The organism is Pantoea sp. ICBG 1758 (genome assembly GCF_002928325.1).
Classification (GTDB): domain Bacteria; phylum Pseudomonadota; class Gammaproteobacteria; order Enterobacterales; family Enterobacteriaceae; genus Pantoea; species Pantoea eucrina.
Map to the genome: position 1 here is coordinate 57672 of NZ_POWL01000006.1, position 57671 is coordinate 115342.

The 57671-nt window shown below is 55.7% G+C and carries 45 protein-coding genes and 1 pseudogene (2 of these 46 cut by a window edge); 33 read left to right on the forward strand and 13 right to left on the reverse strand.

The genetic code is table 11. The features are described from left to right. The 3 genes from C1Y41_RS17010 to C1Y41_RS19935 form a co-directional block, all read left to right on the forward strand. Positions 1-1126: the 3' portion of a DUF2235 domain-containing protein gene (locus tag C1Y41_RS17010; protein WP_104085936.1), read on the forward strand. The gene continues 563 nt to the left of window position 1, outside the view; only the last 1126 of its 1689 coding nucleotides appear in the window; the start codon falls outside the window, past its left edge; it ends in the stop codon at positions 1124-1126. Positions 1127-1136: 10 nt separating this feature from the next. Continuing rightward, the gene (locus tag C1Y41_RS17015; RefSeq protein WP_104085937.1) at positions 1137-1814 is read left to right on the forward strand and encodes a DUF2931 family protein; all 678 of its coding nucleotides are present in this window, start codon (positions 1137-1139) and stop codon (positions 1812-1814) included. A gap of 149 nt (positions 1815-1963) precedes the next feature. Further along, positions 1964-2248 carry a hypothetical protein gene (locus C1Y41_RS19935; protein ID WP_146065239.1) on the forward strand — a complete coding sequence of 95 codons (285 nt, stop codon included), beginning with the start codon at positions 1964-1966 and terminating at the stop codon, positions 2246-2248. Between the two features lie 129 nt (positions 2249-2377). Here C1Y41_RS19935 and C1Y41_RS17020 read toward each other — a convergent pair whose 3' ends face one another. The 4 genes from C1Y41_RS17020 to C1Y41_RS17035 form a co-directional block, all read right to left on the reverse strand. Further along, the gene (locus tag C1Y41_RS17020; protein ID WP_233207454.1) at positions 2378-4162 is read right to left on the reverse strand and encodes an EAL domain-containing protein; all 1785 of its coding nucleotides are present in this window, start codon (positions 4160-4162) and stop codon (positions 2378-2380) included. Beyond that, entirely contained in the window at positions 4156-6252 is a 2097-nt protein-coding gene (locus tag C1Y41_RS17025) for a bifunctional diguanylate cyclase/phosphodiesterase (protein WP_104085982.1), read from the reverse strand. Before C1Y41_RS17025 ends, C1Y41_RS17020 begins: the two co-directional genes overlap by 7 nt. Before the next feature lie 323 nt (positions 6253-6575). Further along, positions 6576-6959: a lysozyme inhibitor LprI family protein gene (locus tag C1Y41_RS17030; protein WP_104085939.1), complete on the reverse strand. Its 384-nt coding sequence runs from the start codon at positions 6957-6959 to the stop codon at positions 6576-6578. 70 nt (positions 6960-7029) lie between these two features. After that, complete coding sequence (locus C1Y41_RS17035; protein ID WP_104085940.1) at positions 7030-8058, reverse strand: tyrosine-type recombinase/integrase; 1029 nt, start codon at positions 8056-8058, stop codon at positions 7030-7032. Between the two features lie 586 nt (positions 8059-8644). Here C1Y41_RS17035 and relB point away from each other — a divergent pair. The 5 genes from relB (at position 8645) to C1Y41_RS17060 (ending at position 12890) form a co-directional block, all read left to right on the forward strand. Next, the gene (gene relB, locus C1Y41_RS17040) at positions 8645-8884 is read left to right on the forward strand and encodes a type II toxin-antitoxin system antitoxin RelB (protein WP_065648009.1); all 240 of its coding nucleotides are present in this window, start codon (positions 8645-8647) and stop codon (positions 8882-8884) included. Further along, positions 8884-9171 (forward strand): type II toxin-antitoxin system mRNA interferase RelE, encoded by a 288-nt coding sequence (gene relE, locus C1Y41_RS17045; protein ID WP_040113359.1) that lies wholly within the window; start codon positions 8884-8886, stop codon positions 9169-9171. Before relB ends, relE begins: the two co-directional genes overlap by 1 nt. Before the next feature lie 127 nt (positions 9172-9298). Next, the gene (locus C1Y41_RS17050) at positions 9299-9604 is read left to right on the forward strand and encodes a hypothetical protein (RefSeq protein ID WP_065648010.1); all 306 of its coding nucleotides are present in this window, start codon (positions 9299-9301) and stop codon (positions 9602-9604) included. A gap of 813 nt (positions 9605-10417) precedes the next feature. Next, positions 10418-10780: a hypothetical protein gene (locus tag C1Y41_RS17055; protein ID WP_065648011.1), complete on the forward strand. Its 363-nt coding sequence runs from the start codon at positions 10418-10420 to the stop codon at positions 10778-10780. A gap of 49 nt (positions 10781-10829) precedes the next feature. Continuing rightward, positions 10830-12890: a pyrroloquinoline quinone-dependent dehydrogenase gene (locus tag C1Y41_RS17060; RefSeq protein WP_211049734.1), complete on the forward strand. Its 2061-nt coding sequence runs from the start codon at positions 10830-10832 to the stop codon at positions 12888-12890. 57 nt (positions 12891-12947) lie between these two features. On the opposite strand, the gene C1Y41_RS17065 is transcribed toward C1Y41_RS17060, so the two are convergent. The 8 genes from C1Y41_RS17065 to C1Y41_RS17100 form a co-directional block, all read right to left on the reverse strand. Next, the gene (locus C1Y41_RS17065; protein WP_104085941.1) at positions 12948-13391 is read right to left on the reverse strand and encodes a DUF4174 domain-containing protein; all 444 of its coding nucleotides are present in this window, start codon (positions 13389-13391) and stop codon (positions 12948-12950) included. 93 nt (positions 13392-13484) lie between these two features. Next, positions 13485-15038: a sensor domain-containing diguanylate cyclase gene (locus C1Y41_RS17070; protein WP_233207455.1), complete on the reverse strand. Its 1554-nt coding sequence runs from the start codon at positions 15036-15038 to the stop codon at positions 13485-13487. 178 nt (positions 15039-15216) lie between these two features. Continuing rightward, complete coding sequence (locus tag C1Y41_RS17075; RefSeq protein ID WP_065648014.1) at positions 15217-15672, reverse strand: hypothetical protein; 456 nt, start codon at positions 15670-15672, stop codon at positions 15217-15219. A gap of 30 nt (positions 15673-15702) precedes the next feature. After that, positions 15703-16635, reverse strand: coding sequence for an HpcH/HpaI aldolase/citrate lyase family protein (locus tag C1Y41_RS17080; protein ID WP_065648015.1), 933 nt, complete (start codon positions 16633-16635; stop codon positions 15703-15705). Between the two features lies 1 nt (position 16636). After that, complete coding sequence (locus C1Y41_RS17085) at positions 16637-17722, reverse strand: cysteine protease StiP family protein (protein ID WP_104085942.1); 1086 nt, start codon at positions 17720-17722, stop codon at positions 16637-16639. After that, positions 17709-18500, reverse strand: coding sequence for a hypothetical protein (locus C1Y41_RS17090; protein WP_104085943.1), 792 nt, complete (start codon positions 18498-18500; stop codon positions 17709-17711). The genes C1Y41_RS17085 and C1Y41_RS17090 overlap by 14 nt, the downstream gene beginning before the upstream one ends. Next, positions 18493-19626 carry a phosphoribosyltransferase domain-containing protein gene (locus C1Y41_RS17095; RefSeq protein WP_369826835.1) on the reverse strand — a complete coding sequence of 378 codons (1134 nt, stop codon included), beginning with the start codon at positions 19624-19626 and terminating at the stop codon, positions 18493-18495. The genes C1Y41_RS17090 and C1Y41_RS17095 overlap by 8 nt, the downstream gene beginning before the upstream one ends. Next, the gene (locus C1Y41_RS17100) at positions 19623-20720 is read right to left on the reverse strand and encodes an ATP-grasp domain-containing protein (protein WP_104085944.1); all 1098 of its coding nucleotides are present in this window, start codon (positions 20718-20720) and stop codon (positions 19623-19625) included. Before C1Y41_RS17100 ends, C1Y41_RS17095 begins: the two co-directional genes overlap by 4 nt. 307 nt (positions 20721-21027) lie before the next feature. Between C1Y41_RS17100 and C1Y41_RS17105 the strand changes: the two genes are divergently transcribed. From C1Y41_RS17105 to C1Y41_RS17205, 20 genes and pseudogenes are all read left to right on the forward strand, one after another. Then, complete coding sequence (locus tag C1Y41_RS17105; RefSeq protein WP_094111573.1) at positions 21028-21606, forward strand: TerD family protein; 579 nt, start codon at positions 21028-21030, stop codon at positions 21604-21606. After that, positions 21606-22766: a TerD family protein gene (locus C1Y41_RS17110; protein WP_104085945.1), complete on the forward strand. Its 1161-nt coding sequence runs from the start codon at positions 21606-21608 to the stop codon at positions 22764-22766. The genes C1Y41_RS17105 and C1Y41_RS17110 overlap by 1 nt, the downstream gene beginning before the upstream one ends. 12 nt (positions 22767-22778) lie before the next feature. Further along, on the forward strand, positions 22779-23234 hold the full coding sequence (locus C1Y41_RS17115) for a tellurite resistance TerB family protein (RefSeq protein WP_065648021.1): 456 nt from the start codon (positions 22779-22781) through the stop codon (positions 23232-23234). A gap of 28 nt (positions 23235-23262) precedes the next feature. Then, entirely contained in the window at positions 23263-24297 is a 1035-nt protein-coding gene (locus C1Y41_RS17120; protein ID WP_065648022.1) for a TerC/Alx family metal homeostasis membrane protein, read from the forward strand. A gap of 68 nt (positions 24298-24365) precedes the next feature. Then, on the forward strand, positions 24366-24944 hold the full coding sequence (locus C1Y41_RS17125) for a TerD family protein (protein WP_040113371.1): 579 nt from the start codon (positions 24366-24368) through the stop codon (positions 24942-24944). A 69-nt stretch (positions 24945-25013) separates the two neighbouring features. Next, positions 25014-25589 (forward strand): TerD family protein, encoded by a 576-nt coding sequence (locus C1Y41_RS17130; protein ID WP_040113372.1) that lies wholly within the window; start codon positions 25014-25016, stop codon positions 25587-25589. Positions 25590-25664: 75 nt separating this feature from the next. Then, the gene (locus C1Y41_RS17135; RefSeq protein WP_065648023.1) at positions 25665-26897 is read left to right on the forward strand and encodes a VWA domain-containing protein; all 1233 of its coding nucleotides are present in this window, start codon (positions 25665-25667) and stop codon (positions 26895-26897) included. Between the two features lie 168 nt (positions 26898-27065). Further along, a complete protein-coding gene (locus C1Y41_RS17140; protein WP_065648024.1) occupies positions 27066-27812 on the forward strand; it encodes a MerR family transcriptional regulator in 747 nt (248 codons plus the stop codon). 216 nt (positions 27813-28028) lie between these two features. Beyond that, a complete protein-coding gene (locus C1Y41_RS17145) occupies positions 28029-28955 on the forward strand; it encodes an aminoimidazole riboside kinase (protein WP_104085946.1) in 927 nt (308 codons plus the stop codon). A 205-nt stretch (positions 28956-29160) separates the two neighbouring features. Beyond that, a complete protein-coding gene (locus C1Y41_RS17150) occupies positions 29161-29385 on the forward strand; it encodes a DUF6290 family protein (RefSeq protein WP_065648026.1) in 225 nt (74 codons plus the stop codon). Between the two features lie 339 nt (positions 29386-29724). Next, positions 29725-30024 (forward strand): hypothetical protein, encoded by a 300-nt coding sequence (locus C1Y41_RS20290; protein WP_233207456.1) that lies wholly within the window; start codon positions 29725-29727, stop codon positions 30022-30024. A gap of 416 nt (positions 30025-30440) precedes the next feature. Further along, the gene (locus tag C1Y41_RS17165) at positions 30441-31649 is read left to right on the forward strand and encodes an aldose 1-epimerase family protein (protein ID WP_104085947.1); all 1209 of its coding nucleotides are present in this window, start codon (positions 30441-30443) and stop codon (positions 31647-31649) included. Between the two features lie 248 nt (positions 31650-31897). Beyond that, positions 31898-33418 (forward strand): carbohydrate porin, encoded by a 1521-nt coding sequence (locus C1Y41_RS17170; RefSeq protein WP_104085948.1) that lies wholly within the window; start codon positions 31898-31900, stop codon positions 33416-33418. Between the two features lie 61 nt (positions 33419-33479). Next, the gene (locus C1Y41_RS17175; protein WP_065648030.1) at positions 33480-34850 is read left to right on the forward strand and encodes a sucrose-specific PTS transporter subunit IIBC; all 1371 of its coding nucleotides are present in this window, start codon (positions 33480-33482) and stop codon (positions 34848-34850) included. After that, entirely contained in the window at positions 34850-36259 is a 1410-nt protein-coding gene (locus tag C1Y41_RS17180; RefSeq protein WP_065648031.1) for a sucrose-6-phosphate hydrolase, read from the forward strand. The genes C1Y41_RS17175 and C1Y41_RS17180 overlap by 1 nt, the downstream gene beginning before the upstream one ends. 29 nt (positions 36260-36288) lie before the next feature. Then, positions 36289-37296 carry a substrate-binding domain-containing protein gene (locus C1Y41_RS17185; protein WP_065648032.1) on the forward strand — a complete coding sequence of 336 codons (1008 nt, stop codon included), beginning with the start codon at positions 36289-36291 and terminating at the stop codon, positions 37294-37296. Between the two features lie 21 nt (positions 37297-37317). Further along, positions 37318-37517 (forward strand): annotated as a pseudogene (locus tag C1Y41_RS17190) (type II toxin-antitoxin system RelE/ParE family toxin); the annotation flags it as partial. Positions 37518-37881: 364 nt separating this feature from the next. After that, positions 37882-39543 (forward strand): ShlB/FhaC/HecB family hemolysin secretion/activation protein, encoded by a 1662-nt coding sequence (locus tag C1Y41_RS17195; protein ID WP_233207457.1) that lies wholly within the window; start codon positions 37882-37884, stop codon positions 39541-39543. Between the two features lie 12 nt (positions 39544-39555). Beyond that, positions 39556-51159, forward strand: coding sequence for a hemagglutinin repeat-containing protein (locus C1Y41_RS17200; RefSeq protein ID WP_104085950.1), 11604 nt, complete (start codon positions 39556-39558; stop codon positions 51157-51159). A 2-nt stretch (positions 51160-51161) separates the two neighbouring features. Then, positions 51162-51599: a hypothetical protein gene (locus C1Y41_RS17205; RefSeq protein ID WP_104085951.1), complete on the forward strand. Its 438-nt coding sequence runs from the start codon at positions 51162-51164 to the stop codon at positions 51597-51599. A gap of 97 nt (positions 51600-51696) precedes the next feature. Here the strand turns inward: C1Y41_RS17205 and C1Y41_RS17210 are convergent, their stop codons facing one another. Then, entirely contained in the window at positions 51697-52467 is a 771-nt protein-coding gene (locus tag C1Y41_RS17210; protein ID WP_104085952.1) for a GntR family transcriptional regulator, read from the reverse strand. A gap of 160 nt (positions 52468-52627) precedes the next feature. Here C1Y41_RS17210 and C1Y41_RS17215 point away from each other — a divergent pair, with 160 nt between their 5' ends. The 5 genes in view from C1Y41_RS17215 to C1Y41_RS17235 are tightly spaced (at most 18 nt apart) and all read left to right on the forward strand, a layout consistent with a single transcriptional unit that may run on beyond the window. Next, positions 52628-53827 (forward strand): M20 family metallopeptidase, encoded by a 1200-nt coding sequence (locus C1Y41_RS17215; RefSeq protein ID WP_104085984.1) that lies wholly within the window; start codon positions 52628-52630, stop codon positions 53825-53827. Positions 53828-53845: 18 nt separating this feature from the next. After that, entirely contained in the window at positions 53846-55444 is a 1599-nt protein-coding gene (locus C1Y41_RS17220) for an ABC transporter substrate-binding protein (RefSeq protein ID WP_104085953.1), read from the forward strand. 9 nt (positions 55445-55453) lie between these two features. After that, the gene (locus C1Y41_RS17225; RefSeq protein WP_071669468.1) at positions 55454-56401 is read left to right on the forward strand and encodes an ABC transporter permease; all 948 of its coding nucleotides are present in this window, start codon (positions 55454-55456) and stop codon (positions 56399-56401) included. Continuing rightward, positions 56394-57224: an ABC transporter permease gene (locus tag C1Y41_RS17230; protein WP_071669467.1), complete on the forward strand. Its 831-nt coding sequence runs from the start codon at positions 56394-56396 to the stop codon at positions 57222-57224. Before C1Y41_RS17225 ends, C1Y41_RS17230 begins: the two co-directional genes overlap by 8 nt. Next, positions 57221-57671, forward strand: the start of a protein-coding gene (locus tag C1Y41_RS17235) for an ABC transporter ATP-binding protein (RefSeq protein WP_104085954.1). 1187 nt of this gene lie beyond the right edge of the window; 451 of the gene's 1638 nt are visible here — the first part of the coding sequence; it begins with the start codon at positions 57221-57223; its stop codon lies beyond the right edge, outside the window. Before C1Y41_RS17230 ends, C1Y41_RS17235 begins: the two co-directional genes overlap by 4 nt.

Here is a 57671-nt window from a genome sequence, read left to right on the forward strand (position 1 = left end):
CAATGTGGCGATCGCAAAAGTGCAGTTTGACGTGTTCGGGTTCAGCCGCGGGGCGGCGGCGGCGCGGCACTTTGCCAACCGGGTGATGCACCAGGACGCGGCGATAGCGGCCGCGATAGACAAGGGGCTGGATCTGACCGGGCACCACGGAAAACCGGCAGGTGAGGTGCGCTTTCTGGGGCTGTTTGACACGGTAGCCGCCATCGGCAGCCTGCTGAACTTCTACGGCGTTAACGGGCGCAGCAACCCCGGGGTGAATCTCGAACTGCGCCCTTCAGTGGCGCAGAAGGTGTTTCAGATAAGCGCGATGCACGAGTGCCGGTACAACTTCAGCCTGAACAGCATCGCGGGGATGTGGCCGGAGCTGGCGCTGCCGGGGGCGCACTCGGACATTGGCGGGGGCTATAACGCGGGAGAGGATGAAATCTCCCTGCTGACGATGCCGGACTTTGAGGTGATACCGGAGAACGCGGACGAGACGCAGACGGCGGTATACCGCCGTGCGGAGAAGATGCGTCAGGCGCTGTACTCGCTGCCGTCGCTGAAGTACCTGATGCCGCACGGTGAGGTGGAGACGAAAATGATTTCGTGGCCGCTGGTTAACCGGGACAAAGCGCGGGCGTTTATTTTTGAGAAGAAAGCCGGCGCGGCGGTGTTTATGACGCGCAGGGCGGTGCCGAACGACTGGGAAAAGGTGTGCATGCGGGTGATGCTGGATGCGGCACAGGACGCCGGGGTGATGTTTGCACCGATACTCAGTAGTAACGAAGAGCTGGCGTTGCCGTCGGAACTGCTTCCCCTGTGTGATAAAGCAATCGTGCAGGGGCGGGCGGTCCGGCGGGGCGCGGAGCCGGCGGGCTTCACGGCGGAGGAGATGCGGACCATCGGGCGTTACCTGCACTGTTCGGCGAACTGGAACATCGACTCGGACCTGAGCCTGTGGGTAAGTCCGTCCTCGGGCGAGGTTTTTCTGCGAAACCACTATGCGCCGACGGACGAGCGCTCGTTCGTGTGGGCGATGGCTCCGGGCAAAGGCTGGGTGCGGACGGTGTGGCGGATGGACGACCAGCAGCAGTGGGAAGATCGGGCGCGGGTGAACGCGGACGCGCTGGACGGGCTTTTCTGAGGAGGCAGGGATGAGACGATTACCGCTGATGGTGGCCGTGCTGGCCGTGACGCTGACTGCCGGCTGCCATGACCGTCGCGCAGGCGTAGAGCAGTATGGGAAAAAACTGCCTTACGATAACTGGAATTTCAGTTTTATATACCCGAAAAACCTGCCGGCACTGGTGACCATGGTGTACCTGGAGGATGGTGATATCCGGGAGAGTATCTTCCGCCGGTTAGATCCTATGGACTCCAGTGATTTGAGCGTCGGGCGCTGGCATGATGTGATGGGGGGATATGGCGGGTATTTTAATCGGGGCAAAGCAGTGCCGGTACGAATGACGGTGTGCTGGGACTCGGTTATCGATAAAAAGGCGTACGAAACGGAGATCTGGTTTGGACAGGAGACGTGGCAGCAGATGACTACAGCATTTCCTGATCCCTACCATCCGGGTAAGCCTTACTACCGGAATAGAATGGCTGTTGGTCTGGCTCCCGGCGGTACAGTACGGGTCTGGCTGGAAGATAACGGGAACCCATCTGTACGCCAGCAACCTGCCCGGCAACTCACCCTGACGGGGAAGGACATGCTGATATGCAAAAACGTCCCCAACCGGATTGATTTTAGTTACATCGAGGCTAATGGCTACGATCCCTTTATGCGCGATTTTATCAAGGGAAAAACCTATCCGTATGGCGACTGGTAGGGTGCAAAGAGCAGCGTACTCTAAAGATTTTTTCGCGATGCTTTTAGTGGAAAGGCGGCGTGAAGCAGTGGAGTAATGGCTGTCTTGTGAACATGTCAGCGCGCCCGATGGTGATAATATGCGCCGTCTGTGAGATGCCGAGGAGGGTGGTGGCTCGTGCCAGTGACGGCTACAGGACCGGTCGGGCGAAGGTGTTCAGCGAAAAAATATTGGTTCTGAATACAGATTTCTTCCCTATGGTTGCTAATCACATCGATAACATGGTTAACCTGAGCAATACACAGCATATAGCTATTGAACCTGTTATTCATCTTATGAAAGTTGTTGTATTAAACCCACCAGATCATCCAGGAAATCTGACAGCAACTTATCCGGATAGCAGTCGTGAAGATATACCGAATATTTCCCCGACTATGACAAACAGCTGTCAATGAAACAGGCAATATTTTTACCGAAAAAAGGATCTCTCTGAGATCCTTGTTTGTTACATAGCTTTTTGTGGCCGCATTGCTAAAACCCCTTAACGCGAGTTTTCGCTTACTCTCCAATCATGCGCAGTTCGCTCAGCGGCACTGTTCACGCAGTTTCCACAGCAGCCACGCATCCAGTTCCCGATCGGCCATGGGCCTGGCATAGAAGTATCCCTGTGCCTGATCGCAGCCATACTCCGTCAGAGTATCGACGGTTTCCGCATTCTCGACCCCTTCTGCCAGTACCACATAGTCCAGCTCTTTCAGCATGCTGATAATACTGCGGGCGATGATACGCGATGCCATATCTGAAGAGAGATCGCTGATCAGAGAGCGATCGAGCTTGATGACATCCAGCGGCATACGCCGCAGATAGCTGATGTTGCTGTAGCCGGTGCCAAAATCATCCAGCGAAATGCCAAAGCCGCGTTGTTTCAGCCGCATCAGCCCGGCCATTGCCATCGGGCTTTCGATAATGCGTTCGGTTTCCAGACACTCAATACCCAGCAGAGAAGTCGGCAGGCGGTGGCGCTGCATCTGCTCCTCCAGCACGGCGGCAAACTCCTCACGCGCAAAATCGTTGAGGCTGACATTGACCGTAACGGGCAGCTGCGTACAGTGATTGCGCAGTCGCGCCATTCGCGCAATTGTCTGGTCAATAACCCACGTGGTCATCGCCTGCAGCAGCTCGGTCTGCTCCGCCAGCGGGACAAATGCCACCGGAGAGAGCTCGCCATGAACCGGATGACGCCAGCGGATCAGCGCCTCCAGACCAATCGGCGCGCCGGTTTGCAGACATATTTTTGGCTGATAAACCAGATAAAGCCCGCCTTCGCTGCGCAGCGCGGCGGCGAACTCATGCATCAGGGTATAGTCGCGGCTGTGCTGCACCTCTGCTGACGCGCTGTATGCCACGGAAGGCAGGTTACGCCCGATAGCTTCATGCAGCGCGCTGACCGCACGGCGCAGAATTTCACTGCCGCTAAAGCAGCCAGCGGTAAAATCTGCCTGACCGGTATGGGTGGTCAGCGCGACGGAAAGCCCTTCGCCTAAATCAGCGCTTATTCCTTCCATCCGCCCGGCAATCCACTCCGCGCTCAGGCGGCTGCTGGTGCGGGTGAGCAGCGCGAACCGTCCGGTTGCGACCGTATAAAGCAGTTCGCCCAGCGACGGGCGCAGGCGCAGCGGCAGCAGCGTGGCGACATCTTTCAGCAGGCTTTCCACCGGGCCGACGCCCATTGAACGCGCCAGCTCCCAGGCGCGCGGCATATCGACACACTCAATCAGCACCAGACGCCGGGGCGTAATATCGCCAGACGTGGCAAGATGCTGCAGATCGCGGATCAGCCGCTGCCGGTTTGGCAGGCCGGTAACCGGGTCGGTGAAGCCGGCTGCGTGCCACGCCTCCAGGAAGGATATCACCAGATTTGCCAGCAGCCGGAGCGTCTCCAGCTGCTCCGTACCGAAGGGGTGCGGCTCAACGTCGGTAACGCAGAGGGTACCAAAGACAATACCTTCACGATTTTTCAGCGGCACGCCGGCGTAGAAGCGGATCCAGGGGGAGCCGGTGACAAAGCGATGCGTGACAAAACGGGCGTCAAGCCAGGTGTCCGGGATGACCATCGGGCTGTCATCATCAACCACATAGCGGCAGAGCGACTCTTCGCGCGTGGTCTGCTTCAGCGTAAAATTGCGCGCCGCCCGGATATATTGATCGCGCTCATCCAGTACTGAAACAAAACATCCCGGGATCCCCAGCACCTGGCTGGCCAGCCGGGCAAATTTACCCAGTACATCGTCACGACACTCATCCGGTTCGCGCAGTGCCTGTAAGGCACGACGGCGCAGGCTCTCATCATCAGCAGAATCGATTAGCACAGAGCCTCCGCGCTGCCGGGCAGCAGCTGCTGAAAGGCATCCGGACTCAGCGGTTCGCCCAGCGCATGCCCCTGAATCGTATCGCATTCTGCCTGGTTAACCAGCATACGCTGCGCGCTGTTTTCCACCCCTTCAGCCAGCACCCTGAGCTGCAGGCTTTTTCCCAGCGTCGCCAGCGCGCTGAACATCATGCGGATGCGGCCACTCTCTGTCAGCTGCGCTGTCAGTGACTTATCCAGCTTCAGGCCGGTAACAAATTCATGCTGCAGCAAACTGATGGCACCCAGCGCGCGGCCATAGTGATCGATAATAAAACTGGCGCCGGTTTGTCTGATAGCGTTCAGGCGCGCCGGCACTTCCTGTACCAGCGCTGTCAGCATCGACTCATCTACTTCCAGATCGACAAAACTGGCATCGCTGCCGGTGAGTTCCCGCAGTAATTTGTCCAGCCGGATATCATCCAGCTGGCGGGGAAACAGGTTAATGCTGACGCGCAGCGCCGGATGCCGCTTTTGCCACAGCATGACCTGCTGCAGCGCGCTGCGCAGCACCCATTCACCCAGCGTTATCGAGAGCGAGCTTTTCATCAGCATGCTGATAAAAGCCTCAGGCAGCAGCAGGCCGCGCGTCGGATGCTGCCAGCGCAGCAGCGCTTCGCAGCCGGTAAGCGCATGGCTTGTTGCATCAAACTGTGGCTGATAATAGAGCACAAACTGATGCTGCCGCACTGCGACCTCCAGCTCGCGCTCAAAGCGACGTCGCTGCTGCTCCGCCTCAAGAAACGCGGGGACGAACTCTACGCTGCAGCCTTTACCGGCTGCTTTCGCCTGGTAGAGTGCCAGATCGGCAGCAGACATCATCGCCGACGCATCGAGACCATGCTGCGGCCAGGAAGCGATACCCAGGCTGGCACCTACCACCACCGGCGTCTCCTGGTAGCTAAAGGGACTCTGCACCGCCTCTATCAGCTGTAGTGCGGTATGCTGCGCGGCCTGGCTATCTCCGGGCAGCAGAATCACGAACTCATCCCCGCCAAGCCGGGCAGCCATGATTGCCTGAGCGCAGACCGTGCGGATTTGTCCGGCGACGTGGCACAGCAGCGCATCGCCCGCCGCATGCCCCAGCATATCGTTGACCTCTTTAAAGCCATCGAGGTCGACCATCAGCAGCGTGAACGGAACGTCCGCCCGCGTCAGCTGCTCCAGCTGATCCATAAATGCACTGCGGCTGGCCAGCCGCGTGAGCATATCGAGTGACGCAAGTTCACACAGCCGCGCTTCACTTTCATGACGATCGGTAACATCGCGGATGATCATGCCGACCAGGCGCTCGCGATCTTCCTGCCAGCCGGAGAACGAGACCTCTGCCGGAAACGCCTGCCCGCTGCGCCGCATGGCCCAGATTTGCACCCGGCGCGGCTGTGAGATAACTGACCGATCGGCCATCATGCGCGCCAGCTCCTGACGGTAGGCGGTCTGTGAGCGTTCTGAAACCAGATTCGCGACATATTCACCCAGCATCTCCTGCGCACTATAGCCAAACAGCCGGGTCGCGGCGGGGTTCCAGAATATGACCCCCTGCCGGATATCGGTGCAAATGATGGCATCAGAGGAGGTTGAAGAGATCGCCTCCAGCCGCTGCTGACTGCTATGCCGCAGCAGTTCCAGACGATGCACTTCCAGCTGGTCCATAACCAGCGAGGCGATAGCGGCCAGATGCCGGCGATCGGTTGCGTTCAGCGCGGCGCGCGGCTGCGTATCGATCAGGCAGACGGTGCCAATGCGGTGGCCACCCGGAGTAGTAAGTGGAATACCGGCATAGAAGCGAATATGGGGATACCCCAGCACCAGCGGGTTATGGCTGAAACGGGCGTCCAGACAGGTGTCCGGCACGCAGAGTACATCGTCCTGTTCAAGGGTAAAATGACAAAACGCGACGCTGCGTGAGGTTTCGCAGATTGAGAGTCCGTGACGCGATTTAAAAAACTGCCGCTCACTGTCAATCAGCGAAATAAACGCCACGGGTACGCGAAAGAGCCGCGCTGCCAGCATGGTAAGGCGGTCCAGCGCGTCAGAAGGTGGCGTATTCATCAGCTGATACTGTGCCAGCGCCTCAAGGCGCGCCGCTTCGGCGTCAGGTGTGGGTTGCAATGTCAGTCCCCTGTTGTGAATGCTGTGGCCGGCTTGACACAGCAGAGTGGGGACACGTTCAGTCAGACAGATAGCCTGTCGCCGGAAGAAAGGTCCTGCATACCTGCCCGAGCGAATTAACTCAGACAGGCGTTTTTTTTGTCAGAACGCTGCCGATAGCAGCAAACAGGAGATGTATAGCGTCATATGCCTGTTGCTACATTATCGGCATGACAGACCAGAACTTCAGGCGGGATCGGTGTTCAACCGTAAGTAACTATTTCTTAGCGCGGGCAGCTGAGATCGCCCTCTTCACAGTTAAGCAGCGACTGCAACTCTTTGGTTCGCTGCTCCGTTTTGTTCTGCAGGCATTGCGATATCAGCATAGGATGAATCGAGCCGCCGCGCGTGGAGGAGGTCATAAAATCGCAGTCGGCATCGCGATAAGCTATCCAGCGCCGCTGCGCAGTCTGAAGCAGCGTTTTCTGATCGCCGCTCATCCGCTTCAGCACCTGACGATAGCTGCTGTTCAGCGCTTTATCAGCGACACTGTACGCATCTGCCGCACACGCATTCATTTCCATCTGTGTTTCAGCCTTGTCGCAGTCTGCTGCCATTGTGCCAGCGGCAGGCAGCATTAACAGCGCACCAAGTATGAACTTTTTCATCACGTCTTCTCCATTTTATATTGTGCTGATAGTGGCTCTGCCAGTGTAGTCAGTCATCGCGCTAAAAAACTTACCGTGAAAAGTGGTTATCCATAAAATTAACCATTGCGCCATCATGTGCATCGATGTGACGAATATAGCGCATAACCGTTTCCGGCTTTTTCCACGTTCCTTCCTGCATGATCTGCGCAGTACTGTACTTTTTCGCCGCCATATCGATAGCGGCTCCTACGCGGGTACTGTGGCCACTCCAGCCGCGATAGCGATTTTTATTAGGGGCGGCGTCTTTGCCCGGCCCTGCCTGCTGCCAGGCGCGAACAAAGATATCTTCCAGCGCGCGCGTTGACAGCGGTTTTACGCTCGCGACTGCGGCGCGGTTAGTACGATGAACCGGGCCAAAAAGATAAGCATCAGGCTCATTAATCAGGCCGGAAAGTTGCAGCCACGTCGTAAGCCGCTCTGAAGAGAGATCCCCCAGCGCTTTAATCAGGCCGCCGGTCATCACAATAGTTTTAGTCCAGCCCACATCAAGGATAATGCGTCCGTCAGCCGCGCGCGTGATATCTCTGACGCGTAACCGGCCCACTTCACTGATACGCAGCAGCGTGGCGTAAGCAACGTGCAGAAAAGCGAGATCGCGTACCTGCTGAAGACGCTCTGACGCTGACCAGAGTCTATCCAGCGTCAGCAAATCTGTTATGCGAAACGGTACCGCCTGACCCGCGCGTTCCCCCTGAATCACCGCCGTGCGGTTGATTTTTTTGATAGCGCGAAACACCTGCGGGGCGCTGTTAGGCGGCATCAGACCGGCGTTACGGTGTAACATAGAGATCAGCGCGGCGTGCGTTGCAATAGTTGAAGAGGCTCTGCCGCTGCTCTGCAGCCAGAGCAGATAATCCCGCAGGCAGGCAGGAGACATGGGTAAAAATGAGCGGCCATGCTCAGTAGCCCAGCGGCTGCAGCTACGCATCACGCTCAGCAGCTGACGCCACGTGTTGTCAGAAAAAGCATCTTTATCACTGACAAACTCTTTCAGCCGCTGCGTTATCTCTTCATCGGCGGCAGCGATAAGGCCTGCAACCGGAATTATTTCACTCATATACACTCTTTCTGCTCAGATTAACGGCAGCGCTACGCGATTTCTGCAGAGGATTACCCCGCAAGTATTTGCAGAATCGACGTAGCGACGCCTGAATTTTGAACGATTTGGCCAGCTCGCTGAGCCCAATCGGCTGCATTCTCTGACACTTATCTTAACGTGAATAGCGCCATGAAAGTAACCTCATATAATAGGTATTATATGAATTTATAAAAACATCTCTGTTGCGCCGATATGCAGATTTAATTTGTCCGGGATCATGCATCAGGAAACCCAATCAAAAAGCGTGACGGTTATACGCTATATTTATCCTGTCGATGTTAACGCTAAGCTGTAATGTTCCCTGGCGATTTTCTGGGGAATTTCTCATGATCAAAGAGACAGTTACTGTTTTTACTAAGGTTATTTTAGATATTCGAAGAGCCCTCTCTTCGCACCAGTTGAACTGACAATGTCCGCTTCTGGCACAAAGCGGATTGTGATCAGCGTTCTTACAGCTACTTTTCTGACGTCCATCGTGACTTGCCCTAAGCATGTTGTAGTGCAATAATTGTAATGACATTTGTAATTACAAGAGGTGTAAGACATGGGTAGCATAAACCTGCGTATTGACGATGAACTTAAAGCGCGTTCTTACGCCGCGCTTGAAAAAATGGGTATTACTCCCTCTGAAGCGCTTCGCCTCATGCTTGAATATATCGCTGAAAATGAACGTTTGCCGTTCAAACAGACACTCCTTAGTGATGAAGACGCTGAACTCGTGGAGATAGTGAAAGAGCGTCTTCGCAATCCTAAGCCAGTACGCGTGACGCTGGATGAGCTCTGATGGCGTATTTACTGGATTTTGACGAGCGGGCACTAAAGGAATGGCGAAAGCTGGGCTCGACGGTACGTGAACAGTTGAAAAAGAAGTTGGCTGAAGTACTTGAGTCACCCCGGATTGAAGCGAACAAGCTCCGTGGTATGCCTGACTGTTACAAGATTAAGCTCCGGTCTTCAGGCTATCGCCTTGTATACCAGGTTATAGACGAGAAAGTTGTTGTCTTCGTGATTTCTGTTGGGAAAAGAGAACGCTCGGAAGTATATAGCGAGGCGGTCAAACGCATTCTCTGAATCAAAGCATGAAATCTCTGTTTCGCACCGAAGGCGACACTTCTGTTTTGCGTTGACAATTATCCTGTCGACGTGCTTCAGGGCGTAGTGAAAAAACAATCACCGATGCGATAAGAAGGAGTCTGTTATGGCTGAACCGGCATTTAATGGCGGTGAGTTACTTGAGTCTTTTGCCAATTCCCTGATGCATTCAGGCTATTTAACCCCTGAACTGAAGGCAAAGTTAATGCAGGAACGGGTGATCTATTTGCCTGTGCCCGACAACGATCGCATGCTGTTTGAAGTCAGGATAGATAGCCGCGACAGGCTTCACGTCTGTACCGTGCCTGTGAAAGTGAAACCGGAAGCGGCGGATAAATGCAGAATCAGGGCTTTTCTGAACCGCTCCAGAGCGGATACAACTCGTCCGGCAGGCTATAAATTTCCAAAATAATGCCATACGATATGAGCATATAAAATCTCTGACAAAGATTTTTATGCTCATGCTTTACATTATAATTAATTTATAAATAATATGTTTTCATCTGCAGGCATAGCTATCACCAGCCCTGATATTTAAAATAAATATATTTAATAAGTGAAACCGCGCATATATTATGTGATATGTTATTAAAGAAAGCGTAAAGATATAAAATTGTTGTGAACTCATTACATGACAAATAATAACAAGTAACATTCAGATGAAGTTAAATTTATGTCATTGATTTTAGGTGTTTTATAGAATAAAATTATTTAAACATCGACGATCTGTCTTTTTTCTTACCCGCCACCAAATACTCCTGCAATCATTTAACGCCGCTAATTTAGAGCCTTTTCTTCGGAAATAGCACCTGTCATTGCGTGCCTGAAGCTGCCCCATAAGCAACAGCATATGATATGCACGACAGCAATGCTGTTAGCCATTTAATAAAAAACAATGACTGCTATCATGCCATAATTTCAGGCCGGTTATCTTTATTTACTCCTGAATAAAATCAGGGCAATTAAGGGCGCGCAGCTTGTAAGAAAAAAATTAAAATATCCTGCATGGTGTATCTTGAATTAATTAAGCTAAGCCTCAGCGCTAATTTATCTCCTGTTTACCTGAGCACTTTATTTTCCTTCATCTATACTCACTGCGTTAGATAAACCAGCTGCTGGCTCCCGATCCGGCAGCGGCGCTATCTTTTTTTGCAGGCTATTGTGCTCAGCGTTGCGCACGGCCTGTGGGTTTACATGACGTCTTTCAACAGGGGGATCTCCTGCTATGTTGCATTCTCAATCTTCACGGCTGGGCAGCATATTGCTGCTCATCGCAGCCGTTATTGGCTTTGGCGTAGCGCTCTGGGCCTGGCTCACGCCGCTGACCGGCGTAACCGGCACCATCGGTGCACTCGGTGTGGCTATTGCCAGCGTGGTACTGGCGCTGCTGACTCTGCTGTTGCGCGGCAGCACCGGCGGCGCGCGCGTTTTCTGGATCGTTGTGACGCTGGCGGTGCTGTTTGGTATCGGCTTCTCCGCTGCGCTGCTGCACCAGTACATCATTACTGCAGCCATGGTGGTCGGCCTGATTGGGCTTATCGCGCTGAGTAAACAAACAGGGCGCCATGCCCAACGCGTCAGAGTCTGAGGAGTCACCTGTGCAAAACACTAACTATTCGCCGCTGATGAAAGTCAGTATGACGGCACTTGCGCTGCTGGTGAGTTCATTTTCACTGCACGCAGAAGATAAAGCCACCGAAGCGTCGATGGGCGCGCGTCAAAAACTGGATGTGGATGCTGCCGATCAGCAGGATGCGGGAACCACAAAAACCACCGATGATGCATCCACCGGCAAGCTTGATGGACAGAAAGTGGAATCCGCTGCTAACCCGGCTACACCACTGGTGCCGGCAGGCGCAACCTGGGACAGCTTTCACGGTCAGCTGAACGCACAGAAATATAGCCCGCTGAAGCAGATCACGACGGAAAACGTCAGCAAACTGAAGAAGATCTGGGAGTTTCATACCGGTGATGTCTCAGACGGAAAAGGGGATACGCCTGCCACGGTCTGGTCCGCTACGCCAATTTTTGCCAATGAGACTATTTACGTCGGCACGCCGTTCGATCGGTTAATTGCGCTCGATCCGGGTACCGGTAAAGAGAAGTGGCATTACGATACCAAATCACCGCGTAAAGCACTGACGCAACCGGTCCTGAAAAACCGCGGCGTGTCATACTGGCAGGCTAAAAATCCGGTAGCAGGCGAAGCATGTCAGAAGATTGTTTATATGGGCACCGTTGACGCTAAGCTCTGGGCGCTGGATGCCGACTCCGGCAAACCGTGCGAAAACTTTGCCAATAAAGGCGTGTTAGACATCGATCAGTGGAATACCGTTAACGCGAAGTATCCGCTCTCTATTCTGCAGCCGCCTACGGTTGTGGGCGATCATTTAATGATTGGCTGGGCAGGTAAAGACTGGGCATATGCAGAAGCCCCTCCAGGCACGGTCTTTACCGTAAACGCCCAGACCGGCAAGCTGGAATGGACCTTTGAAGCGATTCCGGAAAACGTTCGCGCCCGCACCGGTACCGCCAACGTCTGGACTCACATGTCAGCAGATGAGGCCAACGGTCTGGTCTATCTGCCTGTTTCATCCCCATCGCCTAACTACTGGGGCGGCAACCGCACGGAGTCTATTCCGCTGGGTACCTCAACGACCGCGCTGGATATCAAAACCGGTAAAGTTGTCTGGTCGCGCCAGTGGGTGCATCACGATGTGTGGGATTACGATATCAACTCTGCGCCGACGCTGATGGACATTACCGTAAATGGTAAGCAGATCCCGGCGCTGGTTCAGGCCACCAAGCAGGGCTTCCTGTTTGTGGTAAATCGCCTGACCGGTGAAGATGTCTGGCCAATTGAAGAGCGCCCGGTGCCGCAGGGCGATGGTTCAGTACAGGGTGAAAAACTGGCCCCTACGCAGCCTTTCCCGACCAAACCCGCTCCGTTGCTGGATCAGTCGAAAAAGCCGGCTATCTGGAAGCTGGCTGACATCGTAGGAGCAGGTCAGTGTTCCCGCCTGTGGGACAAGCTGAGCTACGATGGCATGTATTCGCCGCCTACAACCAAAGGCGAAGGTGTGCTGACCTATCCTGACAGCGCTGGCGGCGTACAGTGGGGTGGCGTGGCGTTCGATCCGCAGAAGCAGATCGCTATCGTCAACACCTCGCACATTGTGCAGTATATCAAGCTCTACAGCCGTGAAGATTATGAGAAAGCGGATAACGGCTCGGGCAATGAAAGCGGTTTTGCACCTCAGGAAGGTGCCCCGTATGGTCTGCGTCTGATGGTCGCAAACAACTGGCTGGGCATGCCGTGCTGGCAGCCGCCGTTTGGCGAAATCGTGGCGATCGATATGCATACCGGTGACGTGAAGTGGCGTCGTCCGGTCGGTGCTTCGCAGCAGTACGGCTTCTTTATGCCGGAAAGCTGGGGCTCACCGACGATTGGTGGTCCGGCAGTCACCGCAGGCGGCGTGATCTTTATCGGTGCCTCAATGGATGCCAAAGTCCGCGCCTACTCCGTGGACACAGGTGAAGAGCTGTGGGCCGATCAGGTAGAAGCACCTGCCGTTGCTAACCCGTCTGTCTATGAGTATAAAGGGCGTCAGTATGTCGCCTTTGTGGCGGGTGGTAATACGATTCTGAAAGATCAGGTCGGCGATCAGGTTGTGGTTTACGCCCTTCCGGAAGAGTGATCCTGCATATGCAGCGCTAAACAGAGCGGGGCCTGAGTGCCCCGCTTTTTTATTACGCTAATTCTGGCCTGCCTGACGCATCGGCATACGGTCAATCAGTGAGAGCAGGGCCTCCGCGCTTACCGGCCGGGTCTCGCGCAGTTTCATGCCACCATCTTTACCCACCAGCACAATTTCAAATCCGGCAGGATTAAGCTGCGCACGCAGCGCGCCGCCGTCCGCCGGGCGGACATCGCTCAGCACCACGATATCACGCTCCCTGAGCGCATCCTGCTGCTGTTGCAACAGCGCCATTTGCCGTATGAAATCCGTATCGCGGTCAGAAGGGGCGAAGATCACAAGCAGCCGCTTATGCCAGCGATAATTCTCCAGCGAATTCTGCGCTGGCTGCAGCGTCTGAAACAGCGGTTCTGGCTGGCGGGCAGCCTGCGCCGCACCGTTCAGCGCCAGGGTAAACAGCACAACGTTGAGGGTGAAGCGTAATCGCGATGCAGAAGGCATAAGCCGGCCCCTTTTTGGCAATAACAGGCTAAGTCTGGACAGAGCATTAACCACTTGCCAGAATCTGACGGTTCTTTACCTGGCTCAGCGCTGTCAGACCGGCCCGCACGCCCGATCGCGGCCGCTGCGTTTCGCCTGGTAAAGCGCCTGGTCCGCTTCGCGTCTGAGCTGTTCCGCTTCTGACGCTTCCCCGGCAGAGACCAGTGAATAGTAGCCTGCGCTCACGGTTACCACGCCTGCGGCGACCAGGCTGCTCTCATGGGCAATCCCCAGCTCTCTTACGGCCTTAACCGCCTGTCCGGCGACAATTTGCGCTTCTGAAAAGTCGGTGTTCGGCAGAATGATGGCGAACTCTTCGCCACCGTAGCGCGCCACAACGTCGCCATGATAATGCACGCAGCTCTTCAGGGCCTGCGCCACATCCTGCAGGCATTCATCGCCGGCAACGTGACCGTAAGTATCGTTATAATGCTTGAAACAGTCGACATCGATCATGATCAGCGCCACCGGATCGCCGCTTTTATATGACTTCAGCAGCACCTGGTCGAGCAGGGCGTCAAACTGTCGCCGGTTGGCCAGCCCGGTCAGACCATCCACCAGTGCCAGCGACTGCAGCGTATGGTTAATGCTGGTAAGTTCATCCCGCACAAAGGTCAGCTCAATCTGATTTCTGACGTTAGTTCCTACCTGGCGAAGCACCAGAAGCCCCATGCCGGCAATGGCAAACAGAAGCGTCAGGTTGAGCAGCAGATTAATCAGATTACCGGTAAGCCACGCTTTGCGTATTGCGGCAAGGTCATACCCGGCGGTAACAATCAGCGGATAGCGCTCCAGACGCGCATAGCCGTAAACGCGCACGATGCCATCAAGAGAGGAGCGCCAGGTCGCGTTGCCGCTGGACGCAGATTTGAGTTCAGTTTTAAACAGCGGGCTGGCGGAGAGCATTCTGCCAATATAGGCGTCCGGGAAAGGGCGAATATAGAGGGCCGATGCGTCAGCAAGAATGAGGCCCAGCGTATCTTTATCGCCCAGCGCATAGTAGCTGTAATACTGGCGGAAATAGTCCACGCGCACCGTGGCGAGCGCCACACCGGCAAAGTTCCCCTGACTGTCGTTCAGGCGTACTGAAACCGGGATAACCAGATCGCCGGTAGAGCGGCTGCGGATAACGCGGCTGATAAGCAGATTGGTGTCATTGTGATTGCGGTGCCATAAAAAGTAGGCGCGATCGGCATTGCTGGCATTGGTCGGCACAAAGTTACCGGATGAGGCGATCCAGTGTCCGTCAGTATCATAGACAAACAGGCCATGCAGCTGCGGCAGTTTACTCTGCTGCTCTTTGAGCTGGTGCAAAAACGCCGGCGTCGCCGCGTACTCATTGCCGCGCTGACGCAACTGCCTGACCGCATCGGCTAAGGTGATCTCAACCTGCAGAAACGAATCTTCAGCATGTTTGGCCAGCGATACAGAGAGATTGCGCGCATCATCTTTCTTCTCACTCATGATCTGCTGCCAGGAGTTCCACAGCGACCAGGCGTTGATTGCCACCACAAACAGGCTAATCAATACCAGAAACAGCATCATGCTTTTTCCCAGCGAGGTTTTTAGCAGTGAAGAGCCTGAAGCGTTAAGTGAGTTTTTTCGCATAGAGTCGGTTCTGAGCAGGCGGCAGAAATCAGGCAGGCATCATACATCAGCCACAATCTGTTCAGAAGTGGTTATCAATCTGGCGGGTAACTTGCTGTTCGCTTTTTACTGTTTTCAGGCTGACTCAGGCCGGCTGAAAAACGCCGGACTGTTCAGCAAATGGCCTGACTTCCGTGCGTTAAGACTTCTTGCCTCCCTTACCCAGATTCTGTTCAACCAGCCACTCAATCACCTGACTGCGATTAAGATTATGGCGGTTAGCGTAAAGCTGAATTTTACGTAATACCGACAGGCGCAGGGAGAGAGAAACCGACTTTTTGGCCTCTTTGTCGAGGATCACTGACGCAGAGAGATTCTGTCCTGCACCCGCGCTGTCATGTAACGCGAGACTTTCACGCATCATTTTAACGATTTTAGGCGTCAGCGATCCGGCGCCGGTCATCTGATAGTTACCGGCGGATTTATTAAACCTGATCTCTGCCTGATAGCTGGTGCGGATTTCACGTAAATCGCGCACAAACGTCGGTTCAGAGCATGCCATTTGCTGCAGTAAAAGCGCCTTTTCTACGGGTTTACCCGTGCTCAGCAAGGCGACCAGCTGATACTGTCTGTACTGTTTTGCGCTCAGAGGCATAGCACACCGTTAAAAGAGTAAAGATAGCGATCACTGACGCTGGGCGTAAACCGCGCCGGTATACGCGCTGACAATACCGCAGTGTGCAGACCGCTCCAGCATAGCAGCAGCCCAGTTGCGATGCGTGGCAGGTTCGCACATTGCGCCCTGCGATTTAAATACTGCCTGTTCTGAATTCATGATGCGCAGCGCATCTTCGTAGTCGCTCTGCTCCGCCATCAGACCGCGCTGAATGATCTCCAGCTGCGCCGGATGGATAGCCGTTTTCCCGACCAGCCCGTGCGCCACATCCAGCGCCAGCTCACGCTCCAGCAGCGCCACATCTTCGATGCGTTCACACACCGGGGCCGTTAGCGCAAACCCGCGCGACGCAAAGGTCGCCACCAGCATTTTCACCACGTAACCCAGCGGCCCCTCATAGAGCGTAAGGTGGCGCGAGCGCCGCAGTCCCAGAACCGACATCAGGTCGTTGCCGCCAATGCGCAGAGCCAGGATACGCTCGCGGCACGGGTGCTGTTCCAGCAGGCTTGCCAGCTGTTGCATCGCGGTACTGTCAAAAACATCGCGCGTTTCCAGCGTCGGCATCAGCAGCAGCGACGTTGGCGCCAGCAGACGCCACCAGGAGAGTACGTTAGCCTGATTAAACTTCGGTAAAACAAACCCGTCGATACCAGACAATTCGCTATCGTGCAGCAATGCGGCAGCCATGGCTTCATCGCGCGGCCGGATAAACACCAGCGGCGGGGTGTGCGTGGGGGTTTGCTGCTGAAGCTGGCGCAGTAAAGTCTGCAGGTTATCCCGCGCCAGAGTCACATCCCGCTCGCTGACGGCGTCCTCCAGGCAGATCACCAGCGAACGCAGCTGGGGGATCTTTCCATGCAGGATCACGTCAGCCAGATCGCCGCGGGTGGCAGGCATATAGAGCGTGGCACCCAGCATCCAGGGGGAGAGTGGCAGGCTCATATCACGACACCTTCCTGATAATGGTTACGGCACGATACTGCCCCAGCGTATCGCCCATCTCTTTTACCTGAATATCTTTTTGCGCGGCCAGATGCATCAGCAGGGCGACATCCGGATCGGTTTTACTGCGGACCAGGACGTGATCGGGCACGCGGCGCAGCACCGCGCGCGTGGCTTCGGCAATGCCAGGTTTGATACGGTTGCGGTTAAGAATATGATACTGCGCCGCCAGCTGATTAATCACTGCCTGAGCAATCGCCTGCTGGTTGCGAAGGTGGGTGGCGTAAGGCACCGCTGCAGCAATCTGTGCCGTATCCAGCTGCTGCCGGAACCGGTCTACAGTGTCCACCATGCGCAGACTGCAGTCATACGCCAGCAGATGATCGCACAGCACGCAGCCGTGCAGGCCAGAGGCGCTCCACAGGGAACGTGACACCATGCCGGAAACCGGCGCGCCCATAATGCCAAACGGGATCAGCCAGTCGTCATCGGAGGCGGCAAGCCAGGCGCAGCCCGCCGGATCGGCCAGCACCGCCAGTCGCGGCAACGGCGGGTAGCCGGGCCGGTCGCGCAGGCTCTCAATCAGCTGGCCGGTGATGGCACCCTTACCGGTCCAGCCATCCACAAATACGATGCCCTCTGTGCCGTGCTTCGCCTCAATCAGGCTCAGCGCGGTTTCATCAATGCCGCGATCGCGGATAATACTGATACCGTAGTGATGCGATACCACGCCCATATCGCGCAGTGCGCGCTGCAGCATCACGCCAGCTGGCACGCCGGCCCGTACCAGGCTAACCAGAATCACAGGTTGCCCGGCGGCCTGAGCTATCAGCCCTTTAGCCAGCGTCACAACGTCACGTGCAAGCCGGGCGCTGCCCATCTCCAGCGCGCAGTTAAATATCTCCAGATGCGCCGCAGACGGCGCCGGCTCCTGGCTTAGCATCTCGGAATAGTGCTTCTGGCCGGACTGGATCAGGCGCTCTTTCTCATCGACCGGCGTCATCTCAAGCTGAACCGGATTCAGCAAAAACTGCACGTCCGAGGGCAGATAGGTGCCATGCAGCTGCTGTAATTCAGGGTTTTTCATGGGCGTCGGCCTTGTCAAAAATATGGCGGCGGATGGCGTCAGTAAACTGGCTGCGGGCGGGCATGCCAAACCAGTCACAGTGCTGCATAAAGCTGAAATCGCTGAGGCTATCGCCCAGCCCCATTACCGGGAATGGGCCACGCGTGTCGCGCAGCTGCTGCAACAGCCACGCCACCGCATGCCCCTTCTGAATGCAGTCAGGGATCCAGGCGATATTGTTGCCATTGGCATGGATATAAAAGCCCCGCGTATCGAGCTGCTGCTGCATCTGCGCATTGAACGCATAGAGTTCGGCAATCTGCGTGCTGTCGCGATGTTTCATCACAAAATAGATCGGGACACCATCATACTCATAGTTCATGCGGCACCAGGCATTAAGGCCGGCGCGATCCAGCGCATCGCTCAGCTGCTGGCGATAGCTAACCAGCTGTGCCCGCATGGCTGACAGCTCGCTGATAATACGATCCTGCCAGATGCGGTTAAGGCTGCCGTCAGGTGACGCGATAACCGCGCCGTGCGTCATGACTTTCCAGGATGTAAAAGGCAGCGCCACGCGCGCCGTCTCTTCCGTACCGCGCGCGGTCACCGGGATCAGCTCTGCGCTCTGCAGCAGCCAGGAGACCAGCATCGACTGCTCCTGCGACATAAAGCTGCGCGGCTGCAGCTCACGATCGTAGGCGCCCACTTCAACCGGGGTCTGCAGGGTTTCGGTCAGCATTTTTCTTTTCGTCTGGAACAGCGTGTCATCCAGATCGCATAATACAACCGGCTTATTCATAAGCGATCACCTCAATGCGGGGGGCCGTCTGCTGTAATCCTGCCAGCAGGGTGGGACAGACAGCCTCCGCGGGCGTTTCAACACAGATAATCACCCGATCAAACTGCTGATGCGCCACGTTATAGACAAAATTTGGCATGCCAAGACCGTAGTTATCGCTGAAAGCGAGTATGGAGCTAATCGCCAGACCTTCTGAGATCGGCGAGCGCGTCAGTGAACCAAAGCGCACGCAGGCACCCTGCTGCTCCAGACGCTCTGCCAGCAGAAAAGGTGGCCAGATAAATTCTCCCGATCCCAGAACCAGAATACGTTCGCCCGGCTCAGAGTGCATATCGTCTGCAAAGCGGCAGTGAGCGTCCGCCATCCCCAGCCGTCCCCAGTCCTGACGGGCGGAGAGGGCCACTGCGCCCTGCGCCGTCACGTTTACCGCAGGCATTACCGGTACCGGTGCCCCTGCGCGTGGGGTCCAGTGCCACCGGCCCGCAACCAGTGAAACCGGCTCTACCGGCAGCGGACAGTGATGACGCACGGCATCACCGCTCCAGTCGGTGAGCGTGACGGTGACCACACGCGTCACCGCCTGCAGACCCGCTTCGCGCAGCGCCTGCAGCAGATTCAGAAACGTATTGCCCGTGGTCGCTTCATCATCAATCAGTACCAGCGTACGCGCCTGCAGCGCACGGCGGCGCAGCGTGGCGTCAGCCGGAAGATAGATAAGGTGATCGGTGGCGTGACTGTGATCCTCTTTAAATTCACACAGCAAATCACCTTCTACCGGATGACGGGTGCTGGTGAGGAACACCGGCTCAGCGATCTGCTCTCTGGCCGCGCGGAATACGCCAGCGGCGAGACCCACGGCGGTTTCGGCCATACCGATAAACAGCACCGGCCCCGGAAGGTCATGCGGCAGTTTTGCTGCCAGCGTCTCATAACTGGCGCGCATGATGGCCGGACTGACCGGGATATGACGTCCCAGTATTTTGCTGACAAAAAGGAATGCCCGTTTGGGATTGCGGCGTGCGGCAATATCAAACAGCGTCTCCAGTGGCGTCTCGCTCGTCGTTTCTACACGCAGCGTGCCGCCAGGCAGCTCGCGCTGATAGATCTGTAAGGCAGCGGTCATCAGCGGCACTCCTCATCCGGGCTGGCAGACCATGTGACAGGGTCACACTGTGGCAGAGGCTGAACGGCATTGGTCGGGATGACCTGCACCGGATTAAACGCGGCACGCTGCGCAATGGCGTCCGCTGCGGAAATCAGTTCCAGCTGACGCAGTGCAAACAGGCCGGGCAGGTTAATCCCGCTGAACGCGGTATAACCGATACCGCCAGAAGGACGCAGGTTAGCCTCCAGCAGCACCGGATGGCCTTCAGCATCGTTGCGGGTCTGGACATTAATCAGGCCATCCACATGCAGCGTCTCTGCACAGGCAACTGCCAGGCGCCAGGCGGGCGTCTCCTGTTCAAAAACCTGTACTGAGCCCTCTTTGCGCCGGGCGACGGCTGCAATGACCCGGCCATTCTCCACCAGCATATCTACCGAGCGTTCCGGACCTGCAAGCCAGGGCATGACAATCTGCAGCGGCAGCGACTCACCGGCCTGCTGTGCACGACGCAGGCTCTCAATAAGCACGTCAGGATGGATCTGGCGGCTGTACGGGTTGTTAAAAAAGCTCAGGGTATGCGCATCGCGTCGCAGCACCCAGAACCCCATGCCATAGATGCCGTGCACCGGTTTGATACAGGGTCGATGGCCCTGCGCCTCAACCTGCGCTATCGCAGCCGCTACCTCATCCGGCGTGCGCACTTCAATTGAAGGTACGGCAGGCAGACCGTGCGCGCTCATCTCCGCGCTAAAACGGGTTTTGTTATCAGCGAGCGTAAAGGTGGCGCGCTCGCGAGCGCCTGTTACCAGCCTGACACCCAGCGCTTCAATAGCCGTTCGCTGCTGCTCCAGCAACGCTCCGCGTTTGCCGGCGTGGATGGCACGTACCCGGTGCTGCTGACAGACATGCCGGATAAAAGCGAATAGGGCACCGTCATCCTCAGGTTCCAGATAAGCAACATCTGCTTCCGCCAGAATTTCCGGGCGGGAGGAGCGGTGAGAGGCAATCAGCACGAAATCATGCCGGCCCGCACGTCGCGCCTGCGCCACCAGCGCAAGAATATCTTTTTGGGAAGAAACCCCTTCCATAAACCAGATCGCATCCGGCTGACTCATCGTGTTGTATTCCTTATTTTTGCAGCGCAGGGCCTGCTGGCGCCGTCAGGTGAACGCCAGAACATTCAGGCAATCATATTATGATTGAATAAACTAATAAAGCACCTCGCTTCATTTACAGATTAATGACAGTTACCGCCTTACCAATAAAAATAGATAATTCTTTATTAAACATTATATTCACAACTGAAAGTAATCATATGATGATTGTTTTCTTGCGCAGGATAAAACTCATGTTATGATTGCTGAGCTGTTAAATTGATCGGCGTTTTTACTGCAGCAGCTAACCACTCATTAAGGAGAAGTGATGGTATCTTTAAGTAAGAATCAGACAATTTCGCTGGCGAAATCCAGCAGTGCGATTTCTCAAATTCAGTTCGGACTCGGCTGGGATCCTGCCAAAAAGAAAGGACTCTTTGGCAAACTTCTCGGCGGGGGCGATAGCATTGATCTTGATGCCAGCTGCGTGCTGCTTGACGCGCACGGTGGCGTGGTGGACACCGTCTGGTTCCGCCAGCTTCGTTCAAATGATGGTTCAATAGTCCACAGCGGCGATAACCGTACTGGCGAAGGCGACGGCGATGATGAGGTGATCAAAGCCGATCTGTCGCGTCTGCCAGCCAGCATTGAAAGCCTGGTGCTGACGGTAAACAGCTTTACCGGGCAAACCTTCAACGATGTAGCGAATGCCTTCTGTCGCGTTGTTGATCAGCAGGGCAAAGAGCTGGCGAAATTTACCCTGACCGAGCAGGGCTCGCATACGGCGGTCGTAATAGCTTCACTGCGCCGCAGCGGCGGCGAGTGGAACTTTACTGCGCACGGCAACGCTTCGCGTGCCCGCACCATTCAGGACATGATCCCCGATATTCAGGCGGTACTCTACTGATGAACCTGACGCCAGGGGGCAATGCCCCCGTACCTAATCAATCGCTGGTGGTGCGTGTCTCCTCTGGCGTACCGGTCGATATCTCAGCGTTTCGTCTCTATGACAACGGCAAAGTGCGCGGCGATTCGGACATGGTGTTTTATGGTCAGCGCGAAAATGATGACAGTACAGTGCGTCTTTCCGCGTCCGGCAACGAAACCATGTTTACCGTTAATCTGGCAACGCTGAAAAGCGATGTGCAGAAAATAGCCTTTACCGCCACCTGTGATGCCGGCAAAACCGTTGCGTCACTGGCGCGTCTCGCCATTCAGGTCGAAGCCGGCGGAAGCGTGCTGGTGCAGTGTGATGTTGATACCACCGGACGCAGTGAGGCTGCGCTGATCCTGGGCGAGCTTTATCGTCGTAACGGCGAATGGAAGTTCCGCTTTGTCTCTCAGGGCTTTAACGGCGGCCTGCAGCCGCTGGCTGAACACTTTGGTATAGAAGTGGATGAGAGCAGCGCTGCGCCCGCACCGGCTCCGGCACCAGCACCACAGCCCGTCGTAAATCTGAGCAAAGTCAGTCTGACAAAAGAGAAGCCCTCCATCAACCTGACGAAAAAGGATGACTATGGTCAGATCCGCGTCAACCTGAACTGGAACCAGCGCGCTGCCGGTAACAGCGGCGGCGGTTTCCTGAAGGGCATCTTTAACAATAACAAAGGTGTTGACCTTGATCTGGCTGCGTTTGTGGAGCTGAAAGATGGCTATCGCACTATCGTACAGGCGCTGGGCAACAAATTTGGCAGCTTCCGCAGCGAACCCTTCGTTGAGCTGAAGGGCGATGACCGTACCGGCGCCGTCAGCGACGGTGAGTGGATCCATATCAACGGCAGCGAATGGAAGCAGATCAAAGAAGTCCTAATCTTTACCTTTATCTATGAAGGTGTGCCGAGCTGGGAAAACACTGACGGCATGGTGACCATTCAGGTTCCGGGACAGCCGCCGGTGGAAACCGCGCTTACTGAAGGCAACAACCGGCAAAACATGTGTGCGATTGCCCGTCTGATTAACGACAACGGCGCAATCCGCGTAGAGCGTATCAACCGCTATTTCAGCGGCCATCAGGAACTCGATCAGGCGTTTGGCTGGGGCTTTAACTGGCGCGCCGGTTCCAAGTAATCAGGAGTAATTATGAGCTTTTTTAACTCTCTTAAAGACAAATTTAACGCCGGCCGCGACGAGCTGACAAAACAGGTAAGCCGCTACAAAAACCGCGCCTTTCTCGAAGGCACCGTGGCCGTCTGTGCCCGTATTGCTGTTGCCAGCGACGGCGTCAGCAGCGAAGAGAAGCAGAAAATGATGGGATTTCTGCGCGCCTCTCCGGAGCTGAGTATTTTTGATACCAATGAGGTGATCCAGTTTTTTGAAAAGCTGGTGACCTCATTCTCTTTCGATATGGAAGTGGGCAAGGGTGAGACAATGAAATATATCCTCGCCTTAAAAAATAAACCGGAACAGGCGCAGCTTGCGGTCCGGGTGGGTATTGCCGTGGCCAAAAGCGACGGTGACTTTGACGCCACTGAGCAGGCTAACGCCCGCGAAATTATTCAGGCGCTGGGCTTTCAGCCCGCTGAATTTGGCCTGTAACCGTTACTGACTTTTCTGGAGCTAATAGATGGAATCGACCCATATCGGGTTTCCGATTGAAACGGTAGCGGTGTTTTTACTGCTCTCTGTCGGAGCTATTTTTATCGACCTGTTCATGCACCGGCATGACAAACCTATTTCGCTGAAAAGCGCGGCGGGCTGGTCAGTATTCTGGATCCTGATGGCGCTGGCCTTTGCAGGCTTCCTGTATGTCCATCACGGCGCGGAAGTGGCCAGCCTGTTTGTGACCGGCTATGCGCTGGAAAAAGTCCTGTCGGTAGACAACCTGTTTGTCATGATGGCGATCTTCTCCTGGTTTGCCATTCCTAATAACTACCGTCACCGCGTGCTCTACTGGGGCATTATCGGTGCCATCGTGTTCCGCGGCGTTTTTGTTGCCATCGGTACCGGCCTGCTGGCGCTCGGTCCGTGGGTGGAAGTGGTATTTGCCGTTATCGTAGGCTGGACCGCGGTGATGATGCTGAAAAGCGGCGACGACGATGATGAGATCGAAGATTACTCTCAGCATTTCGCTTACCGCATGGTGAAACGTTTCTATCCGATCTGGCCAAAACTCAAAGGCAGCGCCTTTGTGCTGAGCCAGAAAGAGGTCGATGCTGAACTCGCTAAGCCGGAGAACGCGGATGTGCAGGTAGGTCGCGTAAGCAAAGCGGCCCGCTACGCTACGCCGATGCTGCTCTGTTTAGCTGTGGTTGAACTTTCAGATGTGATGTTTGCGTTCGACTCGGTGCCGGCCGTGATCGCCGTCAGCCGCGAGCCGCTGATTGTGTACAGCGCCATGATGTTCGCTATCCTTGGTCTGCGTACACTCTATTTCGTGCTGGAAGGACTGAAGCAGTATCTGGTGCATCTGGAAAAAGCGGTGATCGTGCTGCTGTTCTTTATCGCCTTCAAGCTGGGCCTGAACGCGACCGAGCACTTCTTCCATCACGGTTACGCTATCGGCGCAACCACCAGCCTCTATGTTGTATTGGGCGTGCTGGCACTGGGGATTATCGCGAGCCTGCTGTTCCCGGGTAAAAAAGAAGAGCAGGCAGAGTAAGTCAGGGCGCGGCCCGGCCGCGCTATTGAATACCGCATACAGCGTATGCACGACGTGAGGAAAATAACATGGCAGTGACTCTCTCTAAAGGCGGCAACGTCTCCCTGGCAAAAGTCGACCCTTCACTGAAAAATGTGAAAATTGGTCTGGGCTGGGATACCCGCTCCACTGACGGTCAGGATTTTGACCTTGACGCCTCCGCTTTTCTGCTCACCGATGCAGGCAAAGTGCGTGGCGATCACGACTTCATTTTTTACAACAATCTGAAATCGGCTGATGGTTCCGTGACCCATACCGGTGACAACCGTACCGGTGAAGGTGACGGGGATGACGAATCGCTGATCGTTGAACTGGACCGCGTACCGCAGGACGTGACCAAAATTGTTTTTGTGGTCACCATTCATGATGCCGCAACCCGCCGCCAGTCATTCGGGCAGGTGGCAAACGCCTTTATCCGTCTGGTCAACAACGACAGCAACGTGGAAGCCGCGCGTTACGATCTGTCTGAAGATGCCAGCACGGAAACCGCAATGCTGTTTGGCGAGCTCTATCGCCACGCGGGCGAGTGGAAATTCCGCGCCGTTGGTCAGGGCTATGCAGGCGGCCTGGCCTCAGTCTGCGCGCAGTATGGTATCAACGCGTCCTGATCCGCAGTCACATACCCATTATCTGCCCGGTCTGGCCGGGCATCAGCCACAAGCAAAGAGGATTTCACCATGGCAGTTAATCTGACAAAAGGCGGTAACGTAAACCTGTCCAAAGAAGCCCCAACCATGACCAAAGCGATTGCTGGTCTGGGCTGGGACTCACGCGTCACCGATGGTCAGGCGTTTGACCTGGATGCATCGGTCTTTCTGGTCGGCGCAGACGGCAAAGTGTTATCCGATCAGCACTTCGTGTTCTTCAACAACGCCACCAGCCCGGACGGCTCTGTCGCGCATCAGGGCGACAACCGCACCGGTGAAGGCGAGGGTGACGATGAGCAGGTAAAAATTTCGCTGGCTACCGTGCCCGCCGACGTGCAGAAAGCCGTTTTTGCGGTAACCATCTACGATGCGGAAGCGCGTAAGCAGAACTTCGGTATGGTCTCTAATGCCTACATCCGTATTGTTAACGAAGACAACAACAGCGAAATCGCCCGTTACGATCTGTCAGAAGATGCCAGCACCGAAACGGCCATGGTCTTCGGCGAGCTCTATCGTCACAACGGTGAGTGGAAATTTAAAGCGGTGGGCCAGGGCTTTGCCGGCGGCCTGAAAGCGCTGGCAGCTCAGCACGGCGTATCCGTGTAACGGACTGCTGCAAAAGAGCCTCTTCCCCGTGAAGGGGCTTTTTTTTGTCTGTTAACCACCCACAGGGAGTGAAATATGGAACTGACCACCGGACAGAATATTGCTCTTAATAGCACGTGTCCTGAACTCTGCCTGACCTGGAAAACCAGGCCTGGATTCAGCAGCGACATTGATGCTTCAGCGTTTTTGCTCGGCGCAAATGAAAAAGTCCTCGGTGATTCGTCGATGATTTTTTTCAACCAGCCGCATAACGAAAACCGCAGTATTGTCATGCACAGCCATGCCGGAGAGGCGCGTTTTCAGATTCAGCTTCACGCGCTACCCGCTGCCGTCATGCGTATTGCTGTTACGCTGGTTATCGATGGCAGCGATACAGTAGGGGGTTTACAGCAGCTTACTCTGCAGTGTGGTGAACATCGCTACGATATCGCACCCGGCGATCGACGCGAGAAAGCCCTGATTGTCTGCCATCTCTATCGTCATAACGAACAGTGGAAACTGCGAGCGGTCGGGCAGGGATTTGATGGAGGCCTTCATCCGCTGGCGCTGCATTTTGGCGTGGATGTAGCAGAACCTGTGATCGCATCAGTACCCGCGGTTAGCCTGGAGAAGAAGCTTGAAAAACTGCCGCAACTGGTCAGCCTGGCAAAACCAATCCGCGTCAGTCTGGAGAAACACCGGCTCTCAGAAGTTAAAGCGCAGGTCGCCTTTGTGCTGGATGCGTCAGGCTCCATGACGGCACAGTTTAAGCGCGGTAATGTGCAGAAGGTGCTGGAGCGGGTAGCGGCGCTGGCCGTGCAGTTTGATGATGACGGCAGCATGCCGGTCTGGGCGTTTGGCGAAAAATTTCGTCAGTACGAGGATGTGTCACTGGATAACCTTGAGGGTTACATCGATCGTATTCGCAACGACGGCAGGCGGACGATGTGGGAAATCCTGCCGGGTCTGGGCGGCACGAACAATGAGCCACCGGTACTGGAAGCGATTAACAATACCTATCGCGACGCCACACTACCGGTGTATGTGGTCTTTATTACCGATGGCGGCATCAATAAAACACGCCTTATCAAAGAGAAACTCAGAGAGTCCGCCACACTGCCAGTTTTTTATAAATTCTTAGGCCTGGGCGGCAATAATTATGGCGTGCTGGAGCGTCTGGATACCTTTACCGATCGCCTGATCGACAATACACATTTTTTTCCGGTTGATGATGTCGGAAATATCAGCGATGAGCAGCTTTACGACTGGCTGCTGGTGGAGTTTCGTGACTGGCTGGATGCAGCAAAGCAAAAACGTATTCTGCGATAAGGTACGGCAGAGCGTTTTTCCTGCCGCTGCGGTTTACAGTCAGAACGCTGCAAGTTTTATGCAAATCAATGTCAATACGGTATCAATTGCGGATAACTAAGCGCACAATAGGGGTTCGTCGGCAGCGTTCTGAGCTGCTGACCCACACCCGATATCGGGGGACCTGTAATGAGTTTATATTCTGTCGAGGCCATCTGCGACCTCACCGGCCTTTTACCCGCCACCTTACGCAACTGGAAGCGCGCAGGCCTGATTACCCAGCCACAGCATAATGGTGAATACACCAGCGGACAGCTAACGCGTATCTATAGCGTGCTGGACCTGACGGCTACCGGCAGCACGCTGCCTGAAATTTACGCCTTTCTGCAGGGCAGGTCACCGCTGCCGCAAAATCGCTGGCAATGCCGGCAGGAAGAGATGACGGACCAGCTGCGCGACAGCTCGGATTTAGCGCTGCAGGCGCGCATGCGACAGATGGGCAGCGACTACAGCGGTGATGATTTTGTTAACGCTTATCTGAAGCCGCTGAACCTGCTGCTGCGCAGTGATAACAGCGCAGATTCGGTTATAAAGCAATCACGCTTTCATGATGCCGTAGTTTTTCACGCACGCTGTATCATGCGTGCATCGGAGCGTCGTAAAACTGTCCCTGTTTTTCTGGAAGCTATCAGCGTGACAGACGCAACCGAAATCTGGCTGGAAGCTATTCGCCTGACCGGGCAGGGCTGCCGGGTCGAGATTTCCGAGAATGTGACCGGGTTGCCGGCCACCTCAATTTATCGGCACGATCACCATATGATGTGGTGTGGAGCAGGGATCTCGCAGCTGATGCAGTGGAACTATCGTGAAAAACTGCGCAACGATAAACCGGTGATGCTAAGCGGCCCCGATCGCACATTGCTGACTGCAGCCTGATAAACTTTTACAGCCCGGCTGGCTGCCGGGTTGTACCTGTCGGCTAGCCTTCAGCCACCCTCTGAACACTCTGCCCATCAACTTCTGCACCCATAAAATCTGGTATCACCCGCACACTTTAGCAAAATAGTGGCCTGAACCTTTCTAACCCCCTCCGTTTGTGCATAATAATATGTTATTGCTAAACCGATTTAGCTTGCGATCAGGAGAAGTGAAATGGTCAAACGGGTATGGTGTCTGGGCGATGCAGTTGTGGATCTGCTGCCGGAGTGTGATAACAGATTGATTCAGTGTCCCGGCGGTGCGCCCGCCAATGTGGCGGTGGGTATCGCCAGGCTTCAGGGCAACAGCGGCTTTATTGGTAAAGTAGGCGGCGATCCCTTTGGCACGTTCCTGATTGATACGCTTAATGCCGAGCAGGTAAACACCGAGTTTATGCAGCCAGATAACACGCAGCGCACCTCGGTTGTCGTGGTGGCGCTGGACGCAGACGGTGAGCGCAACTTTACTTTTATGGTGCGTCCTTCAGCAGATCTGTTTATCGAAACGCACGAGCTGCCAGCTTTCCGGGCGGGCGAATGGCTGCACTGCTGTTCGATTGCACTGCTCAGAGATCCCTCACGAAACACCACGCTGACGGCGATGCAGCAACTGCATGAAGCGGGCGGCTTTGTGAGTTTTGACCCCAACATCCGGCACGATTTATGGGCAGATGAAGCGGAGCTGCGCGACGCGCTTGCCCGCGCGCTGGCTCTTGCTGACGTAGTAAAGCTTTCAGAAGAAGAGCTGACCTTTATCTGTAACACCAGCGATATCGCGGCAGGTATGCAGCAGCTGGCTGAGCAATATGCTATCAGGCTTATTCTGGTTACCCAGGGCCGCCAGGGCGTGCAGGCATGGTCCCGTGGCACGCTGCAGCACTATCCGACGCGCCCGGTTGTCAGTGTGGATACGACCGGCGCCGGAGACGCTTTTGTTGCCGGGCTGCTGTGGCATTTAGCCGGTCAGGGTTTGCCGCAGGATGACGTGCAGCTCAGAGAGTGTCTGGAGCGCGCGCAGATCTGCGGCGGGCTGGCAACCACGGCGAAAGGCGCAATGACCGCGCTGCCTTATCTTGATCAGCTGCAGCAGCAGCTTGCCTGATTAAAGGGGGGCTTGAAGGCCATTAGCACCGTGCCGGGAGCAGCAGGCCGGCCGGTAAGCAGGATGTAAGATTACAGCGAGGAAAAGCATAGCAGGGACATGTCATGTTTAATGCTGTTGTTTCAGCCAGTGATTGGTTTTTTTTCATCCTGACAGGGTTATGATTTTTGCTATCCATGTACAGCACTTAAATTCAGGGGCCGTTATGCTTGCTATCCGTTTATCTGATGACATTGAGTCCCGTCTGGACTCGCTGGCGAAAAAAACCGGTAGAACAAAGACGTTCTATGCACGCGAAGCTATCCTTACGCATCTTGAAGATCTTGAGGATTATTACTTAGCAGCGGAAACAGTTGAGCGCATCAGGCGTGGAGAGGAATCCATGCATTCGTCCGAAGACGTGAGGAAGTCACTTGGTCTGGACGATTAATTACTCTGAGCGTGCACTGAAAGTGTTGCGTAAAATGGATAAGCAAAATGCGCGACGAATAGTGGATTTTATGAACATACGCATTGCTGCTTCGGTAGATCCGCGCCAGTCAGTGAAGCCGCTAAAAGGTGATTTAGGTGAGTTTACACCCGTCGCAGATCCTGTCCATTAGCTCCATAAATACCCGCCTTCATATTTTCATAGCTAACAGTTTATCGGTAAGCACACCCGCCCTGAATCCGCGATTTTCAGGTCCGTTTTTCAGCTTAATAATTTAGCAGGGAAACTATCCAGGGTATGATGCGCGCTGGTTAACCTTACTGCTCAAAAGGAATTGGCGTGGAAATCATCGGTGACAATACTCTGGTCACAAGTCTCAGAGGCACATACAAAACCGTTCAGTGTCGCGGCGAACAGCGGAAGCACTGGCTTGAGCTTCAGTTCGTAGATGAGAACAATAGCCCGGTTACCGGGCTGAACGTTAGGCTGGAGTACCATCCGCTTGCCTCTTCGGTGTTCCTCGCTCTGCAGGATATGCTGGGCATTTCGCTGATGGAGACCCGGAAACTGCCGGGCGTGGAGCATGCCCTGGCCCGCTTTAATTTCGTTGCTGAGAAAGAAGTTAAAATTCCTCAGTAAAAACGTGGGTGTCGTGGTGGTTGTAACGCTGCTTACCGGATGTGATAACCGGCCTGACAGGACGCTGACGGAGTTATTGCTAAAACTATTTCGTTCCATCGGACCTCAAACCCTCTTAAACGACACCATTCCGCAACCCGGCTGTTTTCGCAACTGAGCATCAGGCAGCACGCGTTTATTTATCCTACCCCTTTAAAGCTGAAACGATTAAATCAAATGCCATCATTTCAGCTTGATTTCTCTCTCTGGGCGTCCAAAAACGCCGTCTTAACCTCTCAAAATGTGATCTAACCCAAATTTACAGAGATTCTTGACGGTATAACCGACCGAAGTGAAGCACCTCACGGTTTCATTTCCCTCATGTTTGTACGCTTAGCTGACATTAGCTAAATCAATTCAGCAAAGGATGCATCATTATGAAATTAGCATTATTGGCCGGTGTGGTCATGGCGGGGATCAGCGTTCAGGCAGCAGCACAGACATGGGTGCTGACGGATGCTGAAGCAAGTACAGAGAAGGGAAACTGGCACATCGACAGCAAAACGCTGAAGCTGGGCGGCCAGCCGTTCAGCATCGAACAAAAAGTGCTGCATGGCGGCAAACAGGAAGGTTCGAAAGTCATTACGATTACCAGTCCGGAGGGCCTGACCATCGCGCTCAGCCCGACGCGCGGGATGGATTTACTGTACGTCAGGGGACACGACGTGCGTCTGGGCTGGGATTCGCCGGTAGATGAAGTGGTCAACCCGGCCTATATCAATCTGGAGAGCCGCAACGGTCTCGGCTGGCTTGATGGCTTTAATGAAATGATGGTGCGCTGCGGCTATGAGTGGACCGGGCATCCGGTCACTAAAGATGGCCGCATCTATACGCTGCACGGTAAAGCGGGCAACACACCCGCTTCGCAGGTTGAAGTCACCGTGGATGATAAAGCCCCGCATGAAATCCGCATTCGCGGCCTGCTGAAAGAGCATACGTTCAAAAAATCGAACCTCGCCACCTGGACAGAGCTCCGTTACGTGCCGGGTACAGATGCCTTCACACTGCATGATGTGTTAACCAACCACGGCGATTATCCGCAGGATTATCAGATCATCTATCACAGCAATTTCGGCACGCCGATTCTGGAGAAAGATGCCCGCTTTATCGCACCGCTGAAATCTGTCTCGCCTTTTAACGATTACGCGCAGAAAGGGCTGAATAGCTGGAACGTCTATGATGCGCCTGCCAGAGATTTTGATGAGATGGTATTTAACCTGGTGCCGAAAGCGGACAGCAACGGAAAAACGCTGGCGGCGGTGGTTAACAGCAAAGGCGATAAAGGGGCATCAATCGAGTTTGATACCCGCCAGCTGCCGGTGCTGACCATGTGGAAAAACACCGACACGCTTAAACAGGGCTACGTTACCGGTATTGAACCCGGTACCAGCTATGCCTATCCGGTCACCATTGAAAAAGAGCAGGGCAGGGTTAAGCAGCTACAGCCGGGCCAGAGCACCACGTTTGAGCTGACTTACACGCTGCTGAAAGATGCTGACGCCGTCAGCAAAACGGAACAGCGTATCGGGCAGATTCAGGGCGATGAAAAAGTCACCGTAGATCAGGCGCCGATTGCTAAAGAGTAACCGCATGGAGCAGAGCCTGGCTCTGCTCTTTTTTCCCTCTTTCTCCTGCTTCTCTCTCCCCCATGTATTACCCACCTGAGACGTCCCTTTGCGTTTTCCTGCGCTATTTTGCGATGTACTTCACATCACTTAAAACGGTTTAGCAAAATCAGTTGCGCACAGTAACAAAGTTCATCAGGATTCAGCTACTAAACCGGTTTAGCAAAAAACAATATCTGATAATAGCTACCTCTCAGGGACGCCATACCATGAAAAAAAGCATCCTCGCCCTTACCCTCAGCGCCTTATTAAGTTCAGGAACAGCGTGGTCCGCCACCGATATGAGCAGTATTGAAGCGCGTCTTGCAGCAATGGAAAAACGTCTCGCGGCGGCAGAACAGCGTGCTGACCTTGCAGAAACCCGCGCAAAAGCAGCAGAAAAACAGGCACAAATGCTGGCCACCGCCCAGCAGAAAAATCAGACGGCGGTTGCCCGGGTTGAACAGCGTACGGCAAAAGCCGCACCCGCGACGACAGGCAGCGAGGATAGCGGATTTGAGTTTCATGGTTATGCCCGCTCCGGCCTGCTGATGAACAGTTCAGCGGCCAAAACGCAGGGTGGTCCGACCGTTACGCCGGCTGGCGAGACCGGAGGACATGTGGGCCGGCTGGGCAACGAGCCTGACACCTATGTTGAACTGAATCTGGAGCACAAACAGACGCTGGCAAACGGAGCCACCACCCGCTTTAAAGCGATGCTGGCGGACGGGCAGCGTACTTACAATGACTGGACAGCGGCCAGCAGCGATCTCAACCTGCGTCAGGCATTTGTTGAGCTGGGGCAGCTGCCCACTTTCTCCGGCGCTTTCAAAGACTCTACCGTCTGGGCGGGTAAACGCTTCGATCGCGATAACTTTGATATTCACTGGATCGACTCCGACGTCGTGTTTCTTGCGGGTACCGGTGCCGGGATCTACGACATGAAGTGGGGCGAAACCACACGCAGTAACCTGTCACTTTACGGACGTACCTTTGGTGATATCGAAAATAATGAAAACACCGCGCAGAACTACATTCTTTCACTGAATAACTTCACCGGACCGCTGCAGCTGATGCTCAGCGGCATGCGCGCTAAAGATAATGACCAGCGCACCGATATCGAAGGAAATCGCGTGAAAAGCGACGCGGCTAACACCGGCGTGCACGTATTAGCGGGCATCCATAACGATACTTTCTACGGCCTGCGCGAAGGCTCGGCTAAAACGGCCCTGCTCTACGGCCACGGTCTGGGCGCGGAAGTGAAAACGCTGGGATCTGACGGTGCGCTGCTGCCGGAAGCCGATACCTGGCGCCTCGCAAGCTACGGCATTACGCCGCTGGGCGGCGGCTGGCATATTGCGCCAGCACTGCTGGCACAGAGCAGCAAAGATCGCTACGTCAAAGGCGACAGCTATGAATGGGCGACCGCGAACCTGCGCCTGATTCAGGAATTCACGCAGAACTTTGAGATGCAGTATGAAGGCTCATATCAGTACATGGATCTGCGGCCTGAAGGCTACAACAGCCGCAATGCCGTGAGTGGCAATTTTTACAAGCTCACCGTAGCGCCGACGCTGAAAGCCAGCGACGTCGGCGACTTCCTCAAGCGCCCTGAAATCCGTCTGTTTGCCAGCTGGATGGACTGGGATCACCGTCTGGATAACTATGCGGGCGATGACGCCTTTGGCAGCAGCGGCTTTAAAGCTGGCGGCGAGTGGAACTTTGGCGTGCAGATGGAAACCTGGTTCTGATTCTCCGGCCCCTGCGGGGGCCACATTATGGCAGGCATAACAACGAAAAACAGAGGTTACTATGGATGTTGTACAGATCTCCCGCGCGCTGCTGCCGCTGCTGGGAGGCCGGGAAAATATTGCCAGCGCGGCGCACTGCGCTACCCGTCTGCGTCTGGTACTGGTGGATGATGCCAAAGCAGATACCGCCGCGATCGGTAAACTCGATGGCGTAAAAGGGTGCTTCCGCAATGCCGGACAGCTGCAGGTCATTTTTGGCACCGGCGTGGTGAATAAGGTGTATGCTGCCTTTATCCGCGAAGCCGGCATCAGCGAAACCAGTAAGTCAGAAGCAGCAGATATCGCTGCACGTAAACTCAATCCTTTTCAGCGTATTGCGCGTCTGCTGTCGAATATTTTTGTTCCGATTATTCCGGCCATTGTCGCCTCAGGTCTGCTGATGGGGCTGCTCGGCATGGTGAAAACCTACGGCTGGGTTAATCCGGAAAATGCACTCTATATCATGCTGGATATGTGCAGCTCAGCGGCATTCATCATTCTGCCAATCCTGATCGGATTCACTGCCGCACGTGAGTTTGGCGGCAATCCGTTTCTCGGGGCGACGCTGGGCGGGATCCTGACGCATCCGGCGCTGACCAACGCCTGGGGCGTGGCGGCTGGTTTCCATACCATGAACTTCTTTGGTATCGAAGTCGCGATGATTGGCTATCAGGGCACGGTGTTCCCGGTACTGCTGGCGGTATGGTTCATGAGCGTACTGGAGAAACAGCTACGCCGGGTGATCCCCGACGCGCTGGATCTGATCCTGACGCCATTCCTGACGGTGATTATCTCCGGTTTTGTAGCGCTGCTGATTATCGGTCCGGCCGGGCGCGCGCTGGGTGACGGGATCTCCTTTGTCCTGAGCACGCTGATCGCCCACGCCGGCTGGCTGGCGGGATTACTGTTTGGTGGTCTCTACTCTGTCATTGTGATCACCGGCGTACACCACAGCTTTCACGCTATTGAAGCGGGGCTGCTGGGCAACCCGTCTATCGGCGTGAATTTCCTGCTGCCGATCTGGGCGATGGCTAACGTCGCACAGGGCGGGGCGTGCCTGGCGGTATGGTTAAAATCAAAAGATATTAAGATTAAAGCTATCGCGCTTCCCTCCGGCTTCTCGGCGCTGCTGGGGATTACCGAAGCAGCCATTTTTGGTATCAACCTGCGCTTTATGAAACCTTTCGTAGCGGGGCTGATTGGCGGTGCGCTGGGAGGTGCATGGGTTGTCTCGGTGCATGTTTATATGACGGCTGTAGGCCTGACCGGTATTCCGGGCATGGCGATTGTGCAGGCCAGCTCGCTGCTCAATTACGCCATTGGTATGGTGATCGCTTTCAGCGCAGCCTTTGTTATCTCTTACCTGCTTAAATACAAAACGGACGCAGAATAATGGCCTCATTAAACCTGTTCCCCGCTATCCTGCAGGCGGTCATGCGCGGTCAGCCGCGCGCGCTAAACGATGCGCACTATCCCGGCTGGCATCTTGCGCCTGTAACGGGTTTGCTGAACGACCCTAACGGCTTTATCCACATTAACGGACGCTATCACCTCTTCTACCAATGGAACCCGCTGAGCTGCCAGCATCAGCATAAATGCTGGGGGCACTGGAGTTCAGCGGACCTGCTGCAGTGGCAGCATGAGCCGATCGCGCTGATGCCGGATGAAGAGTATGACCGCAGCGGCTGCTACTCCGGCAGCGCCGTGGACAATCACGGTGCGCTCACGCTGGTTTACACCGGTAATGTGAAGTTTGACGATGGCAGCCGTACCGCGTGGCAGTGCCTGGCGGTACAGAATGAAGCAGGAGGTTTCGATAAGCTGGGACCCGTTATTGCGCTGCCTGAAGGGTATACCGGACACGTCCGCGATCCAAAAGTGTGGCGGCATGGTGAGAGCTGGTACATGGTGCTGGGGGCACAGGACAATGCGCTGCAGGGCAAAGTTCTGCTGCTGCGCTCTGACGATATGCACACGTGGCACAGGCTCGGGGAGATTGCCGGCAGCGGCCTTAACGGGCTGGGTGCGGCAGGATATATGTGGGAGTGCCCCGATCTCTTCACGCTGGGCGACAGTACGTTTCTTATCTGCTGTCCGCAGGGGATCACGCCTGAAGAACAGCGTTTTCTCAATGCGCATCCCAGTGCATGGCTGGCAGGCGATCTGGACTATGACACCGCCCGCTTTACGCACGGCGACTTTCATGAGCTGGATGCCGGCTTTGAGTTCTACGCACCGCAGACCACACTGACCGCCGATGGCCGTCGCCTGCTGGTAGCATGGATGGGGGTGCCGGACGGTGAAGAGAGATATCAGCCTACTATCGCCCGCGGCTGGATCCACCAGATGACCTGTATCCGCGAGCTGGGAACGCGTGACGGCAAACTCTACCAGCGGCCGGTAGCTGAGCTGCAGGCGCTGCGCGGTGAGGAGCACGCTTTTCAGGGTCTGGCTGCAGATGCCCCCTTTATTGCCGCGCGACGGCTTGAGCTGGAGCTGACCGGTACGGGCGGTATCACGCTTGATTTTGCCAACACGCTGCTGCTGGAGTGGCATAGCAGCGGACTGCGTCTTGCGCGTCGCAGCCTGTCGAACGGGGAGTGGCACTATCGCTACTGGCAGGGAGCAGTGACGCAGCTGCAGATTTTATGCGACCACTCCAGCGTAGAGATTTTTATCAACGAAGGCGAGGGCGTGATGAGCAGCCGCTATTTTCCGGCAGCGGAGGCGCAACTCAGGCTGATCGGGGACACAGAAGTTACCGCGCGCTACTGGCCGCTGCGACGCTGCGTGGTACAATAAGTTATTGTTTCCCTGACTGATGCCATGACGTGAGAAAAACCAAACGCGTAACCATTACCGATATCGCCGCGCTGGCTGGCGTCTCGAAAGCGACCGCCAGCCTGGTGCTGAACGGCCGGGGTAAAGAGCTGCGCGTCGCCAAAGAGACGCGCGAGCGCGTGCTCTCCCTGGCCCGTGAGCATCATTATCAAGCCAGTATTCATGCGCGTCTGCTGCGCGATAATCGCAGCCATACGCTGGGTCTGGTGGTGCCGGAGATCACCAATCACGGTTTTGCCGTATTCTCAGACGCACTGGAAAACCTTTGCCGCGAAGCGGGACTACAGCTGCTGATCTCCTGTACGGATGAAAATGCCGGCCAGGAGCGGGTTGTCGTGGATAACCTGGTCGCCCGCCAGGTGGACGGGCTGATTGTCGCCTCCAGCATGTCCGGCGACAGCGACTATGTAAAACTCAGCGAACAGCTGCCGGTCGTACTGTTTGACCGCTATATGAATGATACGCAGCTGCCGCTGGTGATCACGGATGCGGTTACGCCTACTGCCGAATTAGTGGCGCAACTGGCGCGCGCTAATCCGGAAGAGATCTATTTCCTTGGCGGTCAGGCGCGCCTCTCTCCGACGCGCGATCGCCTTGCCGGCTTTCTGCAGGGGCTGGAGCTGGCGGGCGTCACGCCCCGACCGGAGTGGATTATTCATGGTAACTATCACCCCAGCAGCGGTTATGAGATGTTTGCCGCGCTCTGCGCCCGACTCGGTCGTCCGCCACAGGCGATCTTCACCGCCGCCTGCGGCTTGATGGAAGGGGTGCTGCGTTACATGAGCCAGCATCATCTGCTCAACAGCAACATCCGCATCGCCAGTTTTGATGACCACTATCTCTATGATTCACTGTCGGTAGCGATTGATACCGTCGAACAGGATGTACCGCGACTGGCGCAGGAGTGCTTTGCGTTGCTGAGCGCGCTGATTGCTGGCGATGAGCCTGCCAGTAACCGCAGAGTGCTGCCGGCCACACTCCGGCTGCGTCACGCATAGCGGCGCTTGTGATCGGAGCAGAGGCAACAGTTTGCGAAAAAGCTGAAGAAGTGTTGCGATAACCCCCATAGCGCATCTGCCAGACTGCGCGGGATAAAATCAAACTGCAAACGTCGGGGTTCCGGCTGGTTTATCAGGTGATCGACGATCAGCTGATCATCGCAGTCGGAAAGCGCGAACGCAGCGATGTGTATCATCCTGCCAGTGAGAGAATGCGATAGCATTAGATTTGCAATGGTAATTACGCATTCCACCCTGCACCGGGCGAAATAAGCTATATCTGCTCTCTTTAAGCGGGCTCCTGATACGGTTTTATTAACCAATCAGAGCGGGTTTACGTTTAATCACAGTGCAAACGCTAATGAGAAAAAGACGATATATCTGGAAAACACTCCCGATTGCATCCGCACTCGAAAATATCTCTCTTTATATTTGAGTTAGGCCAGACCGGAACGATGCTTTAAGTAATATTACGATTGCATTCTCGTTTTATAGCGCCATCAGGAACTTTCTGATTGTTAAGGTGATATTCTGTGCAGGCAAACTGACAGGAAACAGACAATCACTTTAACTTAAGTCTTTATAATGGCACATACAGGGATGGTACTGGCGCTGAGCGTCAGCTTATTAACTGCTTCAGCAGCAGCGGCACCGTTGAATCCGGGCGACCGTGATTATATCCAGAATCAGCAGCAGCAACGTTTACAACAGGATCAGCATCAGCGCGATGCGCTGTGGAACGCGGTGTCGCCTCTGGCCGCCCCAGCCGGGGAGTCAGGCACATCCGGTCCGTGCTTCCCTGTTCATCATATCGTTATCCGTAACGCGTCTTTATTATCGCAGAGCCAGCAGCAGAATATCACCGCCCCCTATATCCATCGCTGCCTGAACTTAACCAATATTAATTCTCTGGTCCACTCAATTTCTGACTGGTATATGCAGCGCGGTTATATTACCAGCAGAGCGTTTTTAACTGAGCAGGATTTATCTTCCGGTGAGCTGGTTATTCCGGTGCTGGAAGGGAAGCTCGACGATATACGCCTGGACGGTGAGCACCCACGTGCGCTGTTAATGGCTTTTCCCGGCCTGAAAGGAAAGATACTCAATCTGCGCGATATTGAGCAGGGCATGGAGCAGATCAACCGCGTGCGCGCAATGCCGGTGCAGATCGAAATTCAGCCCTCTCCTGAAGCAGGTTATTCGGTGGTGAACCTCACGGCTAAGCCGGAATTTCCGCTCAGTACCTTGCTGGGTTTTGACAACAGCGGACAGAAAAGCACCGGTACCGGTCAGATAAACGCCTCGCTTACCGGCAATAACCTGCTGGGTCTCGCCGATCGCTGGTTTATCAGCGGCGCGCGCAGCAGCGCCTTCAGCCAGTGGCGCGATGCGCAGAGTCTGCAGACAGGCTTCAGCGTACCGTACGGCTATGGCCTGCTTGACTATAGCTACAGCTGGAGCAGCTATCACAGCAGCTTCATCAACAATGATTTCACCTGGCTGAGCAACGGTGACAACGTCGCACACCGCCTGAACGGCTCCTGGGTACTTTTCCGCAACGGCGAGATCAAAACCGGCGTCCGGTTTGGACTGAACCACTACAGCAGCCACAACTTCCTCAATAACACGCTGCTCACCGGCAGCAGCCGGAAAATCACCAGCCTGCAGGCGGGTCTGGATCATACGCAGAAAATCTTTGGCGGCGTGGCCACGCTTAACCCGTCGTTCAGTCGCGGCATGTCGTGGTTTGACGCTGAAAGTGATGCGGGCAAAACCGGCGACCTGCCGAAAGCGCAATTTCGCAAGTGGAGCCTCAGCGGCAGCTTTCAGCGTCCGCTAACGAACCGCCTGTGGTGGCTGAGCAGCGTTTACAGTCAGTGGTCGCCTGACCGGCTATACGCCAGCGAGCGCCTGACGCTCGGCGGTGAAAGTTCGGTGCGCGGCTTTAAGGAGCAGTATCTCTCCGGCGACACCGGGGGGTATCTGCGTAACGAACTGAACTACAACCTGTTCACGCTGCCGGTCATTGGCGAAGTCAGCGCGCTGGCGGCAATCGACGGCGGCTGGCTGAAGAGCGATGCGCAGAACCGCGAGTTCACCGGCACGCTGTGGGGCAGCGCGGCGGGTATCAGCACCCGCAACCGTTTTTTCTATACCCAGTACACCCTGGGCATTCCGCTCAGCTATCCCGGCCATCTGCAGCCGGATCGCGTCAGCATTTACGCCCGCGTCGGGCTGGTTTTTTAAGAGGCTAAGATTATGGACGATCGCCAACCCGTTTCCCTCGCCCGTCGTGTACTGAGCTATCTCATCTGCTCTCTGGTGGCCATGCAACCCGTGCTGCCGGCTGTAGCCGCGCAAATCACCCCGGTGACGCCAGGCACGCAGATGGACAAAGCAGGTAACGGTGTGCCGGTTGTCAACATTGCCACACCAAACGGCGCCGGTATCTCGCACAATCAGTATCAGCAGTACAACGTTGGCCAGGAAGGCGTGATCCTCAACAACGCCACCGGCCAGCTCAACCGGACGCAGCTTGGCGGGCTGATCCAGAATAACCCTCATCTGAAAGCGGGCCATGAAGCGCAGGCGATTATCAATGAGGTCACGGGCGCCAGCCGCTCGCAGCTGCGGGGCTATACCGAAGTCGCGGGTAAGGCTGCCAACGTCATGGTGGCTAACCCGTACGGCATCACCTGTAACGGCTGCGGCTTTATCAACACGCCGAACGTTACGCTTACCACCGGCAAGCCGCAACTTGATGTCAGCGGCAAGCTTTCCGCGCTGGAGGTGACGAAAGGATCGGTCATCGTTGAGGGCAAAGGGCTGGACGGCAGCAGCGCCGACGCGGTAGCGATCGTCGCGCGCGCGACCGAAATCAACGCCGGGATCTACGCAAAGGATCTCTCCGTCACTGTGGGGGCCAACCGCGTTGGCGCAGACGGCTCCGTCACTCCGATAGCCGGAGAGGGTCCCGCACCGTCGGTCGCGGTCGATACCGGCGCGCTCGGCGGCATGTATGCCAATCGTATTCATCTGGTGTCGGGCGAGAAAGGCGTGGGGATCAACCTCGGCAATCTGGCTGCGAAGCAGGGTGATATCAGGCTGGATACAAACGGTAAGCTGACGCTCAGTAACAGCCTGAGCAGCGGCGCCCTGACAGCCAGTGGCGCATCGGTTGCGCTCAATGGTGATAACAAAGCCACCGGGCAAATCACCGTCAGTGCACAGCAGGATGCCACGCTGGGGCAGGGTACTCTTGTCAGCGACGCCGGTATCGCCGTAACCGCTAAAGGTCACCTGACCAGCAACGGCACCACCCTGACGGCGGGCGGCGATATCCGGCTGAAGGGATCTACTCTGACAGCGAATCAATCTACCCGCGCCAACGCCGCTCGTAACATTCAGCTTCAGGCTCAGAACCAAATCAGTAACAGCGGTCAGTTTACCGCGGCTGACAGCCTTACCGCTGATACCCGGCAGCTGGACAACAGCGGCGCGCTGGCCGCAAGTGCTATTAAGGTAAAAGCGGATAGCTTACAGAATCACAAGGAGGCAAGCGTCGCCGCGACCCGCAGCCTGATAGCGGTGAGCGACAGACTTCTTAACCAGGGCGTGCTCTCTGCACCGGCACTGAATATCAGCAGCGCGCAGACTGAAAACAGCGGGCTGCTGCAGGGAACCGGTGCATTAAGCTTCAGCGGCGACAGCCTGAACAATCTCAACGGCGGCACCCTGAGCTCTGATAACGCCTTTTCACTGAATCTTCCGACGCTGAACAACAGCGGGCTGATCAGCAGTGGCACCACGCTGACGCTGAGCGGTCAGCGCCTGACAAACTCAGGTGAGATCAACGCCGGGAATCTTACTGCGCTGAATAATACAATCCTGAATAACGCGGATGGCTCGCTACTTGCCGGACAAACGCTGCAGCTGAATAACCAGGAATTGACCAACAGCGGGAAATTAGCGGCTCTTCGCCTTACCCTCAACAGCGACGCCATTAATAACAGCGGTACGCTGCAGGCCAAAGAGATGCTGCAGACAGAGAGCCAGCAGTTTACCAACAGCGGGAGCGTGCTCAGTGAAGACCAGCTGATGCTGGATACCGCTGCGCTCAGCAACGCCGGTTCACTTCAGGGCCAGCGGCTTAATGTTAATGCAGATCGCTGGCTGAACAGCGGGAAAGCGCTGAGCCTGGCGGAAGGCACCTTAACGACCGGCAGCCTGACCAATACCGGCACTATTTTCGGTCAGCAGGCACTGGACGTAAACAGCGGCGAAACCATTAATAATGGCCTGCTTCAGGGGACAACGGCGCTCCGCTTCAGCGGTCAGCGCCTCACAAATCAGGCAAAGGGCATCGTCAGCTCAGATAACAGCTTCGGGCTCGATCTGCCGGAGCTGAATAACGCCGGGCTGATCTCCAGCGGTGCGGCCCTGACACTGAGCGGCGGCAGCCTTATCAACGCCGGAGAAATCAGCGCTGCCAGCCTTACCGCAGACAACGGTAGCGTCAGTAATCAGCAGGGAGGAGTGCTGCTGGCGGATAACGCCATGCAGCTAAACAGTGGCACGCTTTTCAACGCCGGACAGATAGCCGCCAGTCAGCTTGATATCAGCAGTACCACCGCCGGGAACAGCGGCCTGCTGCAGGGTAAAGAGACGCTGCAGGCAACAGGAGAGCAGCTGACGAACAGCGGCACGGTGCTGAGTGAGGGGCAGCTGACGCTGAAGCAGGACCGGCTGGATAATCGCGGGCAGATGCAGGGTCAGCAGCTTGACCTGAGGGCAGGCGACTGGCAGAACAGCGGTAGTGCGCTGAGTGAAGGCGACGCAACGATTGCTGCCAGCACGCTCGCTAACAGCGGTAAAATAGTGGGCCAGCAGCACATTGAGATTACGGGAAACGCCGACAACAGCGGCTGGCTGCTTGCACAGGCGCTAACGCTGAAGGGCGATCTGGTCAACGGCGGGCTGATACAGGGTACCGATGCCCTCGCATTACAGGGCGCTACGCTCGTCAATCAGGAAAACGGACAGCTGCTGACGGCAGGCAAAGCAGACATCCGGGGCTCAGCGCTGAACAATCAGGGCAGTATTCAGGCGGACCAGCTCGACCTGAAACTGGAAAACTGGCAAAACGCTGGCAGCAGCCGGGCAGCCAGCCAGCTTAGCGCCAGCGTGAATGGCGTGCTGGATAACAGCGGTACGCTGATAAGCGAACAGGCGCTAAACCTGCTTAGTAGCGAACTCAGTAACGGCGGTACGCTGGCAGCAGACCGCCTGGACATCACCTCGCCACAGCTGACTAATTCAGGCCTGCTTCAGGGTAACAGCTCGCTCTCGCTCAGCAGCGCGAACGTCACCAATACCGCTACGGGTAAATTGATCACCGGTGATTCCCTCTCATTTGCGCCAGTGACACTCACCAATGCCGGCCTGCTGCAGGTGGCGGGTGATCTGAGTCTGACCGGGCAGCGCGTCACTAATAAAGGCCGCATTACAGCTACAAATCTGAGCGCAATGCTGGATGGTTCACTTGATAACGATGCGGATGGGCTACTGCTGGCACAGCAACAGGCAGTTATTCAGGCTAACACCCTGAATAACGCAGGCACTATCGCCGCACAGCAGGTAAAAACCACAGGGGTAAAGCTGCAGAACCAGGGTCTGTTGCAGGGTGATTCGCTGCTGACCGCAGAGTTTAGCCAGTTTGATAACCTTCTCCACGGGCAGCTTATCAGCGGTGATGCGCTCTCCCTCAGGGGCGGGGCGGCCAGCAATGCAGGCGTGTGGCAGGGTCAACACCTCGGCTATCACTTCACCTCACTCTCCACCCGGGGCACGATCAACGGCATCGCTTCCCTCAGCGGCACCACAGATACGCTGCTGGACAATAGCGGCAGCCTGCTCTCCGGTGGACACGCCAGCGTGACAGCCGGTAGCCTGACGAACAGCGGAAAGGTGATGGCAGACAGCCTCACGCTTCGCGGTGATGCGCTGAATAATCAGGGACTGTGGCAGGGTACGACAGCGCTGGATGCGCAGGCGACTGACCATCTGCAACAGTCCGCAGGCGGTCAGGCTCTGAGCGGGGGAGACCTGCTGCTGAGTGCGGGCACGCTGGAGACTTCCGGTACGCTGCAGGGTAAAAGCACGCATGTCAGCGCAGGAAGCTGGCAGCATCAGGGATCGCTGCTCAGCAGCAGTGACCTCACGGCATCGGTCAGCGGAGATCTGAATAATCAGGGCGATCTGCTGTCTCAGGGTGCAGCGCAGATTGACGCACAGAACCTGATTAACAGCGGCAGGCTGCTGGCAGAAAAAGCTGTCACGCTCCACGGCGGTGCGCTGAGTAACAGCGGTACGGTACAGGGCGATACGCTCGCCATCTATCCCGCCAGCGTCACCAACCAGGGCAGCCTGATTGGCCTGCGGTCGCTGACGCTCGGACCGGCTCCCGCCAGCGGGCTGCGTTTGTTTATGGCACAGGCGCAGCCCGCACGCGCGCTGATTAACAGTGCAGGCGGCCAGCTTCTGACGCAGGGTGCGCTGCATATCAGTGGCGACACCGTGACGAATAACGGCACCTGGCAGGGGCAGCAGATCCTGCTGGATGCCACCAGCCTCACTAATAGCGGCGCTATTCAGAGCGCCGGCGACATGCAGCTGAATCTGAGCGATACCCTCACGTCCACTGCCGGCAGCAAAATTACTGCCAGCGGCAGCGCCGCGCTCAATGCGCGGAGTTTCACCAGCCAGGGGCAGTGGATTGCCCGTTACCTTACGCTGCAGGGTGCCGCGCTTAACAACAGCGGCGAGATCTCAGGCGCTGAAGGAGTGACGACAACGTTGTCGGGCGTACTGACGCAGCAGCCAGGGGCGGCATTGCTGAGCGGGGGTACGCTGGATGTGCATGCTGCTACCGTAGATAACGCAAGCCGGATGCAGGGCAGGGATCTGCTGCTCAGCAGCGGCAGCATCACGAACAGCGGCCACATACAGGGCGACAGCAGCCTGCAGCTCAACGCCAGTGGACGCCTTATCAATAACGCCAGCGGCACATTCCTGAGCCAGAACAGCCTGACGCTGACCGCGCCCGAACTCTATAACTATGGTGTGATTCAGGGAGCCACCAGCCGTATTACCACCAGCGGCCTGGCCAGTAACAGCGGCAAACTACTCTCTTCGGCAGATCTCACGCTGAATGTACCACAGCTGGTCAACAGCGGCTGGCTGCAGGCATCGCAGCTGATGCTTAATGCGGCGAGTGCCAGCAACAGCGGCACGCTGATGGCAGATCAGCAGGCGATTCTCACCGGCTCCAGCCTGCAGAACCAGGGCAGCGCACAGGGCGCAAACCTGACGGTAAATTACGCGCAGCTCACGAACAGCGGCACGCTGCTGGGTACAAATCAACTGAATATCAACGCTGCACAGGTCACGCAGCAGGCGGCGGGTAAACTGTTCAGCGGCGGCAGCCTGCTGCTTGAAAGCACGGGATTTGATCAGCTGGGACAAGTGGTGGCGCTTGGAGACGCCACGCTGAAACTAATTAACAGTTTTACCGCACACAATACCCTGGCCGCAGGAAACCGCCTTACCATCAGCAGCAAGGGTGCGATCGACAATCAGGGCACGTTGCAGGGGCAGGCGCTGACGCTGAGCGCGGACGGCGATTTGATTAATAACGGCCAGCTCACCACCGGAAGTGGCGACAGTAGCCTGAGCGGTCAGCGTATAACGATGAACAGCGCAGGCACGTTACAGGGCGGGGGAAATATCGCGCTGAATAGCCGCAGCGATGTGGCGCTCAGCGGCTTTACCGGTACGCGTGGCAGCCTTACCCTCTCCTCACCGGGCAGCATTGTAAACACAGCCCTGCTGTATGCTGGTCAGAATCTCTATCTGTACGCTAACCGCATTCAAAACCAGCGCGGCGATATCCTCGCGGGTAACAACCTGTGGATGCAGCGCGACGCGGCGGGGAATGCGAATAGCGAGATAATCAATACATCGGGCAATATAGAGTCGCAGCAGGGGGATATTACCCTGCAGACCGCGCACCTGCTGAATCAATGGGAATCCATCTCAGTGGGGCCAGTGACAACGGAGAATGTGGCAAATAGTTATGCGTCTGAAACGCCGGGCACCGTGGAAATCCCTCTGGATGCATTTCAGCCAGGAGAATTAAAATATTATTTTACGGATCACCCGATTCCGCCGGGACCTAATTTTAGAATTTTCGATGTCACCCCGATTCCCACTGACTTATCGAAAAGTCATGAGGCACTGGTCGCCCGGACCACATCCAGCACGCAGGTCAGTGGGCAAGCAGGAAGAATAGCGGCTGGCCATAATTTAAATGGCCAGGCCACCACTTTAGATAACCTCGGCAGTTATATTCTTGCTGGCGGGAACCTCTCGCTTACGGGTCAAACATTAAATAACCAATCTTATCTGTCAGGCACGCAATCTGTCTGGAGAACCTACACTCCTTCAGATGCTTACAATAAATATAAGCCGGTACTTGAAAGCGGTGGCAGCTCGCAATATCTCCGGGATAATTTAGATGATTTAATTTATAAAGGCGATGCCATCTATTTTCATGACTACAATACTGGCGTCATGCTTAAAAAAAGTGTGACTTACGTTGCCACAGAAAATTATCGTACAGAAGGCAGCACGTCTATTCGCGGCGTTATTCAGGCGAATGGTAACGTCAGCGCGAATTTTGCCGCTATCGTTAACAACAGCGAATCGAATGATGTTCGTGGCACCATTACGCCAACGCTTGCTGCACCTGCGATAGCCGGTCTGGCTAACGCCGGGATCGGCAACGGTTCGCAACGCCTTGGACTTGAGCAAGCTTCAGCCTTTACTGTGGGTAGCCCTGAGTGGGTTGATGAGGTATTCCGTGCGGTGCAAACCGTTAATGGTGCAGGATCGCTGGTGTCGCCCGATACGACGATCAGGGGGCTAAATATCATTACTGATAAAACGGTAGCGCTGCAAACAGGTGGTCAAAAAATTGCTCTGGTGCAAAGCGCTGAGGGTGCATTTATACCGCAGCCCGGAAGATTGCCCGAGGGGCAAAAAGTTGATATCAGCGCCTGGCCGATTCCGTTAACACAGAATGGCTATTTTACGGTCTCGCAGGATCCTGCCAGCCCCTATTTAATCACCGTCAACCCGAAGCTCAATGGCTTAGGGGCTCTCGATCAGAGCCTGTTTAGCGATCTCAATACCCTGCTTCATCGCCAGCCTTCAGCCGCGCCGGCTGAGACGCGCGGTATCTATACCGATACCCGTCAATTTCTGGGATCTTCCTATCTGCTGGATCGGTTGCAGCTCAAACCGGAGCAGGATTATCGCTTCCTTGGCGATGCGGCATTTGATACCCGTTATGTCAGCAATGCGCTCCTGAGCCAGACCGGGAATCGTTATATCAACGGCATGGGTTCCGATCTGCAACAGATGTCCTGGCTGATGGATAACGCAGCGAAAGCGCAGCAATCGCTGGGATTAGCGTTCGGTGTATCACTGAATACTGACCAGATTGCTGCACTTGACCACAGTATATTGTGGTGGGAACAAGCGACCATCAATGGACAGACAGTGATGGTGCCAAAACTTTATTTGTCACCTGATGACGCCACCGTGGCCAACGGCAGCGTGATTGCTGGCAATAATGTTGCGCTGACGGCAGATAATATCCGCAATAACGGCAGCACCATCAGCGCGAAGCAGAATGTCGCATTAACCAGCCAGGCGCAGATTGATAACATTAACAGCAGCTTAATTAAGGCGGGCGAGGGCGTAAATCTGAGTGCCTTAGGGAATATTAATAACATCGGTTCGACGATCAGTGGCAGGCAGGTGGCGCTTGAAAGCGTCAGTGGCAATATTGTTAACCTGACCAGCACTGCCAGCATCAATAATAATTCAATCTGGAGCCGCTACGCTCTGACAGAGCAGGGAAATCAGGCTGCCATTATCTCAACAGGTAATCTCTCTCTTGTAGCCGGAGACAGCGTTCTCAACACGGCCTCTCTGCTGAAAGCTAACGATGACCTGAAGATTCAGGCGGTGAACGATGTCTGGCTCGGCGCGAATACGGTTAACAGCAGCTTTACTAATCGTTATCGTGACAACGCCACCACCGCCGCGGTGGGCAGCACGCTATCTGCTGGTTCGGCATTAACGATTAATGCCGGCAAAAACCTTTCCGTTGTGTCAGGCCAGCTTAATTCAGGCAAGGATATGTCGCTGACGGCAGGTAATGATCTGGCTCTATCATCTCAGCAGTCTGGCACCCATGATTATAGCCGTAATACAGAAAGTCATCGCTCTGGTGCCGAACGCACGACCGTTTCCAGCGGCGGAAAACTGACGCTGGTAGCCGGACAGGACATCACCAGCCAGGCGACTGCGCTGGTGGCAGAAGATGATATCGGACTGAAAGCGGGCCGCGATATTAACTTAAACGCTGAAGAGTTCAGATCGGGTAACAGCGAACGCGGCAGCAGGAAAACGATCGTCAACGAAACGGTACGCCAGCAGGGTAGCGAAATCGTCAGCGGTGGCAGCACCACGCTGCTGGCAGGGAATGACATTACCAGCCAGGCCTCGACGCTCACAGCCAACAAAGATCTGGCATTGCAGGCCGGACATGACGTCAATATCACTACGGTAACTGAAAGTGATTACGCCTACCGGGAAGAGACCAAAACCCGGAAAAAGCACTTCAGCAAAAAAACCACGCATACGCTCAGTGAAGAGAGCGCTACGGCAGAAAAAGCCTCCAGCCTGAGTGGCGATCGCGTTTCAATTATTGCCGGCAATGACCTGCTGGTGAAGGGCTCATCGGTTGTGGGTGAAAGTGACGTCGGGCTGAAGGCAGGTAACGATCTCAACATTACTGCCGCCACCGATACCCAGACACGCTATCGCCTGAGCGAGACCAAAAAAAGCGGCATGTTCAGCGGCGGCGGTATTGGCGTGACCTTCGGCAGCGCATCATCAAAACAGGAGCTGAAACAAAACGGAACAACCGAAAGCCAGAGCGCCAGCACCATCGGCAGCACCGGCGGCAACGTTACAATGGTGGCGGGGCAGAATGCGCGCGTGGCGGGTTCAGATGTGATTGCGAAGCAGGATATCAGTCTGGCTGGCGGGTCCGTGACCATCGATCCGGGCAACGATACGCTTACCCGCCGTCAGAGTTTTGAGCAGAAGCAGAGCGGATTGACGCTGCAGCTCACCAGTCCCATTACCGACGCGCTGCTCAGCCTCGGTTCGCAGGCCAAAGCTGCCGGTGAGGCGGGAGACGATCGTCTGAAAGCGCTTAATGCCGTGAAGATGCTGGAAAGCGGTTGGGCAATGTCGAAAGGCGCCACACAATCCGCGACCGCGCTGGCTAACGGCAACGTACGCGAAGCCGGCATTAAGATTGCGCTTAACGTAGGCGCCAGCAAGAGCAAATCCTCATCTGAATACAACACAAATGTGGTGAGCGGCAGCTCGCTTAACGGCGGTGGCAAAGTAGCGGTCGTGGCCACGGGCGCCAAAGGCACCAGCGGCGACCTGACCCTGGCTGGCAGCAATATCACCGGCGGAAACGTTACGCTCGCTGCCGCGCATGACCTTAATCTGGTCGCAGCCAGTAACAATACCGAACAGAAGAGCAGTAACAACGCCTCCGGCTGGAGCGCCGGAGTGCACGTGGCCATCGGACAAAAAACCGGTATTGGCGTACAGGCCAGCGGCTATATGGCCAGCGGCGCGGAGAACGGCAGCAGCACCACATACGTCAACAGTCGCGTCAACGCCAAAGAAAACCTGACGCTGAGCAGCGGTAATGACACGCTGCTCTCTGGTGCCCAGGCACTGGGCAATAGTATCAGCGTGAACGCGGGGAATAATCTCACCCTCTCCAGCCTGCAAGATACGGATAACTACCAGAGTAAGCAGCAGAGCGCCAGCGGCGGCTTCAGTTTCACCTTTGGCACTATGAATGGCTCATTCGGGCTAAGCCTGAGCCAGACTAAGGTCAACAGCGAGTACGCCAGCGTCGGCGATCAGAGCGGGCTGTTTGCCGGTAACGGTGGCTATGACATTTTTGCCGGCCATCATACGCAGCTCAACGGCGCGGTGATTGCCTCGACTGCAGATGCGGCAGACAACAGGCTTTCCACAGGTACGCTGGGCTGGGACAACATTGAGAACCACGCGGAATATCACGCCAGCAGCACCTCTGTAGGGATCAGTGGCGGCAATGACGGGACTAAACCCTCTCTTCTCCCGACTCTGGTGAATATGAGCGGCAGCGCTTCCGGTACCACGCGATCTGCTGTTGCAGACGGGACGCTGGTCATACGTGATAAAGCACAGCAGATACAGGATGTCAGCGGGCTGAGCCACGATACGGACAATGCCAACGGTCACATTGATAAGATCTTTGATAAAGAGAAAGTCGGTAATCAGCTGGCCTTTGCGCAGGGCGTACAGGAGCTGGCCGGTAAAGTAGTCGGCGACGTTAAAGCCTACAAACTGGACGCGGCAGCTGAAGAAACCAAAGCGCGCCTGCTGAAGGAGCACCCTGACTATGCCGGCAAATCATCGGATGAAATGAACACGCTGATAGAGCATGACCCGGGGTATAAGGCGGTCGCAGATAAGTGGAGCACAGGCGGCACTTACTCTATGGTGGCGACGGCGGTAGCCAGCGCATTGGGAGGACTCAGCGCCAATAATCCGGGAGCGGCTGCCAGCGGCGCCATGGCACCTTTTATCGCAAATCAGATTAAAAAGGCCACCACAACTTATGATGCAGACGGTAAGGAGCATATCGATCTGCTGGCCAATACTATGGCGCACGCTGTGGCAGCCGGTGTACTTGCCAGAATGGGAGGCGGGGACAGTACTGGCGCAGCTGCCGGCGCGGCAGGCGGAGAACTCACTGCGCAGGCAATCATCAAGGTCATGTATCCGGATACGCGGCCTGGCGAACTGACTGAGAGCCAGAAGCAGACCATCAGCACCCTGAGCCAGCTGGCAGGAGGATTTGCTGGTGGCATCGCGTCAGATTCGTTAATGGGTTCTGGCGCCGGCACGATGGCAGGTAAAAATGCAGTAGAGAATAATTCTCTGGCAGTGATTGCGCGCGGCGGTCAACTTGCGGTTGAGGGCTGCTTAAAGCTTACGGCATGCCGTAACCAGTTGATCGAGAGCGGTCTGGGAGCGCTTATTGGGGCCTCTGCTGCAACCTCAGCCGTTGAGCAACTCTCATTCACTGAGAAAACAAACGTCATGCTGGCGGCTATGTCCGCCGATCCGGCGTTGGTAGAAAAACTGTCGTCCGCTGAACGTAAAGCCTATGATGAACTACAGCAACAGAAAGGGCTGATTACGGTATTGCCTGTGCCGGAACAGGATCCAGCGGGTGGTAAGCTCGTTAATCCAGTTCAGGATATGAATAGCGGAACGTCTCTGACGTCACCTGACCAACGGGATCAGAACGGGGTCAGCCACACCGGTAATAACGAAAGTACGCCGAATACAGGCGGAAACATTACGGTCACTCCGCTCCCTGAAGAGCCAACCAGAGATGATTTGGCTTATCTGGCTCTTAAAGGAAAGGAAGCTCAGGAGGCAGCAGGCAAACTAGGCTTTGACAGAAAAATACCGGCACAGAAATCTCCTTTTAATTCTCACGGGCAGCCCGTATTTTATGATGGGAAAAATTACATTACTCCTGATGTCGATAGCCATAATGTCACCAATGGCTGGAAGATGTTTAATAAAAAAGGCAAGCGCATTGGCACTTACGATAGCGAACTAAACCGGATAAAGGATTAACAATGTTTGAGATAGTATTTAAAGGTGACCCGGTGAACTTTGAAGAAGAGTGGGTTCAGCCAGCATCAATCGTTATTGATGATTATACAGAATCGCTATATCTGCCGCTCTCTTACTGGAGTGCAGACGATTATAAAAAGGCATGGCTGACTTCACTCAGAGAAGGTCTGGCCAGTAAAGATCATGCAGCATTAGCGGTCTCAATGTATGAACCTGAGCAAACTAATTTCATATTTACCTGGGTTCTATATTTTGAAGGTATGAACGTCTATCTGCACAATAATATTGTATTTTTAGATCAGTGCCGTGACTTTACTATTGAGCAGATAAATAAATTCGTGGAGCCTCGCACCACTCATGACGAAGAAGGTATGAAAATATCTGAATGGCAAACTGATTTAAAAAGTGTCACTGATTTTTATCAGCGCCTGGAAGCCTGAAGCGTTCCGGCTTCCGGGCCGGGATTTACGCGTCTTCAGCCGTCAGAGACTCAGTCGCTCAGCATGAGGACAGTGAAACGTCTGGCTCTCTTTACCGCTATCTTATCTCATTTACGTACATAAAGTGCTCAGTGCTGTAGCGATGGTGCGCCAGAATCACGGGGATGGCGCTCTGATCGAAGGAGACTTCATCTATCACCATAACGGCCTGCGGGAGCGTCAGCTCAAGCAGGGTGGCATCCTCTTCATTAGCCAGAGATGCCGTGATCTGCTCGCGTACCGCGGCCAGACGAATGTCGAACTGCTCAAACAGATACCGGTAGAGCAGAGGAGGCAGCTGTTCTGCGGCGGGAAATGCTGGCAGGCGACTGGCTGGCAGAATGAGCGTCTCATGCATCGCCGCAATACCGTTGACCCGCCGCAGGCGCTTTAAACGATAAACCTTGTCACCCGCTGCAATTTGAAGCTTTTCGGCTTCCCCGGTTGTTGCCAAACTTTCCTGATAATCCAGCAGCAGGGTTTCAGACAGCAGCAATCCCCCTGTTTTATCGTGCAGACGAAAATACTGGAAGAAGTGACTCAGGTTATGCAGCGGGGCCCAGCCCGTGACCACCGTACCGGTTTTTCGCCGGCGCATCAGCATCCCCTCCGTGGTAAGCGCGCTTAACGCTTTGCGCATTGTGCCCACCGACACACCAAATCTGGCCGCCAGGCTGCTTTCGCTTGGCAGAATCGTGCCGGCTGGCAGCTCTCCCTGCAGGATGGACTCACTGATGTGACGCTTGATCACGTCATGCAGCGGGGCACCTTCGCCTGCATTCAGCCGTGTAAACGGCACGGTGTTACCTGCGTCATAGTTTTTTTGCATAGCTGCGATTACCGGTTGACCCGTGTTGATAAATTGCATTATCTATAAACTATATAGTAATACAACAGGTAATCGCCCGGTGGATAAAAATAATCGTTTTAACAATGCGTTAGACGTCATTAGCCAGGATACCTTACGTATCACCGAGGATCTTCAGCGCATGCTCGCCGTGGATACCTGTTTTCCGCCGGGCAGCGGTTACGCGGCGTTTGCAGACCTGATGACGCAGATGCTGGCACCGATGCAGTTTGCTTTTCAGCGCGTGTCTGTTCCGGAAGCGCTCTGGCAGGTCCCTGACGGCAGTGCACAGGGTGAGCGTGTAAATCTGCTGGCGACGCTCAACTGCGGGGCAGCTGAAAACTGCAATCTCTATTTTCATACCGATACCGTACCTGCAGGTGATGGCTGGCGCTTTCCGCCGCTGGCGCTGACCGTGGCAGAAGGCAGGCTCTACGGTCGCGGGGCAGCCGATATGAAAGGCACGATCGTGGCAGCGATTGCCGCCATCCGCTCAGCACAGGCCTGCGGCCTGCCGCTGCGCTTCAATCCGGTATTTCTACTGTGCACCGACGAAGAGGGCGGTCTCTATCCGGGTATTCGCTATCTGGCAGAGCAACAGCTTTTTTCCGGACATCTGCTGAGCTTCAACGGCGGTGCGGTACCGCGCATCTGGGCCGGATGCTTTGGCAGCATTGACCTCAAAGTGATTGTGAGCGGGCGATCCGCGCACTCCGGCGATCCAGTCGCGGGCATCAATGCCATTGAAACAGCGCTTCCCCTGATGAACGCGCTGTATCAACTGAAAGGGCAGGTTGAGCAGCGCACGTCTGCCATGCCGCCGCCACCGCATTATCAGGGAAAACCTCTTACGTCACTGCTGACGCTCGCCGCGGTACACGGCGGCAGCAAAGGCTCCACAATCCCCGAACGTTTTGAACTGCTTATTAACCGCCGGTATGCGCCTGAAGAGGCGTTTGATGAGGTCTGGCAAGAGCTCACATTATGCATCAGTCAGGCAATGGCGGAGAGCCGCGCGCTGGATGTCTCCGTGCAGCTGATTGGGCATCTGGCACCGGTAGCCGATCCTTATGGACCGCACTGGCCACGCTGGCAGGCTGCGCTGAGCCAGGGGTTTGGCTTTCCTGATAACGCTTTTAAACCGTGGGGATCATCCACCAGCTCAGATATGGGTTGGGTGCAGCGTGCAGGTATTCAGGAGATTTTACTGGGTGGCTTAGCCCGCCCCGACAACCGTATTCATGCCACCGACGAGTTTACAACGATGGCAGATATCATCGCACTTTCGCAGTCCATTCTGGCGTATCTCGCCAGTGATTTTCAGCCAACCCAGGGTATTTAAACCAGCGAGGAAGAGAAAATGTGCGCAATGAAAGCAGTAAACCGCCGGCAGTTCATCGCCGGTTCTGCGGTTCTGACGGGTGCAGCTGCGCTGTCCGGATCTTTCTCTGCCAGCGCCGCGCCGGTGACGAGCGCCACACCCGGCGGCTCACCTCGCAAGGGGGGCGTGCTGCGCATCAGTGTTGACCAGGCGATTAGCGTGATCAACCCGCATCAGGTACGCGTCAATCCGGAATATCTGGTGGCCGAGCTGCTTTACAGCGGGCTGACGCGCCTGACGCAGGAGATGAAAGCGGAGGCGGATTTGGCGCAGTCATGGCAGGCCAGCGCCGATCTCACGCAGTGGACGTTTACGCTGCGCCCCGATTTGAAGTTCAGCGATGGCACTCCGCTCACCTCCGCTGACGTAGTCGCCAGCCTGCAGGCGCTGCTCGACCCAAAGAACGCGTCGCCTGCGCTGCATAATATTGGCCCCATCAGGTCGGTCAGTGCGAAAGACGACAGCACCGTACTGATTGAAACCGATACGCCTTACGCCGATCTGCCGGTCATGCTGGCCTATCCGGACGCCAAAATCATTCCCGCCAGTATTGCTCAGGGCCAGATAGACAAACTTAGTAAGCGTTCACTGGGCGCGGGTCCGTTCCAGCTGGTGTCATACGATCCTGAACGCAAAATTGTGGTGAAGCGTAACCCGCACTATTACGACCCGGCGCGCCCCTATCTCGACGGCGTTGAAGTGGTGGTCTATCCCGATGGCATTGCAGAGAGCTCCGCGTTGATCTCCGGCGATACCGATCTGATGCTGAGCGCTCAATCAAGCGAATTTGCCCGCCTTTCCCGATCATCCGGCGTACTGCCATTGCGGGTAGCGTCAGGCCAGTTTTTAAACGTGAACATGGGCTGCGATCAGAAACCCTTTAACGATGCGCGCGTGCGTCAGGCGCTGGCGCTGTGTGTGGATCGCCAGGCCTCCGTGGATTTTGTCGCTGACGGACTGGGTTCACCCGGCAATGATACCCCCATTAATGCCGCTTACCCCTGGTACGCTGATTTGGCCCGTAAGGCCGTGGATTACAGTAAAGCCAAAGCCCTGCTGGCAGAGGCAGGTTATCCCGACGGCCTCGATTTAACCCTGGTTGCCTCAGATAAACCTGCGACGCGAACCCAGCTGGGCATCGCGCTGCGTGAAATGGCGAGGCCTGGCGGCTTTCGCATTAAGGTGCAAACCATGGCGCACAGCACCTATCTCGATCAGGTGTGGAAAAAGGGCAACTTCTACGTGGGTTTCTACAATATGCAGCCCACCCCGGATGCCGTGTTTTCGCTGCTCTATACCTCAACTGCCGCATGGAATGAAACCCGCTGGAATAACGCTGACTTTGATGGCGCGATCAAGGCTGCGAGGGAAACCCGCGATGAGGCTCAGCGCAGCACGCTATATGCCAAAGCACAGCAGCTTATGCATGACGACGTGCCTTCAGTAATCCCCACCTTCTTCGACCTGCTGGCCGCAGGTCGCGACTATGTGGCGGGCTATCACCTGCATCCTCGCGGCGCGGTGTTCCGTCTGGATCATGTCTGGCTCACCGGCAAAGCGCCCGTACGCAGCGTTTAAGGAGAGATCGTGACCGCAAGCTATCTGCTTAAACGCCTTCTGCTGATGATCTACACCCTGCTGGTAGTGTCGTTGCTGGTTTTCGGTATTACACAGCTGCTGCCGGCTGACGCGGCTGTTACCTTGCTGGGGCAGAATGCGACGCCGGAAGCGCTGGCGGCAGTACGTGAGCGCCTGGGGCTGGATGCCCCGGCATGGCTGCAATACTGGCACTGGCTGACGCAGGCGCTGCAGGGTAATTTTGGTGTCTCCATGCGCAACGGGCTGGAGGTGGCTCCCGCACTGCTGACGGCGCTTTCGCGATCGCTGCTGCTGGCGGCCTGCGCGCTGATACTCATGCTGATCGTTGCTATTCCGCTCGGCATCTGGGCGGCCGTGCGACGCGGGAAAACCGCCGATGTGCTGGTGAGCGTCATTTCCTATGCGGGTATCTCTTTTCCCGAATTTGTTACGGCAACGCTGGTACTGCTGCTCTTTGCCGACGTCTGGCAGGTTCTGCCCGCGACGGGTTATGTGCCGCTCAGCGAGGATTTTGTAAGCGGGATACAGCACCTGATCCTGCCCGCTGTCACCGTTGCCCTGATTCTGGTGGCGCACGTCTCGCGCATGGTGCGTTCAGAAATGGTGGATGTGCTGCATACCGATTACATCCGTGCCGCCTGGCTTAAAGGACTGTCGCGCCGGCGTATCCTCTGGCGTCACGCGCTGCGCAACGGTCTGTTGCCCACCATTACCATTGTGGCGCTGGATGTGGGCTATCTGCTGGGCGGTATTGTGGTCGTGGAGGAGATTTTTGCCATCCCCGGCATCGGTCGTGAGCTGATCGTCGCAGTACAGGCGCGTGACCTGCCGGTGATTCAGGCTGGCGTCATGATCCTTGCCGCAACCTATTCGGTGGTTAACTTTCTTGCCGATCTGGCCTACGTCATTCTGGATAAGCGGATTTCCTATGCCTGACATTTTAAAACGTTTACTCCGTTCACCGCAGGGCGCAGCGGGCGTTCTCATCATCCTGCTGGCATTACTTATGGTGGCCGGCGGCGCGCACGTAGCGCCCTTTGATCCCGAGTCCATCTCAATCCTGACACGCTACAAGCCGCCAGGTGCAGAACACTGGTTTGGCACCGATCAGATGGGGCGCGATATCTTTAGCCGGGTGCTGGTGGGTGCGCGCTCTACGATTTTGCTCTCTCTGCTGGCGACCGCACTCGCTATGGTAATTGGCTCGGTGCTGGGTACGGCAAGTGCCTATCTGGGCGGCAAAACCGACGAATTTATGATGCGTACCATGGATGCCGTTATGGCTATCCCGAGTCTGCTGTTCGCGCTGCTGATTGTCAGCACGCTGGGGCAGAGCAGCATGAATGCGGTGCTCGCTATTACCATCGCCTTTGTACCCGGTATGGTGCGCATTTCACGCAGCGTGGCGCTGGCTGCGCGTCAGCAGGACTACATTAATGCGGCTATCGCCCGCGGCGAAGCAGCCCACTACATCATCCTGCGCGAGATGCTGCCAAATATTCTGGCACCGATCATTGTTGAGGCCACCATCCGCGTGGCATTTGCCATCATGCTGTTTGCCACCCTGAGTTTTCTCGGTTTAGGCGCCCAACCGCCTGAACCGGAGTGGGGCTTAATGGTGTCAGAAGCGCGAACCTACTTCTTCAGCGCGCCGTGGATGATGCTGATTCCAGGCCTGGCAATTGCACTGGTGGCCATTGGCTTTAACTTACTGGGCGACGGCCTGCGTGATGTTCTCAACCCACGGAGCCACGGATGATTGTACAAACTGCACCGGTGCTGTCGGTAGAAAATTACAGCCTCGATTACCGGCTCACAAACGGGCAGGCGCTGCCCGTACTGCGTGATATCAATTTACAGGTGATGCCCGGTGAAGTGCTGGGGCTGGTAGGGGAATCCGGCTCCGGGAAAACCACCCTTGGCTGGGCAATCATGCGCTGGCTGGCGAACAACGCGCAGGAGAAAAGCGGGGATATCCGTCTTAATGGTGACAGCCTTCTGAATTTAGCGGCGCCGGCACTGTTGGCGCTGCGTGGGGCGAAGCTCGGCATGATCTTTCAGGATCCGGGCGCATCGCTTAACCCGACGTTAACACTGGGCGAGCAGGTCACAGAAGTGCTCCGGCGCCACCGCAGGCTGAGCGCCCGTGAAGCGCAGGAGCTGGCTGAATCCCTGCTGCATGATGTAGAACTCAAACACCCGGCAC

Coding starts and splice junctions, on each gene's coding strand:
- C1Y41_RS17050 (WP_065648010.1), top strand. CDS start 9,299: ATGGCTGAACCGGCATTTAATGGCGGTGAGTTACTTGAGTCTTTTGCC.
- C1Y41_RS17200 (WP_104085950.1), top strand. CDS start 39,556: ATGGACGATCGCCAACCCGTTTCCCTCGCCCGTCGTGTACTGAGCTAT.
- C1Y41_RS17150 (WP_065648026.1), top strand. CDS start 29,161: ATGCTTGCTATCCGTTTATCTGATGACATTGAGTCCCGTCTGGACTCG.
- C1Y41_RS17210 (WP_104085952.1), bottom strand. CDS start 52,467: ATGCAAAAAAACTATGACGCAGGTAACACCGTGCCGTTTACACGGCTG.
- C1Y41_RS17070 (WP_233207455.1), bottom strand. CDS start 15,038: ATGCGAAAAAACTCACTTAACGCTTCAGGCTCTTCACTGCTAAAAACC.
- C1Y41_RS17230 (WP_071669467.1), top strand. CDS start 56,394: ATGCCTGACATTTTAAAACGTTTACTCCGTTCACCGCAGGGCGCAGCG.
- C1Y41_RS17205 (WP_104085951.1), top strand. CDS start 51,162: ATGTTTGAGATAGTATTTAAAGGTGACCCGGTGAACTTTGAAGAAGAG.
- C1Y41_RS17065 (WP_104085941.1), bottom strand. CDS start 13,391: ATGCCTTCTGCATCGCGATTACGCTTCACCCTCAACGTTGTGCTGTTT.
- C1Y41_RS17035 (WP_104085940.1), bottom strand. CDS start 8,058: ATGAGTGAAATAATTCCGGTTGCAGGCCTTATCGCTGCCGCCGATGAA.
- C1Y41_RS17090 (WP_104085943.1), bottom strand. CDS start 18,500: ATGAATAAGCCGGTTGTATTATGCGATCTGGATGACACGCTGTTCCAG.
- C1Y41_RS17100 (WP_104085944.1), bottom strand. CDS start 20,720: ATGAGTCAGCCGGATGCGATCTGGTTTATGGAAGGGGTTTCTTCCCAA.
- C1Y41_RS17170 (WP_104085948.1), top strand. CDS start 31,898: ATGAAAAAAAGCATCCTCGCCCTTACCCTCAGCGCCTTATTAAGTTCA.
- C1Y41_RS17075 (WP_065648014.1), bottom strand. CDS start 15,672: ATGCCTCTGAGCGCAAAACAGTACAGACAGTATCAGCTGGTCGCCTTG.
- C1Y41_RS17140 (WP_065648024.1), top strand. CDS start 27,066: ATGAGTTTATATTCTGTCGAGGCCATCTGCGACCTCACCGGCCTTTTA.
- C1Y41_RS17115 (WP_065648021.1), top strand. CDS start 22,779: ATGAGCTTTTTTAACTCTCTTAAAGACAAATTTAACGCCGGCCGCGAC.
- C1Y41_RS17195 (WP_233207457.1), top strand. CDS start 37,882: ATGGCACATACAGGGATGGTACTGGCGCTGAGCGTCAGCTTATTAACT.
- C1Y41_RS17105 (WP_094111573.1), top strand. CDS start 21,028: ATGGTATCTTTAAGTAAGAATCAGACAATTTCGCTGGCGAAATCCAGC.
- relE (WP_040113359.1), top strand. CDS start 8,884: ATGGCGTATTTACTGGATTTTGACGAGCGGGCACTAAAGGAATGGCGA.
- C1Y41_RS17080 (WP_065648015.1), bottom strand. CDS start 16,635: ATGAGCCTGCCACTCTCCCCCTGGATGCTGGGTGCCACGCTCTATATG.
- C1Y41_RS17125 (WP_040113371.1), top strand. CDS start 24,366: ATGGCAGTGACTCTCTCTAAAGGCGGCAACGTCTCCCTGGCAAAAGTC.
- C1Y41_RS17175 (WP_065648030.1), top strand. CDS start 33,480: ATGGATGTTGTACAGATCTCCCGCGCGCTGCTGCCGCTGCTGGGAGGC.
- C1Y41_RS17085 (WP_104085942.1), bottom strand. CDS start 17,722: ATGAAAAACCCTGAATTACAGCAGCTGCATGGCACCTATCTGCCCTCG.
- C1Y41_RS17215 (WP_104085984.1), top strand. CDS start 52,628: ATGCTCGCCGTGGATACCTGTTTTCCGCCGGGCAGCGGTTACGCGGCG.
- C1Y41_RS17165 (WP_104085947.1), top strand. CDS start 30,441: ATGAAATTAGCATTATTGGCCGGTGTGGTCATGGCGGGGATCAGCGTT.
- C1Y41_RS17025 (WP_104085982.1), bottom strand. CDS start 6,252: ATGAATACGCCACCTTCTGACGCGCTGGACCGCCTTACCATGCTGGCA.
- relB (WP_065648009.1), top strand. CDS start 8,645: ATGGGTAGCATAAACCTGCGTATTGACGATGAACTTAAAGCGCGTTCT.
- C1Y41_RS17060 (WP_211049734.1), top strand. CDS start 10,830: ATGACGGCACTTGCGCTGCTGGTGAGTTCATTTTCACTGCACGCAGAA.
- C1Y41_RS17180 (WP_065648031.1), top strand. CDS start 34,850: ATGGCCTCATTAAACCTGTTCCCCGCTATCCTGCAGGCGGTCATGCGC.
- C1Y41_RS17120 (WP_065648022.1), top strand. CDS start 23,263: ATGGAATCGACCCATATCGGGTTTCCGATTGAAACGGTAGCGGTGTTT.
- C1Y41_RS17130 (WP_040113372.1), top strand. CDS start 25,014: ATGGCAGTTAATCTGACAAAAGGCGGTAACGTAAACCTGTCCAAAGAA.
- C1Y41_RS17030 (WP_104085939.1), bottom strand. CDS start 6,959: ATGAAAAAGTTCATACTTGGTGCGCTGTTAATGCTGCCTGCCGCTGGC.
- C1Y41_RS17015 (WP_104085937.1), top strand. CDS start 1,137: ATGAGACGATTACCGCTGATGGTGGCCGTGCTGGCCGTGACGCTGACT.
- C1Y41_RS17135 (WP_065648023.1), top strand. CDS start 25,665: ATGGAACTGACCACCGGACAGAATATTGCTCTTAATAGCACGTGTCCT.
- C1Y41_RS17055 (WP_065648011.1), top strand. CDS start 10,418: ATGTTGCATTCTCAATCTTCACGGCTGGGCAGCATATTGCTGCTCATC.
- C1Y41_RS17220 (WP_104085953.1), top strand. CDS start 53,846: ATGTGCGCAATGAAAGCAGTAAACCGCCGGCAGTTCATCGCCGGTTCT.
- C1Y41_RS17145 (WP_104085946.1), top strand. CDS start 28,029: ATGGTCAAACGGGTATGGTGTCTGGGCGATGCAGTTGTGGATCTGCTG.
- C1Y41_RS17110 (WP_104085945.1), top strand. CDS start 21,606: ATGAACCTGACGCCAGGGGGCAATGCCCCCGTACCTAATCAATCGCTG.